This is a genomic window from Cupriavidus sp. CER-90, assembly GCF_057652055.1.
Map to the genome: position 1 here is coordinate 1,931,237 of NZ_JBYGYM010000001.1, position 57,671 is coordinate 1,988,907.

At 64.9% G+C, this 57,671-nt stretch carries 40 protein-coding genes, 2 tRNA genes, 3 rRNA genes and 1 pseudogene (2 of these 46 running past the window's edge); 35 read left to right on the top strand and 11 right to left on the bottom strand.

Annotation, left to right across the window (positions count from 1 at the left end):
• The 6 genes from AC24R4_RS08595 to AC24R4_RS08620 form a co-directional block, all read left to right on the top strand.
• Positions 1-2,057, top strand: partial view of an acetate--CoA ligase family protein gene (locus AC24R4_RS08595; protein WP_400393065.1) — the 3' portion only. It extends 85 nt beyond the left edge of the window; the window shows 2,057 of its 2,142 coding nt (coding positions 86-2,142); its start codon lies beyond the left edge, outside the window; its stop codon occupies positions 2,055-2,057.
• A 36-nt stretch (positions 2,058-2,093) separates the two neighbouring features.
• Positions 2,094-3,089, top strand: coding sequence for a Bug family tripartite tricarboxylate transporter substrate binding protein (locus AC24R4_RS08600; protein ID WP_487522739.1), 996 nt, complete (start codon positions 2,094-2,096; stop codon positions 3,087-3,089).
• A 32-nt stretch (positions 3,090-3,121) separates the two neighbouring features.
• Positions 3,122-4,468, top strand: coding sequence for a DUF1254 domain-containing protein (locus tag AC24R4_RS08605; protein ID WP_487522740.1), 1,347 nt, complete (start codon positions 3,122-3,124; stop codon positions 4,466-4,468).
• 54 nt (positions 4,469-4,522) lie between these two features.
• Entirely contained in the window at positions 4,523-5,863 is a 1,341-nt protein-coding gene (locus tag AC24R4_RS08610) for a DUF1254 domain-containing protein (protein WP_400396538.1), read from the top strand.
• Positions 5,860-6,837 carry a Bug family tripartite tricarboxylate transporter substrate binding protein gene (locus AC24R4_RS08615; RefSeq protein ID WP_487522741.1) on the top strand — a complete coding sequence of 326 codons (978 nt, stop codon included), beginning with the start codon at positions 5,860-5,862 and terminating at the stop codon, positions 6,835-6,837. The genes AC24R4_RS08610 and AC24R4_RS08615 overlap by 4 nt, the downstream gene beginning before the upstream one ends.
• Before the next feature lie 125 nt (positions 6,838-6,962).
• Positions 6,963-7,952 (top strand): Bug family tripartite tricarboxylate transporter substrate binding protein, encoded by a 990-nt coding sequence (locus AC24R4_RS08620; RefSeq protein WP_153947123.1) that lies wholly within the window; start codon positions 6,963-6,965, stop codon positions 7,950-7,952.
• A 58-nt stretch (positions 7,953-8,010) separates the two neighbouring features.
• Here AC24R4_RS08620 and AC24R4_RS08625 read toward each other — a convergent pair whose 3' ends face one another.
• The gene (locus AC24R4_RS08625; RefSeq protein WP_487522742.1) at positions 8,011-9,627 is read right to left on the bottom strand and encodes an exonuclease domain-containing protein; all 1,617 of its coding nucleotides are present in this window, start codon (positions 9,625-9,627) and stop codon (positions 8,011-8,013) included.
• 484 nt (positions 9,628-10,111) lie between these two features.
• Here AC24R4_RS08625 and AC24R4_RS08630 point away from each other — a divergent pair.
• From AC24R4_RS08630 to adeC, 9 genes are all read left to right on the top strand, one after another.
• Positions 10,112-11,643: ribosomal RNA gene (locus tag AC24R4_RS08630) — 16S ribosomal RNA — on the top strand.
• A 63-nt stretch (positions 11,644-11,706) separates the two neighbouring features.
• Positions 11,707-11,783: transfer RNA gene (locus AC24R4_RS08635), tRNA-Ile, on the top strand.
• Between the two features lie 12 nt (positions 11,784-11,795).
• Positions 11,796-11,871: transfer RNA gene (locus AC24R4_RS08640), tRNA-Ala, on the top strand.
• Between the two features lie 291 nt (positions 11,872-12,162).
• Positions 12,163-15,043, top strand: a 23S ribosomal RNA gene (locus AC24R4_RS08645).
• A gap of 122 nt (positions 15,044-15,165) precedes the next feature.
• Positions 15,166-15,279 (top strand): 5S ribosomal RNA (gene rrf / locus AC24R4_RS08650).
• Together the 16S, 23S and 5S rRNA genes with 2 tRNA genes alongside form the textbook arrangement of a ribosomal RNA operon.
• A 314-nt stretch (positions 15,280-15,593) precedes the next feature.
• Positions 15,594-15,986: an endonuclease gene (locus AC24R4_RS08655; RefSeq protein WP_487522743.1), complete on the top strand. Its 393-nt coding sequence runs from the start codon at positions 15,594-15,596 to the stop codon at positions 15,984-15,986.
• Between the two features lie 791 nt (positions 15,987-16,777).
• Complete coding sequence (locus AC24R4_RS08660) at positions 16,778-17,941, top strand: efflux RND transporter periplasmic adaptor subunit (protein ID WP_400394430.1); 1,164 nt, start codon at positions 16,778-16,780, stop codon at positions 17,939-17,941.
• 27 nt (positions 17,942-17,968) lie between these two features.
• Positions 17,969-21,115, top strand: a complete 3,147-nt coding sequence (locus AC24R4_RS08665; RefSeq protein ID WP_400394429.1) for an efflux RND transporter permease subunit — start codon at positions 17,969-17,971, stop codon at positions 21,113-21,115.
• Positions 21,112-22,593, top strand: coding sequence for an AdeC/AdeK/OprM family multidrug efflux complex outer membrane factor (gene adeC, locus AC24R4_RS08670; RefSeq protein ID WP_400394427.1), 1,482 nt, complete (start codon positions 21,112-21,114; stop codon positions 22,591-22,593). Before AC24R4_RS08665 ends, adeC begins: the two co-directional genes overlap by 4 nt.
• A gap of 123 nt (positions 22,594-22,716) precedes the next feature.
• Here adeC and rocF read toward each other — a convergent pair.
• Positions 22,717-23,618: pseudogene (gene rocF / locus AC24R4_RS08675) on the bottom strand (arginase).
• 239 nt (positions 23,619-23,857) lie between these two features.
• Here rocF and AC24R4_RS08680 point away from each other — a divergent pair.
• Entirely contained in the window at positions 23,858-25,450 is a 1,593-nt protein-coding gene (locus tag AC24R4_RS08680) for an MFS transporter (protein ID WP_487522744.1), read from the top strand.
• Positions 25,451-25,474: 24 nt separating this feature from the next.
• Positions 25,475-25,930, top strand: coding sequence for a MarR family winged helix-turn-helix transcriptional regulator (locus AC24R4_RS08685; protein ID WP_092602590.1), 456 nt, complete (start codon positions 25,475-25,477; stop codon positions 25,928-25,930).
• 25 nt (positions 25,931-25,955) lie between these two features.
• Here the strand turns inward: AC24R4_RS08685 and AC24R4_RS08690 are convergent, their stop codons facing one another.
• The 3 genes from AC24R4_RS08690 to AC24R4_RS08700 all read right to left on the bottom strand — a co-directional run bounded on the left by AC24R4_RS08690 (position 25,956) and on the right by AC24R4_RS08700 (position 29,369).
• Positions 25,956-27,299, bottom strand: coding sequence for a cobyrinic acid a,c-diamide synthase CobB (locus tag AC24R4_RS08690; protein WP_487522745.1), 1,344 nt, complete (start codon positions 27,297-27,299; stop codon positions 25,956-25,958).
• A 92-nt stretch (positions 27,300-27,391) separates the two neighbouring features.
• Positions 27,392-28,057, bottom strand: a complete 666-nt coding sequence (locus tag AC24R4_RS08695) for a response regulator (RefSeq protein ID WP_400396546.1) — start codon at positions 28,055-28,057, stop codon at positions 27,392-27,394.
• A 355-nt stretch (positions 28,058-28,412) separates the two neighbouring features.
• Positions 28,413-29,369: a LysR family transcriptional regulator gene (locus AC24R4_RS08700; protein ID WP_153949183.1), complete on the bottom strand. Its 957-nt coding sequence runs from the start codon at positions 29,367-29,369 to the stop codon at positions 28,413-28,415.
• Between the two features lie 846 nt (positions 29,370-30,215).
• Here AC24R4_RS08700 and AC24R4_RS08705 point away from each other — a divergent pair.
• The 4 genes from AC24R4_RS08705 to AC24R4_RS08720 all read left to right on the top strand — a co-directional run bounded on the left by AC24R4_RS08705 (position 30,216) and on the right by AC24R4_RS08720 (position 33,276).
• Complete coding sequence (locus AC24R4_RS08705) at positions 30,216-30,506, top strand: transposase (protein WP_194946572.1); 291 nt, start codon at positions 30,216-30,218, stop codon at positions 30,504-30,506.
• Positions 30,507-30,607: 101 nt separating this feature from the next.
• Positions 30,608-30,946, top strand: a complete 339-nt coding sequence (locus AC24R4_RS08710; RefSeq protein WP_153949185.1) for a hypothetical protein — start codon at positions 30,608-30,610, stop codon at positions 30,944-30,946.
• A gap of 93 nt (positions 30,947-31,039) precedes the next feature.
• Complete coding sequence (locus AC24R4_RS08715) at positions 31,040-32,398, top strand: DUF3300 domain-containing protein (RefSeq protein WP_487522746.1); 1,359 nt, start codon at positions 31,040-31,042, stop codon at positions 32,396-32,398.
• A gap of 2 nt (positions 32,399-32,400) precedes the next feature.
• Positions 32,401-33,276, top strand: coding sequence for a DUF2950 domain-containing protein (locus tag AC24R4_RS08720; protein ID WP_487522747.1), 876 nt, complete (start codon positions 32,401-32,403; stop codon positions 33,274-33,276).
• 7 nt (positions 33,277-33,283) lie between these two features.
• Here the strand turns inward: AC24R4_RS08720 and AC24R4_RS08725 are convergent, their stop codons facing one another.
• A complete protein-coding gene (locus AC24R4_RS08725; RefSeq protein ID WP_487522748.1) occupies positions 33,284-34,027 on the bottom strand; it encodes a Crp/Fnr family transcriptional regulator in 744 nt (247 codons plus the stop codon).
• Between the two features lie 282 nt (positions 34,028-34,309).
• Here AC24R4_RS08725 and AC24R4_RS08730 point away from each other — a divergent pair, with 282 nt between their 5' ends.
• Entirely contained in the window at positions 34,310-35,380 is a 1,071-nt protein-coding gene (locus tag AC24R4_RS08730) for an extracellular catalytic domain type 1 short-chain-length polyhydroxyalkanoate depolymerase (protein WP_487522749.1), read from the top strand.
• Positions 35,381-35,463: 83 nt separating this feature from the next.
• Here the strand turns inward: AC24R4_RS08730 and AC24R4_RS08735 are convergent, their stop codons facing one another.
• Entirely contained in the window at positions 35,464-36,774 is a 1,311-nt protein-coding gene (locus tag AC24R4_RS08735; protein ID WP_400395891.1) for an MFS transporter, read from the bottom strand.
• Positions 36,775-37,075: 301 nt separating this feature from the next.
• Between AC24R4_RS08735 and AC24R4_RS08740 the strand changes: the two genes are divergently transcribed.
• Both AC24R4_RS08740 and AC24R4_RS08745 read left to right on the top strand, forming a co-directional pair.
• Positions 37,076-41,047 (top strand): DUF748 domain-containing protein, encoded by a 3,972-nt coding sequence (locus AC24R4_RS08740; protein ID WP_487522750.1) that lies wholly within the window; start codon positions 37,076-37,078, stop codon positions 41,045-41,047.
• A 129-nt stretch (positions 41,048-41,176) separates the two neighbouring features.
• Entirely contained in the window at positions 41,177-41,362 is a 186-nt protein-coding gene (locus AC24R4_RS08745; protein ID WP_153949192.1) for a rubredoxin, read from the top strand.
• Positions 41,363-41,598: 236 nt separating this feature from the next.
• Here the strand turns inward: AC24R4_RS08745 and AC24R4_RS08750 are convergent, their stop codons facing one another.
• A complete protein-coding gene (locus AC24R4_RS08750) occupies positions 41,599-41,781 on the bottom strand; it encodes a hypothetical protein (RefSeq protein ID WP_092602616.1) in 183 nt (60 codons plus the stop codon).
• A 273-nt stretch (positions 41,782-42,054) separates the two neighbouring features.
• On the opposite strand from AC24R4_RS08750, the gene AC24R4_RS08755 reads away from it, so the two are divergent.
• The 7 genes from AC24R4_RS08755 (at position 42,055) to AC24R4_RS08785 (ending at position 48,772) form a co-directional block, all read left to right on the top strand.
• Positions 42,055-42,558, top strand: a complete 504-nt coding sequence (locus AC24R4_RS08755; RefSeq protein WP_400394341.1) for a hypothetical protein — start codon at positions 42,055-42,057, stop codon at positions 42,556-42,558.
• Between the two features lie 292 nt (positions 42,559-42,850).
• On the top strand, positions 42,851-44,017 hold the full coding sequence (locus AC24R4_RS08760; RefSeq protein WP_400394342.1) for a cytochrome c oxidase subunit II: 1,167 nt from the start codon (positions 42,851-42,853) through the stop codon (positions 44,015-44,017).
• A gap of 14 nt (positions 44,018-44,031) precedes the next feature.
• A complete protein-coding gene (gene ctaD / locus AC24R4_RS08765; RefSeq protein WP_400394343.1) occupies positions 44,032-45,789 on the top strand; it encodes a cytochrome c oxidase subunit I in 1,758 nt (585 codons plus the stop codon).
• Entirely contained in the window at positions 45,786-46,451 is a 666-nt protein-coding gene (locus AC24R4_RS08770; protein WP_487522751.1) for a cytochrome c oxidase subunit 3, read from the top strand. Before ctaD ends, AC24R4_RS08770 begins: the two co-directional genes overlap by 4 nt.
• 13 nt (positions 46,452-46,464) lie before the next feature.
• Positions 46,465-47,163, top strand: a complete 699-nt coding sequence (locus AC24R4_RS08775) for a heme-copper oxidase subunit III family protein (RefSeq protein ID WP_400396961.1) — start codon at positions 46,465-46,467, stop codon at positions 47,161-47,163.
• A gap of 8 nt (positions 47,164-47,171) precedes the next feature.
• Positions 47,172-47,528, top strand: a complete 357-nt coding sequence (locus AC24R4_RS08780; RefSeq protein WP_153949198.1) for a cytochrome C oxidase subunit IV family protein — start codon at positions 47,172-47,174, stop codon at positions 47,526-47,528.
• A 50-nt stretch (positions 47,529-47,578) separates the two neighbouring features.
• Positions 47,579-48,772, top strand: a complete 1,194-nt coding sequence (locus AC24R4_RS08785) for a DUF2252 family protein (protein WP_487522752.1) — start codon at positions 47,579-47,581, stop codon at positions 48,770-48,772.
• Between the two features lie 87 nt (positions 48,773-48,859).
• On the opposite strand, the gene AC24R4_RS08790 is transcribed toward AC24R4_RS08785, so the two are convergent.
• Positions 48,860-50,290: an NAD-dependent succinate-semialdehyde dehydrogenase gene (locus AC24R4_RS08790; RefSeq protein WP_400395831.1), complete on the bottom strand. Its 1,431-nt coding sequence runs from the start codon at positions 50,288-50,290 to the stop codon at positions 48,860-48,862.
• A gap of 260 nt (positions 50,291-50,550) precedes the next feature.
• Between AC24R4_RS08790 and AC24R4_RS08795 the strand changes: the two genes are divergently transcribed.
• The 4 genes from AC24R4_RS08795 (at position 50,551) to AC24R4_RS08810 (ending at position 54,895) form a co-directional block, all read left to right on the top strand.
• Positions 50,551-52,008 (top strand): MATE family efflux transporter, encoded by a 1,458-nt coding sequence (locus tag AC24R4_RS08795; protein ID WP_487522753.1) that lies wholly within the window; start codon positions 50,551-50,553, stop codon positions 52,006-52,008.
• Between the two features lie 424 nt (positions 52,009-52,432).
• On the top strand, positions 52,433-52,894 hold the full coding sequence (locus AC24R4_RS08800; protein WP_153949202.1) for a tripartite tricarboxylate transporter TctB family protein: 462 nt from the start codon (positions 52,433-52,435) through the stop codon (positions 52,892-52,894).
• 13 nt (positions 52,895-52,907) lie between these two features.
• Positions 52,908-54,410, top strand: a complete 1,503-nt coding sequence (locus tag AC24R4_RS08805; RefSeq protein WP_400396206.1) for a tripartite tricarboxylate transporter permease — start codon at positions 52,908-52,910, stop codon at positions 54,408-54,410.
• A gap of 185 nt (positions 54,411-54,595) precedes the next feature.
• Positions 54,596-54,895, top strand: a complete 300-nt coding sequence (locus tag AC24R4_RS08810; protein WP_400396205.1) for a helix-turn-helix transcriptional regulator — start codon at positions 54,596-54,598, stop codon at positions 54,893-54,895.
• A 328-nt stretch (positions 54,896-55,223) separates the two neighbouring features.
• Here AC24R4_RS08810 and AC24R4_RS08815 read toward each other — a convergent pair whose 3' ends face one another.
• Positions 55,224-56,015, bottom strand: coding sequence for a DUF4397 domain-containing protein (locus tag AC24R4_RS08815; protein ID WP_487522754.1), 792 nt, complete (start codon positions 56,013-56,015; stop codon positions 55,224-55,226).
• A 350-nt stretch (positions 56,016-56,365) separates the two neighbouring features.
• Positions 56,366-57,671 carry the 3' portion of a protein-L-isoaspartate(D-aspartate) O-methyltransferase gene (locus tag AC24R4_RS08820; protein ID WP_487522755.1) on the bottom strand. The gene runs 698 nt beyond the window's last position, so the window shows 1,306 of its 2,004 coding nt (coding positions 699-2,004); its start codon lies off the right edge, out of view — the gene reads right to left on this strand; the stop codon is at positions 56,366-56,368.

A 57,671-nucleotide genomic window follows, 5' to 3' on the forward strand; every position in this document is an offset into this window, starting at 1 on the left:
CGATTCGCCTGCTTGGCGAACTCGGCTACGGCGGCCGCGTGTTCCCGGTCAACCCGGGCGCCGATACCGTGCAGGGGCTGCGCGCCTATGCGTCCGTGGCCGACATCGGCGAGCCTGTCGATCTGGCCATCGTGGCCGTGCCGGCACCTGCCGCGCCCGACGTGATGGCGCAGCTGGGCCAGGCCGGCACGCGCGCGGCCGTGGTGTTCACGTCCGGCTTTGCCGAAGTCAGCGGCGGCGATCCCCTGCAGCACGCGCTGGCCACGCAGGCCCATGCGCACGGCGTGCAGTTGCTGGGCCCCAACTGCCTGGGGGCGATGAACTTGCGCGAGCGCATGTTCGCCACGTTCTCGCCGATTCCGCTCAGCGGCGTGCCGCCGGTCGGCCACGTGGGACTGGTCAGCCAGAGCGGCGCGTTTGGCGCGTACGCGTTTGCGCTGGCGCGCGAAGCGGGGCTGGGCCTGAGCCATTGGGTCACCACGGGCAACGAGGCCGGGCTGCAGGTGGCCGACGTGATCGAATGGCTGGCCAACGATCCGCAGACGCAAGTGATCCTGGCCTATGTCGAAGGCGCGCGCGATGGCATGCGCTTGCGCCGCGCGCTTGCCGCCGCCCGCGCTGCGGGCAAGCCCGTGGTGATCGCCAAGGTGGGCACCACGGCGGCGGGCGCCAGCGCCGCGCAATCGCATACCGCCAGCCTGGCCGGCGAGGACGCCGTGTACCAGGCGGTGTTCGACGAATACGGCGTGCATCGCGCGCATACGCTCGAAGCCTTCTTCCGGCTCGGCTATACGCTGGCGCGCGGCCGGCGACCGGCGCAATGGCAATCGCCAACGGGCCTGGCCGCCGATGCGGTGGCGCCCGTGGCCATCGTCACGGTATCGGGCGGCGTCGGCATCATGATGGCCGACAGCGCCGAGACGCTGGGCCTGCCCATGCCGCCCATGCCGGATACCGCCGCGCAGGCGCTGCGCGCGGCCATCCCGTTTGCCAGTACCGCCAACCCGATCGACGTCACCGGCCAGGTGGTGGCGCAGCCGCAGGTGTTCGTCGATGCGCTGGCCAACGTGGCGCGCTGCGGCCAGTACGGCGCGGTGGCGGCATTTCTGGCCGGCGGCGTCAATGCGCCGCGCCTCTGGCCCGTGCTCCAGGACACCGTGTCGGCGCTCGAAGCCGACCGCCACGCCGCACCGTTGCTGATCTCGGGCGTGATGGACGACGACAAGCGCGCCTGGCTCGAGGCGCGTGGCTGCCTGGTGTTCCGCGAACCCGCGCATACCATGGAAGCCGTGGCTGCGCTGGCGAAGGCGGCCGCGATGGAAGCGGCCCCAGACGCGCCTGTTGGCGGCGACAACAGCGCGCCTGTTCATCCCCCGGCCCTGCCGCCTGACGCCACCGCGCTGTCGGAAGCCGAGGCCATGGCATGGCTGGCCGCTGCCGGCGTGCCGGTGGTGCCGCACGGCGTGGCCCAGCATGCCGAAGCGGCGGTGGACCATGCCGAATCGATCGGCTATCCGGTGGCCGTCAAGATCTGCTCTCGCCATATCCTGCACAAGAGCGATATCGGCGGCGTGGCGCTGAACCTGCGCGATGCCGACGCCGTGCGCGCCGCGTTCGCCCAGGTGCGCCACGCCGCAGCGCAGGCACGCGATGCCGGCGGCAATGCGGTGCCGTTCGAAGGCGCCATCGTCGCGGGGATGGCGCGCGGCTGGGGCGAGATCATGGTGGGCGTGCGGCGCGATCCGGTGTTCGGCCTGGTGGCGCTGGCGGGTATCGGCGGCACGGCCGTGGAGATCTTCCGGCAGATGGCGTTCGGGCTCGCGCCGCTGTCGCGCCAGCGCGCTCGCGCCATGCTGACGCAGAGCCGCGCCGCCGCGCTGTGCAGCGGGCACCGTGGCCATCCCGCCATCGACCTCGATGCGGTGGCCGACGTGCTGGTCAACGTATCGCGCGCGGCCGCCGCGCTTGGCGACCGGCTCGACACGCTCGAAATCAACCCGTTCATCGTCGGCCCCAAAGGGCTGGTGGCGGCGGATGCCGTGATCACGCTGCGCTGACGCAGCGACCCATCCTGGACAATACGGAGACAGACCATGCGATCAGCAATTCGCAGGATGCGGCACGCCCTGGCCTTGTGCCTGGCGGCAGGTGTGACGGCAGGGATGATGTTGCCCGCGGCGGTGGCCGCGGACGCGTACCCCAGCAAGCCGATCCGGCTGGTGGTGCCGTTTCCGCCAGGCGGCGGCACCGATGTGGTGGGGCGCATGGTGGCCGCCCGCCTGTCGACGGTGCTCAAAGGCACGGTGGTCGTCGAGAACGTGGCGGGCGCCACCGGCACCATCGGCGCGGCACAGGTGGCGCGTGCCGCGCCTGACGGCTACACGCTTCTGCTGGGCATCTCGGCCACGCACGCGATTGCGCCGGCGATCTTTCCGAAGCTGACTTACGACCCGCTGCGCGACTTCGTGCCCATCGGCCGCATTGCCTACGGCGGCAATGTGCTGGTGGCCAATCCAGCCTTTCCGGCCCAGGACGTGCGCGCGCTGATCGCCATGGCGAAGCAGCCGGGCGCGGACCTGGCCTATGGCTCCTGGGGCCAGGGATCGGGCGGCCATCTGGCCGGCGAGAGCCTGAACGTGTCCGCCGGCATCCACCTGCGGCATGTGCCGTACAAGGGCGTGGCGCCGATGCTGAACGACGTGATGGGCGGCACGGTGCCCATCGCCATGTCCGACCTGGCCGGCACGTTGCCGCTGATCCGCAGCGGCAAGGTGCGTGCGCTGGCGGTGTCGGGCTCGGAGCGGTCGGCCGCGCTGCCCGATGTGCCGACGTTCGCCGAGTCCGGCATCGGGTTCCGCGTGGATAGCTGGTACGCGCTGTTCGCGCCGGCCAGGACGCCGCCGGCCATCGTCGACCGGCTGGAAAGCGCGATGCAGGAAGCCATGCAGGACAGCGCGCTGCAGGCGCAGATCGCGGCCATGGGCATGCGCTACCAGCCCGTGTCGCGTACGCAGTTCACCAACCAGATGCGCGACGACGCGCGGGCCTGGGCCGCGCTGGTCAAGTCGAGCGGCGCCACGCTGGAATGAACCCGACCTTCCCATCCACCCGGACCATCGCCATGAATCATCCTGCCTTTCCCCACCCAGCGGGCACCCCAGCCGCCACCCCTTCCGCCCTGGCTGCGCCGGTGCACGCCAGCCCGCAAGAGGCCCTGGTGGCCGCCGCCGCGCTGCCGCTGGTGATCTACGGCTACCCGTTGATCGAAACCCTGCGTACCTGCCGGCTGCAGACATCGGTGGACGCCCCCACGCGCTACGGCCGCGCACCGATGAACATGCTGTCGGCCAGCGCGCGCCAGTGGACGCACGAAGACCGCGACATCGTCACCCCCGCCAACGACCTGCTCTATTTCTGCGGCTGGCTCAACCTGGCCGACGGCCCGGCCACGATCCGCGTGCCCGCGCTGCCCGATGCCGACCGCTACTACGTGGTCGAACTGCTGGATGCCCATACCAACAACTTTGCCAACCTGGGTCCGCGCAACGTGCCGCGCGAAGGCGCCAATGTGGAGATCGTCGGACCCGGCCAGCGCGGCAGCGGCGTGCACGTGGTGGAGGCGCCCACCACGCTGGTCTGGATCATTGGCCGCGTGCTCGTGACCGGTCCTGATGACCTGGCGCGTGCCAACGCCTTCGAGCAGGGCTTCCAGGTGGTGCGAAGCGCCGGACCGGCCCGGCCGGCCAGCGTGGCGCAGTGGCAGGACACCGGCGATGCCGGCGTGGATTTCTTCCAGAACCTGTTCCGTGCGATGCGCGACTTCCCGCCCGGCGCGCAGGAGCAAGGCCTGTTCACGCTGCTCCGCAAGGTGGGCCTGCGGCTGGAGGACGATGTGGAGATCGCCGCGCTGCGGCCGTCCATCGTCAACGGCCTGCGCAGCGCATACGCCCAGGGGATGGCGCTGATCGAAGCCCATACCCGCAGCCAGGGGCACAAGGCGTGGGGCTACAGCATGCGGCTGGGTCTCTATGGCGACGACTGGGTGCTGCGCGCCTGCACGGCGATGAAGGGGCTGGGCGCGCTGCGCGCGGACGAAGCGGTCTACGCGATGGCCGACTTCGACGCGGACGGCGAGCCGCTGCACGGCCGGCATCGATATGAACTGCGTTTTGCGCCCGGCATGCTGCCGCCGGCCGAAGCGTTCTGGTCGGTATCGCTCTACGGGGAGGATCGCTACTTCTCGGCCAACGAGATCGGCCGCTATGCGGTGGGCGACCGCACCCCGGGACTGCGCATGGAGCCGGACGGCACGCTGGTGATTCCCATCGGCCATGCCCGGCCGGCCGACGATGCCAACTGGCTGCCCGCACCCGATGGCCCGTTCTACCTGATCCTGCGGCTCTACCACCCGTCCGCCAGCTTTATTGCCGGCCAGTACACGATTCCCGCCGTGCGCCGGATCGGCTGAGCCCGGCGCGGAACACGCATCGCCATATCTATAAGAGAAAGGAGACACCAGCCCATGCCGCAAACCATCAGCACCCCCGCCACCACCACCGCCAGCCCCGGCCTGCCGCTTGCCCGCGAAGCCGTGATCTACACGCTGCCGCTCTACGAGATGGCGCGCATGCGCGCGGCCACCTGCCCGCGCCGCGACCGGGCCGGGCGGTTCGCTGGCGACGGCCCCGAATCGTCGCTGCGCTGGGTCAACCACCTGATCCACACGCGCGAACTGCTGGGCCCCCAGCATCGCCAGGTGGTCACGCCGAACAACGACACGCTGTACACCAATGCCTGGCTCGACCTGTCGCGCGAGCCCGTGGTGCTCGAAGTGCCCGACTTCGCCGGCCGCTACTACGTGCTGGGGCTGCTCGATTTCTATACCAATCCGTTTGGCTATCTGGGCAGCCGCACGACCGGCACCGGCGCGGGCCGCTTCCTGCTGCACGGGCCCGACTGGCATGGCGAAGTGCCTGCCGGCATGCGGGCCGTGCCGTGTCCGACCAACGCGGTGTGGATGATCGGCCGGCTGCTGGTGGACGGCGATGCCGATCTGGCCGCCGGCCATGCGCTGCAGGACGCCATTGCGCTGAAGCGGCTCGACGGGGAACCGGCCGCGTTCGCGTTCGATGTGGGCATGCACCCGCGCGAACATCTGGGCGATCCGCGGCGCTTTGCCGCCGTGGTCAACCAGATGCTGGCCGACAACCCGCCGCCGCCGGCGGAAGCCGACATGGTGGCCCGCTTCGCCGAAGCCGGCATCGGCCAGGGGCTCACGCCCACGCCGGCGCAGGTCGAGACGCTGGGCGCCGCATTGCAGGGCGTGCTGGCCGACCTGGCCGAGCCGCAGGCGTCGGACATGGGCGGTGGCTGGGCGATGTCGGTGGACGTGCGCGAGTCGTATGGCACGGACTACCTGCAACGTGCGCTGGTGGCGCGCAACTATATTGGTGCGCTGGGCGTGCAGGAGGCCATGTACGTGATGGCCGACCGCTGTGCCGACGGCGCGCCGCTCGACGGCGGTCACGCCTACCGGCTGCACTTCGCGGCCGACAACCTGCCGCGCGTGGGCGCGTTCTGGTCGCTGACCATGTACGACAAGGCCGACTGCATGCTGGTGCCGAACGACCTGGCTCGCTATTCGCTGGGCGATCGGTCTCCGTCCCTGAAGCGCGCCGCCGATGGCAGCCTGACGGTGTACCTGTCGGCGCAGCCGCCGCAGGACCGCGCGCTGCTCGGCAACTGGCTGCCGGCGCCGGCCGGGGCATTCTATGTGGCGCTGCGCCTGTACGTGCCCCAACCGGATCACCTTGACCGCACCTATCGCTATCCCGCCATCGAGCGGATCAGGGAGGCATCATGACCCCATCGCAACTGACCCGCCGCCGTCTGCTGGGCGCGATGGCCCTGGCCGGCGTCGTGCCGCATGCCTTCGGCAATAGCTGGCCCGGCAAGCCGGTGCGGCTGGTGTCGCCCTACGGGCCAGGCGGTTCGAACGATACGTCGGCGCGCGTGCTGGCCGAGGCGCTGAGCCGCAAATACGGCCAGCAGGTGGTGGTCGAGAACAAGCCGGGCGCCGGTACGCGCGTGGCCAGCGAAACGGTGGCGCATGCACCCGCCGACGGCTACACGCTGCTGTGGGCCGCTGCGCCGTTCGCCATCAACACGGCAGCCGGCCTGTCGCAGCGGTTCGATATCCACAAGGATTTCATCGCCGTGGGGCCCCGCGTGCTGGGCCCGGTGTTCCTGATCGTCAACGCCAGTTCGCCGGTCAAGACCGTGGCGGACTTCGTGAAGATGGCGAAGCAGAAGTCCGAGGGCGTCACGTTCGCGTCGCCGGGCATCGGCTCGGGCCCGCACCTGACGGCCGAGCTGTTTGCCGCGCAGTCGGGGTTCAAGGCGCTCAACGTTCATTACCGCGGCGACGCCACGGCCTATACCGAACTGCTGGCCGGACGTGTCGATGCCACGCTGACGGCAATCACCACCGCGCTGCCCTTTATCCAGGCCGGCAAGCTGCGCGTGATCGCGGCCGCCGCCGATGCGCGCACGCCGGTCTATCCCGATGCCCCGACCTTTGCCGAGCAGGGCGTGCCCGGCGTGGTCGGCTACGGCTGGTTCGGCATCGTGGCGCCGGCCGGCACGCCGCCCGCCATCGTGCAGCAGATCAATCGCGATGCCAGCCAGGCGCTGGCCGATCCGCAGATCAGCCAGAAGCTGCTGGCGCTGGGCCTGCAGCCGTCGCCGGGCAGCAGCGCGGACTTTGCCGCGTTCATCGACGCGGAGGTAAGGAAATGGGGCGCGCTGATCAAGGCGCGCGGCATCGTACTGGAGTGAGGGGAGGATGGCGGAGGGCTGCCGGTCAGGCCGGTGACCAAAGCCCTTCCCAATACTGTCACAAAAACGTCACAATACCGGTCCGATCCCCGCCATGTAGAGCGGGGCCGCATCCGGAGAGAGAAATGACGTTGTTCGCTTCCCGCCGCGCCCGGCATGTCCTGGCTGCCCTGGTCCTTTCCCCGCTGGCACTGGCCGCCGGCGCCGCGCAGGCCGCGTGGCCGGACAAGCCGATCCGCATGGTGGTGGGCTTTCCGCCTGGCGGGCCGGTCGATACGCATGCGCGCATCCTGTCCGAGAAGCTGCAGCCAATCCTGGGCCAGCCCGTCGTGCTCGACTACAAGGCTGGCGCCGCCGGCAATATCGGGTCGGACAACGTGGCCAAGGCCGCGCCCGACGGCTATACGCTGCTGATCGCCAATACCGGCCAGATGGCGATCAACGGATCGCTCTATCCCAAGCTGCCGTACAGCATGCCGAAGGACTTTGCGCCCGTGGCACGTACCGCGCTGATTCCGCTGGTGATGGTCGTCAACAACAACGTGCCGGCCAGGAACCTGAAGGAATTCATCGCCTATGCCAAGGCCAACCCGGGCAAACTCAATTTTGCGTCGGGCGGCAATGGCGGCATTTCGCACCTGATGCCCGAGATGTTCAAGCAGGCGTCGGGCACGTTCATTGTCCATATCCCGTACAAGGGCAGCGCGCCGGCACTGACCGACGTGATGGGCGGCCAGGCCCAGATGATGGCCGACTCGATTCCGCTGTTCACCCAGCACATCAAGGCCGGCAAGGTGCGCGCGCTGGCTGTGACGTCGGGCAAGCGGTCGCCGGCGCTGCCCGATGTGCCGACCATGGAGGAGTCGGGCCTGAAGGGTTTCGAGGTGGTGGGCTTCTACGGTGTGCTGGCGCCGGCCGGCACGCCGAAGGAAATCGTCGACAAGCTGTCGGGCGCGCTGCGCACCGTGCTGGCGGACCCGGACACGAAGGCCAAGCTTGAGGCGCAGGGCGCCGAGCCGGCCTGGCAGTCGCCGGAGGCGTTTGCGGCAACCATCGTCAACGAGCAGAAACGCTGGGGACAGGCCGTCAAGGTGTCGGGCGCGAAGATCGATTGATCGACGCCGGCAATCAGCAGGGGGCCTTGCGGGCGGTGCTGGCCTCGCCGATTCCTGTCTAGCCAAACAGGGATGACTGGGCGTCCGTCATGGCTGCCGTGCGCCTGGGCGTGGCGCGTGGCTTTGTCGCCAGCCCGGTATCGAGCCCGGTAACGCTCGGCGCCGTGGCCGGCGCGACCGGTGCTGTCAGCACGAACGGGCGCGCCGAGGCCAGCGGCACGGCCGTCGCCCTGAGGCTGGCCACGTGCGGCGCCAGGATCAGGTAGGTATCCATATCGAAGCGCGCTGGCAGGGCGGTCAGCCCTTCGGCGTCGGCCAGCGTCGGCGCGGTGCCCAGGTAGCACCAGTCCTCGATCACATGCCAGGGCTGGTCGGGTTGCTCGCCTTCGCGCCAGGCAATCGCCCCGTCGAACGGCCACGGGGCCACCGTCAATGCTTCGAGTGCGGCCAGCGTGCGCAAACGATGCGCGGCGCGTGATTCATGGCCGGTGCAGGCCCCCGCGCAGCGGTGGACTTGCCGCGCAAAACAGGGGTGGCCACGGCCGGCCGTCGCTTCGAGCATCAGCGTGACCAGGCATAGCTGATGTTCGTCGGCCAGCGCCACCAGGCGTGCACGTGCCGCGGCGCGGCTCGGAAACACACCATATAGCCGGGTATGGCGGCTGAAGTCGACCTGACGGTCCGAGCGCAGGCGCGGCGCGGGCAGGCCGTCGACCATTTCCCAGGCGAACAGCTCGTCGTTGTGCCGCAGCTGATGGTTGTGCAGCGGTCGCAGCGTCTTGACGAGCTGGGCTTCCAGCAGGAGCGCGCCGATCTCTCCGCCGGTCTCACGCCAATCCACGCGCCGCACGGCGCGAGCGATGCGCATTTCCTTCGGGTTGGTATGGTCGCCGGAAAAATGGGCGCGGATGCGCTGCCGCAGGTGGATGCTCTTGCCGACATATAGCAACGCGTCGTCGTCACCGTAAAACAGGTAGGCGCCGGGACGGTCCGGCACGTCGTCCAGCGCGGTCTCGCTCAGGCCGGCGGGCAGGCTGGCATGCTTGACCAGCGTCTTGACGGCCGACTCCACCAGATCGACCGAATACAGATCGTGGATCTTCTGCCAGAACTGCCACAGCAGCTCGGCGTCGGCCAGCGCGCGGTGGCGACCCTTCGGTATCAGGTTGAAGCGGGCGATCAGCGCGTCGAGCCCATGGCGCTCCACCGAGGGGAACAGCGAGCGGGACAACCGCAGCGTGCAAAGGACATCTGCACGAAACGTCACGCCGGCCCGGCGAAATTCATTCTTCAGGAAGCCGTAGTCGAAGCGGGCATTGTGCGCGACAAACAGCCGGCCCTGTAGCCGTTCCGCCAATAGTTCGGCTATCGACGCGAAGGTGGGTTGGCCGCGCACCATGTCGTCGGTGATCCCGGTCATCCCCTGAATAAACGGCGGGATGCTGGCCTGTGGGTCGACGAGGGTGTCCCACTCGTGAATGCCGTCGGGCCCCACTTCCACGACGCCGATCTCGGTGATCCGGTCGCGCTGGGCGTCTGGCCCCGTGGTCTCCAGATCGACAAACGCAATCGGGCGGGCCAAGGCGGTGGCCAGTGCAAGGGCATCGAGCGCCCCCGCGTCCCGGCTGGCCAGGCGTTCGGGGAGATAGGTGGGCGGTTCCGGCAGCGTCGTCATCCGGCGATTCTACGGGATCGGAAAATTCTTTTGCGAAACCCCTTGCGCAGGTCGCCAATCCCATCTAATATTCGCCCCCTCGCAACACAAAGCGCGCTGCAAACGCAGCAGCGACAAGGGTTGCGGGGTTGGCAGAGGGTTGGCGCTGCGAGGTTCGCGGCACCGGCCGGCAGAAAAAAGTTCTGCAAAAACTGTTGACGAAACGTTGAATGCTCTGCATAATCTCGTTTCTCCGCTGCGACGAAAGACGCAGCGACAGCGAACGGCAAAGCCGGTCGCTCGAGTTCTTTAACAAACAAACAACCGATAAGTGTGGGCGCTTGATGGCGAACGCCACGGAGCTTTGGCTTCGTGATGCTTCAAAAGTTATCAGTGCTCGCACAGTAAAACATGTTGGTTTGCGTCGCGAGACGCGAGCCAGTCAGTTTTCTGAGAGTGAGCGACCGCTCGAAAGAGCGAGGTGCTTCGGCACCACACAGAGATTGAACTGAAGAGTTTGATCCTGGCTCAGATTGAACGCTGGCGGCATGCCTTACACATGCAAGTCGAACGGCAGCGCGGACTTCGGTCTGGCGGCGAGTGGCGAACGGGTGAGTAATACATCGGAACGTACCCTGTTGTGGGGGATAACTAGTCGAAAGATTAGCTAATACCGCATACGACCTGAGGGTGAAAGCGGGGGACCGCAAGGCCTCGCGCAGCAGGAGCGGCCGATGTCTGATTAGCTAGTTGGTGGGGTAAAGGCCCACCAAGGCGACGATCAGTAGCTGGTCTGAGAGGACGATCAGCCACACTGGGACTGAGACACGGCCCAGACTCCTACGGGAGGCAGCAGTGGGGAATTTTGGACAATGGGGGCAACCCTGATCCAGCAATGCCGCGTGTGTGAAGAAGGCCTTCGGGTTGTAAAGCACTTTTGTCCGGAAAGAAAACGCTCTGGTTAATACCTGGGGCGGATGACGGTACCGGAAGAATAAGCACCGGCTAACTACGTGCCAGCAGCCGCGGTAATACGTAGGGTGCGAGCGTTAATCGGAATTACTGGGCGTAAAGCGTGCGCAGGCGGTTTTGTAAGACAGGCGTGAAATCCCCGAGCTCAACTTGGGAATTGCGCTTGTGACTGCAAGGCTAGAGTATGTCAGAGGGGGGTAGAATTCCACGTGTAGCAGTGAAATGCGTAGAGATGTGGAGGAATACCGATGGCGAAGGCAGCCCCCTGGGACGTCACTGACGCTCATGCACGAAAGCGTGGGGAGCAAACAGGATTAGATACCCTGGTAGTCCACGCCCTAAACGATGTCAACTAGTTGTTGGGGATTCATTTCTTCAGTAACGTAGCTAACGCGTGAAGTTGACCGCCTGGGGAGTACGGTCGCAAGATTAAAACTCAAAGGAATTGACGGGGACCCGCACAAGCGGTGGATGATGTGGATTAATTCGATGCAACGCGAAAAACCTTACCTACCCTTGACATGCCACTAACGAAGCAGAGATGCATCAGGTGCCCGAAAGGGAAAGTGGACACAGGTGCTGCATGGCTGTCGTCAGCTCGTGTCGTGAGATGTTGGGTTAAGTCCCGCAACGAGCGCAACCCTTATCTTTAGTTGCTACGCAAGGGCACTCTAGAGAGACTGCCGGTGACAAACCGGAGGAAGGTGGGGATGACGTCAAGTCCTCATGGCCCTTATGGGTAGGGCTTCACACGTCATACAATGGTGCGTACAGAGGGTTGCCAACCCGCGAGGGGGAGCTAATCCCAGAAAACGCATCGTAGTCCGGATCGTAGTCTGCAACTCGACTACGTGAAGCTGGAATCGCTAGTAATCGCGGATCAGCATGCCGCGGTGAATACGTTCCCGGGTCTTGTACACACCGCCCGTCACACCATGGGAGTGGGTTTTGCCAGAAGTAGTTAGCCTAACCGCAAGGAGGGCGATTACCACGGCAGGGTTCATGACTGGGGTGAAGTCGTAACAAGGTAGCCGTATCGGAAGGTGCGGCTGGATCACCTCCTTTCCAGAGGCTTGTGTTCACAAGTCAAGCGTTCACACTTATCGGTTTGTTTGCTGTTACAGCCAAGGGTCTGTAGCTCAGGTGGTTAGAGCACCGTCTTGATAAGGCGGGGGTCGTAGGTTCAAGTCCTACCAGACCCACCAAGTTATCTACGCGGGGGATTAGCTCAGCTGGGAGAGCACCTGCTTTGCAAGCAGGGGGTCGTCGGTTCGATCCCGTCATCCTCCACCACTTACCTTGGGGTTGTCGTCAAAGACAAGAATTCAGGACGCGGTTCTGAGTGTTTGTCTTTGGCTATTGCCAAGCGACGATAAGTCGGCTGTTCTTTAACAATATGGGATGTAGTAAAGGTGTCGCGAAGCGTTGATGAGACGCTGCAGTACAAACGCGATACCGGGTTGTGATTGTATCAACCAAAATGTATTTAAGTGATCGAAAGATGACTTGGAATACGGCACAAACGCGAGAACTCAGACCTGTAGCCAGCGTGGATAGCGGAGACGTTAGACACACTCGTTATAGGGTCAAGCGAACAAGTGCATGTGGTGGATGCCTTGGCGATCACAGGCGATGAAGGACGCGGTAGCCTGCGAAAAGCTTCGGGGAGCTGGCAAACAAGCTTTGATCCGGAGATGTCCGAATGGGGAAACCCGGCCCGAATGGGTCATCCCTTACTGAATACATAGGCAAGGGAAGCGAACGCGGCGAACTGAAACATCTAAGTAGCTGCAGGAACAGAAATCAACCGAAATTCCCAGAGTAGTGGCGAACGAAATGGGAAGAGCCTTGCACTCTTTAGCAGAACTGTTAGCAAAACGGGATGGAAAGCCCGGCCATAGCAGGTGATAGCCCTGTATGCGAAAACAGATTTGTGGAACTAGGTGTGCGACAAGTAGGGCGGGACACGTGAAATCCTGTCTGAAGATGGGGGGACCATCCTCCAAGGCTAAATACTCGTGATCGACCGATAGTGAACCAGTACCGTGAGGGAAAGGCGAAAAGAACCCCGGGAGGGGAGTGAAATAGATCCTGAAACCGCATGCATACAAACAGTCGGAGCCTGGCAACGGGTGACGGCGTACCTTTTGTATAATGGGTCAGCGACTTACATTCAGTGGCAAGCTTAACCGGTTAGGGAAGGCGTAGCGAAAGCGAGTCCGAACAGGGCGTTGAGTCGCTGGGTGTAGACCCGAAACCAGATGATCTATCCATGGCCAGGTTGAAGGTGCGGTAACACGTACTGGAGGACCGAACCCACTAACGTTGAAAAGTTAGGGGATGAGCTGTGGATAGGGGTGAAAGGCTAAACAAATCTGGAAATAGCTGGTTCTCTCCGAAAACTATTTAGGTAGTGCCTCGTGTCTCACCTTCGGGGGTAGAGCACTGTCATGGTTGGGGGGTCTATTGCTGATTACCCCGCCATAGCAAACTCCGAATACCGAAGAGTGCAATCACGGGAGACAGACATCGGGTGCTAACGTCCGGTGTCAAGAGGGAAACAACCCAGACCGCCAGCTAAGGTCCCCAAATATAGCTAAGTGGGAAACGAAGTGGGAAGGCTAAAACAGTCAGGAGGTTGGCTTAGAAGCAGCCACCCTTTAAAGAAAGCGTAATAGCTCACTGATCGAGTCGTCCTGCGCGGAAGATGTAACGGGGCTAAGCTATATACCGAAGCTGCGGACGCACAGCAATGTGCGTGGTAGGAGAGCGTTCTGTAAGCCTGTGAAGGTGTCTTGTAAAGGATGCTGGAGGTATCAGAAGTGCGAATGCTGACATGAGTAGCGATAAAGGGGGTGAAAGGCCCCCTCGCCGTAAGCCCAAGGTTTCCTACGCAACGTTCATCGGCGTAGGGTGAGTCGGCCCCTAAGGCGAGGCAGAGATGCGTAGCTGATGGGAAGCAGGTTAATATTCCTGCACCGTCGTATGATGCGATGGGGGGACGGATCGCGGAAGGTTGTCCGGGTGTTGGAAGTCCCGGTCCCTGCATTGGAGAAGGCGCTTAGGCAAATCCGGGCGCGGAATTCAAGGATGTGGGGCGAGCGGCCTAGTGCTGCGAAGCAATCGGAAGTGGTTCCAAGAAAAGCCTCTAAGCTTCAGTCATACGAGACCGTACCGCAAACCGACACAGGTGGGCGAGATGAGTATTCTAAGGCGCTTGAGAGAACTCGGGAGAAGGAACTCGGCAAATTGGTACCGTAACTTCGGGATAAGGTACGCCCTGGTAGCTTGACTGGCCTGCGCCAGAAGGGTGAAGGGGTTGCAATAAAATGGTGGCTGCGACTGTTTAATAAAAACACAGCACTCTGCAAACACGAAAGTGGACGTATAGGGTGTGACGCCTGCCCGGTGCCGGAAGATTAAATGATGGGGTGCAAGCTCTTGATTGAAGTCCCGGTAAACGGCGGCCGTAACTATAACGGTCCTAAGGTAGCGAAATTCCTTGTCGGGTAAGTTCCGACCTGCACGAATGGCGTAACGATGGCCACACTGTCTCCTCCCGAGACTCAGCGAAGTTGAAGTGTTTGTGATGATGCAATCTCCCCGCGGCTAGACGGAAAGACCCCATGAACCTTTACTGTAGCTTTGCATTGGACTTTGAACCGATCTGTGTAGGATAGGTGGGAGGCTTTGAAGCGTGGACGCCAGTTCACGTGGAGCCGTCCTTGAAATACCACCCTGGTTTGTTTGAGGTTCTAACCTTGGCCCGTGAATCCGGGTCGGGGACAGTGCATGGTAGGCAGTTTGACTGGGGCGGTCTCCTCCCAAAGTGTAACGGAGGAGTTCGAAGGTACGCTTGGTACGGTCGGACATCGTACCTAAAGTGCAATGGCAAAAGCGTGCTTAACTGCGAGACCGACAAGTCGAGCAGGTGCGAAAGCAGGACATAGTGATCCGGTGGTTCTGAATGGAAGGGCCATCGCTCAACGGATAAAAGGTACTCTGGGGATAACAGGCTGATACCGCCCAAGAGTTCATATCGACGGCGGTGTTTGGCACCTCGATGTCGGCTCATCTCATCCTGGGGCTGTAGCCGGTCCCAAGGGTATGGCTGTTCGCCATTTAAAGAGGTACGTGAGCTGGGTTTAAAACGTCGTGAGACAGTTTGGTCCCTATCTGCCGTGGGCGTTGGAATCTTGACGGGGGCTGCTCCTAGTACGAGAGGACCGGAGTGGACGTACCGCTGGTGTACCTGTTGTCTCGCCAGAGGCATCGCAGGGTAGCTATGTACGGAAGAGATAACCGCTGAAAGCATCTAAGCGGGAAACTCGCCTGAAGATGAGGATTCCCTGGAGGCTTGACCTCCTTGAAGGGTCGTTCGAGACCAGGACGTTGATAGGCTGGGTGTGGAAGCGCAGTAATGCGTTAAGCTAACCAGTACTAATTGCCCGTAAGGCTTGATCCTATAACCAGTGTGTTTGACCTGGTTGGACCAGAGTCCGCGTGTGCCACAGGCATACAACACAACCCCTTTACTACACCCCAGATTCGCTGCGCTGATGCATGTCAGTGCGGCAACCCCTCATGCCTGGTGACCATAGCGAGTTGGAACCACCCCTTCCCATCCCGAACAGGACCGTGAAACGACTTTGCGCCGATGATAGTGCGGACTACCCGTGTGAAAGTAGGTCATCGCCAGGCTCTTATACCCAGAACCCCCAAGCCCTAAAAGCTTGGGGGTTTTGCTTTTGCGCGGGCGAAACGTGCGAGCGCATTCGAGTGCCGCACAACCGCCCAACCTCCTGTGCCACGCTTTCCAGGCGCCCCGAAAGCCGGGGGGCAGCGGTGCAGCCGTTACCGGCGTCTTGTAAAAGCGCATGCGGACACCGCGTCAATCTCCGATATTTCGCTTATATTGTGCCTAAAAGGGCGCAAATATAACCGGCACGGCTTTCGCTCCGTAGTGGCTTACAGGGACAGCACCTCCGTTGTTCCACCGCTTTCCGGAGCTGACCATGCCAATGATTCGACCCCGAAGTGTTATCGCCGCAGGCGCCCTTGCGCTGCTTTCGATCTCGGCTTTTGCGCAGACGACGCCGGGCCCGCGCGATCCGTATACCCAAGGTGGTGCGACCGCTAGCGGGACTTACGATCCCAACACCAGTGGTGCCCGCGCCGGAGACAAGTTCGATCCGTACTCCCAGGGTGCGGACAGTTCGACAAGGCAAAACCTGGCCCCGCAACCGCAGACCTATCAGTCGCCTGCACCGTCGTACCAACCGGCGCCCACGGCCGGGATGGCGCCTGACAGCTCGGGCGCGCCCGGCTATCGGGGCGACATGCGCTGGAGCGGGCCGATGCTCGGTAGCCGGCTGGGTCCTCGCAATCGTTTCCTCGACGGCGCATAACTCACTAACCCATCATCGAGATACGACGTCCCCGCCTGCTGGCGGGGATTTTCATTGGCGCGCGGGTGGCATTCACTCGCTCCATGCACTGTCCCGTCCATGCAACACACTGTTTCGCGGATCGGCAAGCCGGTGCCCCGATCCCTCCGATCCGGCGGTAATCGTTTCGAATTCCCCCGATCAGAGCGGGTATTTCGCTTCATTACAGCCAATTTTCTGTCATCCTGATTTATCTCCGAACTGGTAGCATATCGGCCGACGCCCGAAATAGGCAGCATGCTTATTGAACTGTTTGCCAGGCAGGCGGCTCCAATGCTGCATTGCGGTATCGACGGCTCACCTTGGAGGAGGGAGCGGTCAAAGCCGGCAGTTTCGGTACAGATTGTGTGAAAGGCGCCACAACAGACATGAGCGTCTGCAGATATCGGTGAAAACGATTATTGTTGTCGGTCGGCAGGACGATGCCCGCACAGATCGGCGCACGGCCATACGCATGCAACGGTAATCCCGATAATCGAAGATCGGGCAGGACATTTGAGAGTACGGGGAGCAGGATCGTCCTGACGGGCGGCCCTGTGCCGGACGCGCGCGCGGCGTGGCCGGTGTTCAGATTTTCCTCCAGGCCGGCGAAGCCGGCGAAAGCAGGGGCCCATGGTGACAATCCGTTGAGCCGTAATCCGATACGTGCCTGGTGACAGGTACGCCAATTGCGTCCACGCGCGCCGTGGCGCCCACCCGGCCCCGGCCGGGAACAAGAAGACCAATTCCGTTTCATCCTCGAGGAAATCGCTATGCAAGCAATGCGCGCCAGGCGTGCTTTGATTCCAGGCATGCTGGCTCTTGCCGTGACGGCTCTGACCGCCTGCGGCAAGAAGAATGAAGCCCCCGCGGCCCAGACGCCTGAAGTGAAAGTTGTCACGCTGAAGGACGAAACCGTCACGCTGGATACGTCCCTTCCCGGTCGCACCCTGCCTTACCGGATCGCCGAAGTTCGCCCGCAGGTCAACGGCATCATTCAGAAACGTCTGTTTGTGGAAGGCACGGACGTCAAGCAGGGCCAGCAGCTTTATCAGATCGATCCATCCACCTACGAAGCCACGGCGAAGAGCGCCGAGGCCACGCTCGCGTCGTCGAAGCTGCTCGCCGAACGCTACGGCCGTCTGGTCGGTGACGAAGCGGTCAGCAAGCAGCAGTACGCCGAAGCCCAGGCGTCGTACCTGCAGTCAAAGGCCGCCGTGGACCAGGCCCACATCAACCTGCGTTACACCCGTGTGCTGGCACCGATTTCTGGCCGCATCAGCCGTTCGCTGGTGACCGAAGGCGCGCTGGTCACCAATGGGCAGGCCAACGCGCTGGCCACGATCCAGCAGCTCGACCCCATCTATGTGGATGTGACCCAACCGTCGGCGGCGATCCTGCGCCTGCGCAAGGAACTGTCCGATGGCAAGTTGCAGGGCGCCGGCGCCAATGCCGCCAAGGTGACGCTGCAGCTCGAGGATGGCAGCACCTATTCCCAGGCCGGCCGGCTGGAATTTTCCGAAGTGGCCGTGGACCAGAGCACCGGCTCGGTGACGCTGCGCGCGGTGTTCCCGAACCCGCGCAATGAACTGCTGCCCGGCATGTTCGTGCACGCGCGCCTGGCCGAAGGCGTGCGGCAATCGGCCATCCTGGCGCCGCAACGCGCCGTGACGCGTGACCTGAAGGGCCAGCCCACGTCGCTGGTGGTCAACGCCAACAACGAAGTGGAACTGCGCGTGCTCAAGACCGACCGCACCATCGGCACCAACTGGCTGGTGACCGACGGCCTCAAGGCCGGCGACCGTGTCATCGTCGAAGGCCTGCAGTTCGTGCGCCCCGGCGCCAAGGTGAAGGCTACCGAAGCCACTGCGGCCCAGGCGGGTGCAGGACCTGCCTCCGCACCGGCCGCCGCTTCGGCGCCGGCCGCCAAGTCCTGACCGGGACCGACGCATTAAGGATTTGCCATGTCTAATTTCTTTATCGAGCGGCCGATCTTTGCGTGGGTGATCGCGCTCGTGATCATGCTGGCGGGCGTGCTGTCGATACGCTCGCTGCCGGTCACGCAATACCCCGCCATCGCGCCGCCCACCATCGCCATCTCGGTGAACTATCCGGGCGCATCGGCACAGACCGTGCAGGACACGGTGGTGCAGGTGATCGAGCAGCAGCTGAACGGCCTGGACCGGTTGCGCTACATCTCGTCGGAGTCGAACTCCGACGGCAGCATGACCATCACGGCGACGTTCGAGCAGGGCACCAACCCCGATATCGCGCAGGTGCAGGTCCAGAACAAGCTGGCCCTGGCCCAACCTTTGTTGCCGCAGGAAGTGCAGCAGCAGGGCATCCGCGTGACCAAGTCGGTGCGTAACTTCCTGATCATCGTCGGCCTGATCTCGACCGATCCGGCGACCACGCGGGAAGACCTGTCGAACTACATCGTCTCGAACCTGCAGGACCCGATCTCGCGGACTTCGGGCGTGGGTGACTTCCAGGTGTTCGGTTCGCAGTACGCCATGCGGATCTGGCTCGACCCGGCCAAGCTCAACAGCTTCCAGCTGGCGCCGCTCGATGTCAGCAACGCCATCAAGGCGCAGAACGTCCAGGTGGCATCGGGCCAGCTGGGCGGCCTGCCGGCGGTGCGCGGGCAGCAGCTCAACGCCACGGTGATCGGCAAGACCCGTCTGCAGACCGCCGAGCAGTTCGGCGACATCCTGCTGAAGGTGAACCCCGATGGCTCGCAGGTGCGCCTGCGCGACGTGGCCGAAGTCGGGCTGGGTGGCCAGGATTACTCGATCAACGCGCAGTACAACGGCAGGCCCGCTTCCGGTATCGCCATTCGTCTGGCATCGGGTGCCAACGCGCTCGAAACGGTCAAGAACATCCACAACACGCTGAACCAGCTGGAGCCGTCGTTCCCGCCGGGCATCAAGGCGGTGTTCCCGTATGACACGACGCCGGTGATCGCCGACTCCATCCAGGAAGTGGTCAAGACGCTGCTCGAAGCCATTGTGCTGGTGTTCCTGGTGATGTACCTGTTCCTGCAGAACTTCCGCGCCACGCTGATCCCGACGATCGCGGTGCCGGTGGTGCTGCTGGGCACGTTCGGCGTGCTGGCCGCCTTTGGCTATTCGATCAACACCCTGACCATGTTCGGGATGGTGCTGGCGATCGGCCTGCTGGTGGACGATGCCATCGTGGTGGTGGAAAACGTCGAGCGGGTGATGTCCGAGGAGGGGCTGGGGCCGAAGGAGGCCGCCCGGAAATCGATGGGCCAGATCCAGGGCGCCCTGGTGGGTATCGCGCTGGTGCTGTCCGCCGTGTTCCTGCCGATGGCGTTCTTTGGCGGCTCCACCGGCGTGATCTATCGCCAGTTCTCGATCACGATCGTCTCCGCGATGGTGCTGTCTGTGCTGGTGGCGCTGATCCTGACGCCGGCGCTGTGCGCGACGATGCTCAAGCCGATCGAAAAGGGCGACCACGGCGAGCACAAGGCCGGCTTCTTCGGCTGGTTCAACCGCGGTTTCATCCGGTCCACGCAGAAGTACGAGCGTGGCGTGGTGGGCATCCTCAAGCGCCGCGCCCCGTTCCTGCTGGTCTACGTGCTGATCCTGCTGGTCATGGCCTTCCTGTTCACGCGGATCCCGACGTCGTTCCTGCCGGAAGAAGACCAGGGCGTGCTGTATGCCCAGGTGCAGACGCCGCCGGGTTCGTCGGCCGAGCGGACCCAGGCCGTGCTGGACCAGATGCGCAACTACCTGCTCAATGACGAAGGCAAGATCGTGGAATCGCTGTTCACGGTCAACGGCTTCAACTTTGCCGGTCGTGGCCAGAGCTCGGGTCTCGCGTTCATCCTGCTCAAGCCGTTCAAGGATCGGGAAGGCGATGCCACGAGCGTGTTCGACCTGGCCAAGCGTGCGCAAGCCAAGTTCGGCACGTTCCGCGACTCGTTGGCCTTTGCCTTTGCGCCGCCCGCGGTGCAGGAGCTTGGCAACGCCACTGGCTTCGACTTCTACATGCAGGACCAGGCCGGCCTGGGCCACGAGGCGCTGATGGAAGCACGCAACAAGTTCCTGGCGCTGGCCGCCAAGAACCCCGCGCTGCAACGCGTGCGGCCGAACGGCCTGAACGACGAGCCGCAGTACGTGCTCGAGATCGATGACGAACGCGCGCGCGCGCTGGGCATCTCGCTGAGCGACATCAACAGCACGGTGTCGATCGCGTGGGGTTCCAGCTACGTGAACGACTTCATCGACCGTGGCCGCGTCAAGCGCGTGTACCTGCAGGGCCGTCCCAACGCGCGGATGAACCCCGAGGACCTGAACAAGTGGTTCGTGCGCAACGACAAGGGCGACATGGTGCCGTTCTCCGCGTTTGCCACCGGCAAGTGGGGGTATGGCTCGCCGAAGCTGCAACGCTACAACGGCGTACCGGCCGTGGAAATCCTGGGCGAGCCGGCTGCCGGCAAGAGTTCGGGCGAGGCCATGGCCGCTGTCGAGGAAATCATGAAGCAGATGCCGCAGGGTATCGCGTATTCGTGGACCGGCCTGTCGTACGAAGAGCGCCTGTCGGGTGCGCAGGCGCCGGCGCTCTACGCGCTGTCGCTGCTGGTGGTGTTCCTGTGTCTGGCGGCCTTGTATGAAAGCTGGGCGATTCCGTTCTCGGTGATGCTGGTGGTGCCGCTGGGCGTGATCGGCGCGCTGCTGGCGACGCTGGCACGCGGCCTGTCGAACGACGTGTTCTTCCAGGTGGGCCTGCTCACCACGGTGGGCCTGTCGGCCAAGAACGCGATCCTGATCGTCGAATTCGCCAAGGATCTGCATGACCAGGGCAAGGGCGTGATCGAGGCGGCGGTCGAGGCCTGCCGCATGCGTCTGCGTCCGATCATCATGACCTCGCTGGCGTTCATGCTTGGCGTGTTCCCGCTGGCGGTGTCGCAAGGCGCCGGCGCGGGCAGCCAGCACGCCATCGGTACTGGCGTGATCGGCGGCATGATCACCGCCACCGTGCTCGCCATCTTCTGGGTGCCGCTGTTCTTCGTCGTGGTGACGTCGATCAAGGAGCGGCGCCGCAAGTCCGGACCGTCCTCCCAGGAAACGGGAGCCCAAGCATGAGAAAGACGCTACTTTGCCTGGCCGCAGCGGCGGCCCTTGCCGGCTGCAGCCTGATCCCGTCGTATGAACGCCCGGCCGCGCCGGTCGATGCCGCGTATCCGCAAGGAGACGCTTACGCCGCTTCTGCCGGCGATGCGCAGGTGGCCGCCGCGGCGGAGCTTGGCTGGCGCGATTACTTTGCCGATCCGCGCCTGCACCGGCTGATCCAGGTCGCGCTGGACAACAACCGCGACCTGCGCGTGGCGGCGCTTAACGTCGACGCCTATCGCGCGCAGTACCGCATCCAGCGTGCCGACCTGTTTCCCGAGGTGGGGGCGACCGGCCAGGGCACCCGCCAGCGCGTGCCGGCGGATCTTTCCTCTACCGGCCGGAGTGTGATCAGCAGCCAGTACGGCGTGTCGCTGGGTACCACGGCATGGGAGCTCGACCTGTTCGGGCGCCTGCGCAGTCTCAGCGAAGCGGCGCTGGAGCAGTATTTCGCCAGCGAGGAAGCGCGCCGCAGCACGCAGATCGCGCTGGTGGCCAGCGTGGCCAATGCCTATCTGACGCAATTGGCCGACGAAGCGAACCTGCAGGTCACGCGTGACACGCTCGGTGCGTACGAGCGCACGTACAACCTCACGCGGCGCAGCTTCGAGGAAGGCATTGCATCGCGGCTGGACCTGCGCCAGTCGCAGACGCAGGTCGAGAACGCGCGGGCGCAGCTGTCGCGCTATACGCGCCTGGTGGCGCAGGATGTCAACGCGCTCACGCTGCTGCTGGGCGCCGGCATCCCGGCCGACCTGCCAGCCGGCCTGACGCTGGACCAGAAGCTCGTGGCAGAAGTGCCAGCCGGCATGCCGTCGGACCTGCTGCAGTTCCGCCCCGACATCCTGTCGGCCGAGCACCGCCTGAAATCGGCCAACGCCGATATCGGCGCGGCGCGCGCGGCGTTCTTCCCGCGTATCACGCTGACCGCCTCGGGCGGCACGGCCAGCCGCCAGCTGTCCGGCCTGTTCGATGCGGGATCGGGCACGTGGCTGTTCTCGCCACAGATCACGCTGCCGATCTTCACGGCCGGCAGCCTGCGCGCCAGCCTGGATTACGCGAAGATCCAGAAGGACATCAACGTCGCCACGTACGAGCGCACCGTGCAGTCCGCGTTCCGCGAGGTGTCCGATGGCCTGGCCGCGCGCGGCACGTTCACCGATCAGGTGGCGGCACAGACCCGGCTGGTAGAGGCCAGTTCGGACTACTACCGGCTGGCGGAAGGGCGCTACCGTACCGGCGTGGACAGCTACCTGACCGTGCTCGATGCGCAGCGCCAGCTGTTCACGGCGCGCCAGGCGCTTATCGAGGCCCGCCTGAACCAGCTGACCAGCGAGGTCAACCTCTACAAGGCGCTGGGCGGCGGCCTGAACGAGGCCACCGGCGCACCGGCGCCCGACGCCGGCACCACCACGGGCAGCACGTCGAACGGCAGCAAGTCGGCGTCCTGACCGGCACTGCGGCATGGTCCGCAGGCAATGAAGGAGGCAGCTTCAGGCTGCCTCCTTTTTTTTTGGCCGACGATGCGTGCCGGTGCCATGCGCCGCCAGCGGCAGGCGTGGCGCCGTAGCCGCCTACAACGTCGATTTGCCGAACAGGCTTTCGAGCAGCTCCACCACCAGTTCGGCCGTCTGGTTGTGCACGTCGCGCGCAGGATTCAGTTCGAGCACGTCCAGCGAGCCGAGCGCGCCGGTATCCTCGATCATCTCCAGGGCAAGGTGGGCTTCGCGGTAAGTCGGGCCGCCGCGCACGGGCGTGCCCACGCCAGGCGCGATCTGGCTGTCCAGGAAATCGACATCGAAGCTGACGTGCAGGTGCGTATTGCCGTCGATGCCCGCCAGGGCGTGCTCCATGGTCAGGCGCATGCCGTTCTCGTCGATATAGCGCATGTCATAGACCGTCAGGCCCAGTTCGCGCAGCCGCATCTTCTCTTCGGCATCGACGCTGCGGATGCCGATCTGGCGGATCTGCCGCGCCGTCACAGCCGGGGTGACGCCGCTGAGCGCAGTCAGCGGTGCCGGCCCGTCGCCGCAAAGGCAGGCCACCGGCATGCCGTGAATGTTGCCGGTAGGGCTGGTGCTGCCGGTATTGGCATCGGCGTGGGCGTCGAGCCAGAGCACCATCAGGCGCTTGCCCTGCTCGCGGCAGTGGCGGGCGGCTGCGCTGACCGACCCGATGGCCAGGCAATGATCGCCCCCCATCAGCAGCGGCATGTGGCCGGCCGCCAGCGTCGCATAGGCGGTCTCGAAAACCTGCTCGTTCCAGGTCAGCACCTCTGCAGATGCCGCATGCCGTCGACTGGCGCCTGCCACGGGTTGCCCGGCCCGCTCAGGTTGCCCAGGTCGCGGACCTGCAGCCCGTTGCGGGCCAGCGCACTGGCGATGTCGGCCACGCGTAGCGCGTCCGGGCCCATCGAAGCGCCGCGAATGCTGGCGCCGACATCGGTGGGCGCGCCAATCAATGTGACTGACTTCATGCAATCTCTCCGGAGCTGGACGAATGTGTCAGGGGCCCGGTGCATCGAATGTCTCCTGTGATGCACCCGTGGCCCGGCGTCAATGAATGTGCTGATACCCATCATCGCACCGATCCTGAAACCCATCGTAGGAACGCCAAAAATCTTCTGCCGGAACAAATTGCCGCCCCTATAATCTGAAGATCATTGATCGCACAATTATTGATCGGGCAATAGATATGGCATCGGATTCGGGGCACATGCAGGGCAAGGCACAGTCGGGCAGCCAAGGGCAGGTCTTGCCATTTCGCGAGTCGCTGCTGGCGATGCTCGGCATTGCCTTTGTCGTGATGCTGGTCGCACTGGACCAGACCGTGGTGTCCACGGCGCTGCCGACCGTGGTGGCCGAGCTGCAGGGGTTCGAGTACTACGCGTGGGTGGCCACGGCATATCTGCTCACGTCCGTGGTCACGGTGCCGATCTTCGGCCGGCTCGGAGATTACTACGGGCGCAAGCCGTTTGTGCTGGCGTCGATCGTCGTCTTTCTGGTGGCTTCGGTGTTATGCGGCATGGCTTCGAGCATGCCGTACCTGGTGGCGGCGCGTGCGCTGCAGGGGATTGGCGGCGGCATGCTGGTCGGCACGGCGTTCGCCTGTGTTCCCGACCTGTTTCCCGATTCGCATGTGCGTCTGCGCTGGCAGGTCATCCTGAGCACGGCATTCGGGCTGGCCAACGCGCTCGGCCCGTCGCTGGGCGGGCTGCTGACCGAATGGTATGGCTGGCGCGCGGTGTTCTATATCAATGTGCCGGTGGGTCTGCTGGGGCTGGTGATCGCCTGGCGCTACCTGCCCCATCTACGCCAGTCGCGGCATGAGGGGCCGATTCGCATCGACTGGCTGGGGGCGCTGCTGATTGCGGCCGGGCTGGGCAGCCTGCAGCTGTCGGTGGAATGGTTGCCGGAGCGCGGCTTCGACATCGTGACCATCGGTCTGATGGTGCTGTCCTGCGCGTCGTTCGTCGCGCTGTGGCAATGGTCGCGCCGGTGCGAGGCGCCGATCCTGCCGCTCGACATGTTCCGCAATCCGGCGCTGGCGCCGCTGTTCCTGCTGGGCGTCCTGGGCGGTTTTGCGATGTTCGCGCTGCTGCTGTACGCGCCGCTGCTGTTCCAGGGCGGATTTGGCTATTCGCCGAAGGAGGCCGGCCTGCTGGTCACGCCGCTGGTGGTCTGCATTACCGTCGGCAGCATCGTCAATGGCCGTATCATTACGCGCATTCCGCAGCCCAACAGCATGCTGTATGCAGGGTTCGCCATGCTGGCGCTGGCGCTGCTCGGTTTGTCGCAGGCGACGCGCAGCATGCATCACAATGTGTTGCTGGCCATCATGCTGTGCGCCGGCTTGGGGCTGGGCTTCGTCCTGCCTAACCTGACCGTATTCGCACAACAGACGGCCGGACGCGCGCACCTGGGCATTGCCACCGCCATGTTGCAGTCGCTGCGCATGGTGGGCGGCATGGTGGGCACGGCGCTGGTGGGGACGCTGGTGACGCGCAGCTACACCACAGGGGTGACGGCGTCGCTGGCAGCGGCCAATGCATCGGACTGGGCCTCCCGGCTGACTGATCCCCAGATCCTGATCGACAAGGCCGCCCAGGCGGAATTGCTGACCCATCTGCAAAAGGCAGGGCACAATGGAGCCCTGCTGCTGGAGCAGGCGCGGGTGTCGCTGGTAAGCGCCATCCATCTTGGCCTGTTGCTGGCGGCCGTCGCGGCGCTGATCGGCATATGGCGGGTGCGCCGCGTACCGCCGATCAGGCTGGCGCGGGTGCATGAGCCCGCGATGGCCGCGGACTGATATCTGCCAACTGGAGACTCGATTTTGGAACTGGAGCGACAAAGCCTGGCCGTGCTGCAACAGTTCGGACGCACTTACCGCGCATACGCCGCCGCGTTCGAACAGCGCATCGGGCATCCGTTGCCGCGCTGGCGCATTCTGTTTGCCCTGTACGGGCACGAAGGCCCGATTGCGCAAAAGCCGCTGGCTGACCGCGTGGGCATGGACCCGGGCGCCCTCACGCGCCAACTCAAGGCGCTCCAGGAACTGGGCTGGATCGAGCGTTCCACCAGCGAGCGCGACAACCGCATGACCAACGTCACGCTCACCCAGTTGGGCCGCGACATCGTTGACCAGGCCATGCCGCGCCGGTCGGCATTCCTGCAGGACGTACTGACGGGCGTGTCGGAAACGACGATGCACAACCTGTCGAAGGGGCTGGCCCAGCTGGAAGCCGGCATCGCCGACGCCGTGGCACGCACCGAACGCGACGCCGCCTGACAGGCCGCCCGCTATCGCGCTTCCGTCAGCATGCGCCCAGCACCGCCGCAATCGCGGCGGGATTCGACGGAAAATAGAAATGGACGTACGACGCGGTGAGGCTGCCGGCCTGATAGACCGCTTCCCCCGTGCCGCCATCGCGTGGCGACACGGCCCTGACTGCTGGCGTCAGCGGCGTTGCTGCGCTCGAATAGTGGAACGTATGGCCGCGCAGCACTTCGCCGGTGCCGGGTAGTGTGACCGCCTGGTGGCCAATCGCGGCCAGCCTGCGCTGCATCGTCACCGTTCCCGGCAGCAGACCGGCCATGGCATGGCTCACACCGTCCTTGTCGACGAGGCGCTCGAACAACGCCATCATTCCGCCGCACTCCGCCAGTATCGGCACGCCGCGCGCATGCGCGTCGCGCAGTGCATCGCGCATCGCCGAGTTGGCTGCCAGTGTGGCGCCGTGCAGCTCGGGGTATCCACCCGGTAGCCACACGGCGTCGCAAGGTGGCAGGGCGTGGTCGCGCAGCGGCGAAAACCATGCGACATGCGCGCCCAGCGCCGTCAGCGTATCGAGGTTGGCCGGATAGATGAAGCGGAAGGCGTCGTCACGCGCAATGGCGATGCGCTTGCCCGCCAGCAGCCGTGGCGGCGCCGCAGTGTGGGCCGGCGCAAACGCCACGGGCGCGGGCAGGTGCGACAGCGGCAGGGCGGCCAGTGCATCGGCCAGCCTGTCGAGCCGCGTCATCAGGTCCGGCAGTTCGTCGGCGCTGAACAGTCCAAGATGCCGCTCGGGCAGGCTGGCCGATGCGTCGCGGGCCAGCGCGCCGGCCCACGCAATGCCCGGCGGCACGCTTTCGCGCAGCATCTCGGCATGACGGGCCGTGGCAACGCCATTGGCCAGCACATGCATCGCCCGGAACGGCTCGCCGTAGTGCGCCAGCCCGTAAGCCAGCGCACCGAACGTCTGGGCCATCGCGCCGGCCTGGATCACCGCCAGCACCGGCAGGCCGAACAGGCGTGCCACATCGGCGCTGCTCGGCGTGCCGTCGTGCAGGCCCATCACGCCTTCCACCAGGATCAGGTCTGCGTCGGCCGCGGCGTCGGCCAGGCGCGCCCTGGCATCGGCTTCGCCCGTCATCCAGAGATCGATCGACTGCACTGGCGCGCCACTTGCCGCGGCCAGCAGCGTCGGGTCCAGGAAGTCGGGCCCCGTCTTGAAGACCCGCACGCGGCGGCCCTGGCGTGCGTGCAGCCGCGCCAGCGCCGCGGTGACGGTGGTCTTGCCCTGGCCTGACGCCGGCGCGGCGATCATCAAGGCGGGCACCGCGCGGGCAGGGGGCGCGTCGGGAAGTAGCGAAGGCGGTGGCGATGTCGGCAACATGAACGTAGCGGAGGCGGCGGGCCGGCCCCCGCACGGTGATGGCTTCGGAGGGGCCGGTTGGCGTGGCCGATTATAGCGAGCGGCGTCCATGGTCATCCGCCTTGTGGCAGCACCATGCCCTGCAGGGCCGCGCATTCGAACAGCTCGCGGTCGTTGGTGACCCCGAGCTTGTGCATGGCGCAGTTCTTCTGCCGGCTGATGGTCTTGACGCTGCGGCACAGCGTGGCGGCAATCTCGGTCACCGAGCGACCGGTCAGGTACAGGCGCAGCACTTCCGTTTCGCGCGCCGACAGCCGCTGCATGCCTTCGCGCCCGATCGGCATCATGGGGCGCACTTCGGTCGGCGCCAACGCCCGTAGCGCCGACTTGCCGATATAGGTGAAGCCGCGCTGGGCACGGGCAATCGCCGTCACGATTTCGGAAAGCTGGCTGTCCTTGAGCAGCAGGCCCTGCACGCGGACATCGAGTATCGTGCGCAGCACCAGCGGATTCGTGATCATCGTCAGCACCACGACCGACATGGCCGGGTAGCGGCGGCGCAAGGCCGTGATCAGGCGTACGCCATCGAGCTCGGCCGGCCCGGGCATGTGATAGTCGGTGACCACGACATCGGGCCGCAAGTTGTCGGCCTGCTGCAGCAGGTCGGTGGCACTGATCACTTCCCCGCAGACCTCCCAGCCGGTCTGCGTCTGCAACCTGGCCCGGATCGCCGCCGTAATGACGGGGTGGTCGTCGGCCAGCAAAATCCTCAACGTCATCCATCGACTCCTGTCCTGTTCACATGGCTCTTCAGCGTCGGCTTCGCGCTGGCGTCAAAAAATGCGCCGCACGCGGGAGTGGCGTGCGGCGCCAACACGCATCGACTGCGTGCACGCGTGTGGCGGACTGCATGGGAGACAGCCCGCAACACTGCGATGCCCGGCGAGGTTAATGCCCGCAGGCGCGGATGGGAGTAAGAGGATTCGCAAAATGCACGAAAGACTCCTGCGATTGCGCAGGGGATATGCAGACGGCCCCGCGATGTCGCCATCGCGGGGCCGTGTCAGCGGGTCGGGGCCGTGTTTGGGCCGTGTTTGGGCCGTGTTTGGGCCGGCGCTCGCCAGTTCGCCAGTTTCAGGCGATCGCCGCCAGCGCCGGGGTGCGGTGCTGTGCGTGGCGGCGCCCGTCGATGGCCTTGAGCGGGTCGCGCAGGATCGACGCGCCCACGTCCATGATGTCGCGCAGCGCGGCCGGGTCCTGTGCCCGCTGCGGCGTCCAGAAATGCAGCGCCGCCCAGGCCGGAAACGCGGCAGGCGGTGCCAGCAGCCGGGTCTTGCGGTCGCGGGTGACCAGCGGCACGTTGAAATCCAGGACCGGGCAGATGCCGCCGGCGGAATGCAGCAGCGTGATCTGCGTATGCCATGACGGCACCACGGTCTCGCGATGGCCTGGCGTATTGGCGCGCCGCGCCAGGAAGGCATGCAACGGGCTGCCGCTTTCGCAGTCCTCCTGCAGCAGGATCCAGTCGGTCTCCGCTTCGTCGTTCGTGCCCCCACGCGCGGCGCTCACCAGGCGCCGCGGCGTGGCCAGGATGCTATGCGGCAGCACGCTGTCGGGCACGTTGGCGCCATCCACCACGAACGCGCAATCGAGATGGCCGGCGTCGAGGCTGTCGCCCAGCGACGCATCGGCAATGACAGGCCGCGTGACGAAGCTGTCATGTGGAAAGCGTTCGCACAGCGTGGTGAGGATTTCCGTGATGACCGGATCGCCGATCGACGATGAGAACCCGATCGAAATGCGCCGGCGGTTGCCGGTGGCATGGGCTGAATGGTCCTGCGGCTGGACCAGATGGTTCCAGCGCGCAAGGATTTGCCGGGCCGTCTGTTCGAGCCGCAGCGCGTGGGGCGTAGGCTCCAGCGTGCCATTGCGCTTGACGAACAGCGCATCGCCGGTGATTTCTCGCAGGCGGGCCAGGCTGTAGGCCACGGTTGGAATGCGTCCCTGTGTGCAAGCCGCCACCGCGCCGAGGTCGCGGTACTCCATGAGCAGGACGAACACATGCAATAGCTTGGTACTGACGTGCCGCATACTGACTTCTCCCGATCCGAACTTCTGTTTTTCTTGTTGTGGCGAAGCGTTGCAACTTCGTGACTGCGAGACCTGCCGTTGCCGGTCCTGCCATCACGCAACGCCTGCGACCTGTACAGCATGAAACTACGGGGGGCGGGAACGAAAAACATGTGCGCCCGGGCAATGCAACCCGCGTCTTTGCACGCGGGTATATCCACGATTGCCGCGCTTCTTCGACAGAGCATCGAAGGCATGTGCGGTACGGCAGTGGCTCCTCTTCTTCAGGCCCGGACCCGGCAATCGCCATCATCACCATGGCGGTGAAGGGGCTGCCGGACGCCTGTCTGCGTGCGCCGGGGAGGCGTGCCCTGCAGGCGTTTGAAATTTAGTTGATGCGAAGAAATCTTAATACAACATTTTGGAAACTACTAGAACGGCGTGTGATGTCATGTTTGTCATCTGACTGGCAAAGGCCCCTTTGTTCGCACATCCATACAAAGCGAAAACCCGCATGGCACGTACGTCGCAGGGCGATGCACCCTGTGCGGCATTGACCCCGAGGCGATTGCACGGTGTGCCAGAAAAGTGTTTCAACCCGATGTTCTGGCATGAATTCGGAATCGGAATATTCCAAGATGGAAAAACAAAATTTGGTTGCGCTGGCAATGCGTGCGCCATAGGAAGGAGTCCGCAAGGGATTGCCGCCGCCAGCGTCGTTGACCATGCCGATGCTCTCATTCAATTTGCTTAACTCGTGCGGCGAAGACACTGAATTCCTTTTGCGCAAGGGCTGGGCTACCTTACCGGCATGAACGGCAGGCCGTTGCGCCCGCCGCGCGGGGGGAGCCACGAGCGGAGGCATCGGTGAACAGACGCTATTCGGAGGAGCAGATCCGCATGTACCTCGCCGAGGCCGCGAACGGCGTGCCCGTGCGGGAACTGTGCGCGCGCTATGGTTTCAGCGATGCCTCGTTCTACGGCTGGCGTGCCAGGTATGGTCCGACACGGCATGGCGACGGCGCCGACACGCGGCGCGTGCGTCAGCTCGAGGAAGAAAATGTGCGCCTGAAGAGTATGCTTGCGGATGCGCTGCTGCAACTTGAGCTGCTGCGCAACCGAACCGGCAGGCGGAGCCACGGCAAGACGGATGCATGACATCGTGCCCGACCATCCTGCCTGCCGGAAGCCGTCGCAAGGCAACCGCCGTGTTGCCAATGAATTCTGGAGTTTTTCTGGTGAGAAAGGTTTTGGCAGCCATGGCTGCAGCCGTATGCGTGGTCCCATTCGTTGCCTACGGGCAGGCGCCATCGACGGATCCGTCCACGCCGATGATCGCCCCGCCGCCCCCGCGCATGCTCGATCCCGCCACGTCCACGGTAGATGATCCGGGCGGCGCGTCAGGCACATCGCAGCGGGAGCATTGCCGCCAGCTGCTCGACAAGATCAATGCATTGCCCGCCGGGCCGCAGTGGTCGCAGGGCCAGTCGAATGTCACCACCGCCGATGGGCGCAGCTATTCCACGCTCGAACGCGCGCCGGAACGCAAGCGCCTGGAAGAAGCCTACCGGCAGGAGTGCGCGCAGGCCCGCAAGTAAGCCAATCAGTCAGCCAGTCAGTTGGGGCAACGGGCCTGGGCCAGCATTGGCAGGCAGGTGTAGCGGTCCTTTTTCGTCATTGAGGGAGTGATCATGTTGCGCGTGCGACGAATCGTGGCCTGGCTGCTTGGGCTGACCCTGCTCGCCACGGCCGGCAGTGCGTTGGCCCAGGCCAAGCTGGACAAGCCTCATCTTGACCAGTTGCTGGCGCCCGTGGCGCTTTATCCCGATGCGCTGCTGTCGCAGGTGCTGATGGCTTCGACCTATCCCGCCGACGTGGCGGCTGCCGCGCAGTGGTCGAAATCGAATGCGAGCCTGTCGGGCGATGCCGCCACCAAGGCCGTGGCCAATGAGCCATGGGACCCTAGCGTGCAGTCGCTGGTGGCCTTCCCGTCGGTCATGGACATGATGGGGCGCCAGCCGCAATGGGTGCAGTCGGTGGGCGATGCGTTCCTGGCGCAGCCCGACGACGTCATGGATTCGGTGCAGCGGCTGCGCGTGCAGGCGCAGAAGGCCGGCACGCTGAAGACCACCGAGCAGCAGAAGGTGGTGACGCAGCAAAGTGGCAGTACAACGATCGTCCAGATCGAGCCGGCCAATCCGCAGGTCGTGTATGTGCCCGCCTACAACCCCACCGTGGTCTATGGCACGTGGCCCTATCCCGCCTATCCGCCCGCCTACTATCCGCCGCCGCCGGGCTCCGTGTTCGCGACGTCGCTGGTGGCCGGCATCGGCTTCGGGCTGGGTGTGGCGGCGGTGAATTCGATGTGGGGCGGATTCAACTGGGGCGCGCATGACGTCAACATCAACGTCAACCGCTACAACAATATCAACGTGAACCAGCGGCTCGACGTCAACCGCGCCAACGTGAACTGGCAGCACAACCCGGCCAACCGCGGCAACGTGCCGTACAACAACCCCAACGTCGCCAACCGTTTCGATGCGCAGCGCCAGCAGGCCCTGGCCAATCGACCCCCGCCGGGACAAGCCGGTGGTCAGCGGCTGGGGCAGGGCGGTGGCGGCGTCCAGAACCCGCAGCGGCCAGGACAGGCCGGCGGCGCCCAAAGCCAGCGTGACGCCGCGCGCGACCGCGCCGCACAGTCGTTCCAGGGACGGACCGGCCAGTCGATTGCGGGACACGGCTCGCCCGGCGTCAATCGCCCGGGCGGCGGGCAGAATCCTCGCCCGGCCGGCGCAGATCGCCAGCACGCCGATCAGATGGACGCGCGCAACCGGGCTCGCGACACCAATCATGCCAACGCCTTCCACGATGCCGGCAATGGCGACCGCATGCGCCAGCAGGCCGAGCGTGGCGGCACAGGACTGCAGAGCTTCGGTGGCCAGCGGACCATGCCGGACCACGGCGGATTCCAGGGTGGCGGCGGAGGCGGCGGCCATTTCGGCGGCGGAGGCGGTGCTGGCGGCGGTCATTTCGGTCACGGTCGGAGATAACGATGAAGCACAACCAGGGAACTCGCGGAAACGCACGCGGTTGGAAGTCGTTGCGCGCGCTGGCCATGGCCGTGCTGGTCGGCGCGTCGATATCTGCGCCGGCCGTGGCGTTGGCGCAGCAGGTATTCCCGTCGCCCGAGGCGGCCATGGACGCGCTGGGCGATGGCGTGGCACGCAGCGACACCGACGCGCTCAAGCGCGTGCTGGGCGCGCAGTATCGCCGGATCGTGCCGCCGCATCTGGACCAGCAGGACATCTACGATTTTCTTGGCGCCTGGGCCAATCACCATGCCGTCCGCAAGGACGGCGAGAATACCGCCAGCGTGGAAGTGGGCAGCAGCGGCTGGACGTTTCCGGTGCCGATCGTGAAACGCAAGGCCGGATGGCAGTTCGACCTGACGGCAGGCGAGCGCGAGGTCAGGGTTCGCCGGATCGGCCGCAACGAGATCGTGGCCATGGACACGCTGCTGCAGCTGGCCGATGCCCAGCAACGCTATGCCGAGCAGGTGGGCAAGGGCGCATTCGCCGGGCAACTGGTCAGCACGCCGGGCAAGACCAATGGCCTGTACTGGCCGTCGGCATCGAAGGAAAACGATAGTCCGCTGGGGCCGGATGCCCTGGCCATGGGCCCGGAGACGCCGCCCGACGAGGCGTTCTTCGGCTATCGCTACCGCGTCATTGCGCCGCCGAAGGGCAGCGACGCAAAATTCGCGTTCATCGCATGGCCGGCGCGCTATGGCGATTCCGGCGTGCATTCGTTCATGCTGGACAGCGAGCGCCGTTTCTACGAGCGCGACCTGGGCAAGGCGACGGCGTCGCGCGCTGCGGCCATCCGGACGTTCGCGCCGCAAGGGTGGAAGCCGGTGGCAAAGGAGTAGGGGATCTTCAGTCGCCCGGGCCCCGCAGCGCCACGCGGTCGGGGTCCGCGTAGACGTCTGCCAGTCCGTCCGGATCGACGATCCGCAGCATGCGGTGCCGTACCGTGATCAGTCCCACCGACCGGAAGCGCGATAGCAGCCGGGACACCGTTTCCAGAGTCAGGCCAAGGTAGCTGGCGATGTCGTTACGCGTCATCGCCAGCGTCAATCCGCCGTCGGAAATGCCGCGACGCGCCTGTTCGGCGGCCAGGTCGAGCAGCAGCATGGCCAGCCGTTGCGACGCCTTCATCGACCCAATGGCGACCATCAGTTCGGCTTGACGCCCGGCCTGCCGCCGCAGGTTGGCCAGAATGGCGGCGCGCAATGCCGGATCGGCAAGGCTCTCGTGCAAAGTCTCGATGGGGATGGTGCAGCACTCGGTGTCCTGGAGCGCAACGGCGCTGGCCCCATGGGCGGCGGATTCGTTCGGCTCCAGGCCGCATACATCGCCGCACTGAAAAAAGCCGCTGACCTGCCGCCATCCCAGACGGGATTCGTAGACCTGCTTCAGTCCGCCCGTGCGCAGGGGGAAGACCGCCAGCGTGGGCCGGCCCTGCGCATAAAGCACGTCGCCGGCCCGTAAGCGCACCCGACCGGGCGCAAGCGGCACAGGCGCCCGCAATGCGCTATCGCCGCAGGCATGGCGACATGCCTGGCGGAACGGACAAATTGTGCAGGATGGGGCGCTTGCGCCGGGATGTTCGAAGGACATCGTCGCGCCGATCGGTCCATGGGGTGTTTATGCGTTTCAGTATAAATGGCCGTAAATGGCATGGATTTCCCATCGTTCTGCATTCTTTCGTCGCCATGACGTAAGTTTTTTCGAAAGTACTCCCCCGTTCGGGGCAGAACGGCGCGTCACAAGGAAATCTTTGTTTCCAAAATTCATGTTGCATCTTGCAGACAATGACGGCAGTTCGTCACGTCGGCTGTGTTATGCTGCGTCGCACAAATAGAGGAGGAGACCCGTTCCTAGATGAGCAGGAGTCTTCATATGGCCAAAAGCCTGTCTCCGACCTGGGATGCACAGTGGCGACAATTCGGTCGCCCGCATTCCCAGGCCGCGAAGCAAATTCGTTCCTGGCTGGGGCGCCTTGATCCGGCGCAGCCGGCTGCACGGCGGCTGCGACACCCCGCGGGTGAGCCCGCGCCAGCCGAACTGCCCGGATCGTGGCAATCCCACAAGCTGGGCCTGGAACCGCTGCCGGGCGAGCTGGTGCCGCAGCTGTCGTATCGTCTTTATATTCCGTCTGGCGCCAAGGGCGCGTTGCCGCTGGTGGTGATGCTGCACGGCTGCCAACAGACGCCCGAAGACCTGGCTGCCGGCACGCGCATGAACGCGCTGGCCGAGCGCGAGGGATTCATGGTGGCTTATCCGCAGCAGCCGTTGCGCCGCTCCGTACACCGCTGCTGGCAATGGTTCGACCTGGGTGACGGCGTGGGCGGTCGCGAGGCGCAGGCCGTGGCGATGCTGATCGACGAACTGTCCAGCCGGCCTGACGTGCGCACGGGCGAGATTTATCTGGCGGGTTTGTCCGCCGGGGCGGCCATGGCTGCCGTGGTGGCGCTGCGTTATCCGGAAAAAGTCGCGGCGGTGGGTTTGCACTCGGGCGTCGTGATCGGCGCGGCCGGCAATCCGGGCGCGGGCCTGAAGGCAATGCGCCATGGCACCGAGCTGGAACCGGCCTTGCTGCTCGATGCCGCCGGCGTGACGCCGGGCGGCCCGGAGATGCCCGCGATCGTCGTGCATGGCATGACCGATGACGCCGTGAATCCCATCAATGGCCGCCTGCTGGCCCGCCAGTTTCTGACCTACAACGGGCTGAGCGAACGCACCGGCGCGCGTCTGGACTGCGCCAACGACGCGCCGCCGCTGGAAGCGGGCGACTATCGGGAAGCCCGCTTTGGCCGGTGGAATCGCGACGTCGTGCGGCTGGTGGAGGTGGCTGGCCTCGATCACGCGTGGAGCGGCGGCGACGCCAGCGTGCAGTACCACAGCGACGTTGGGCCGGACGCAAGCTGGATGATGTGGCAGTTCTTCCGGCAGCATCGCCGCCCGGCGTGACGCGGCCGCCGCGGAATGGAAAAAGGGGAAGGCTTCTGGCCTTCCCCTTTTTTGTCCGCACGTGCCGGTGAATGCGCCCTGGATCAGGCTTCCCGCTTGCGCACGAACAGCGCGGTGATGATGCCCATGACGCAGACACCGACCACGTAGTGCGCCGGGGCCAGCTTGTCGGTCTTCAGCATCAGCGAGACGATGACCGGCGTCAGCCCGCCGAAGATCGCGTACGAGACGTTGTACGAGAAGGACAGGCCCGAGAAACGCACCTGCGCCGGGAAGGCATGCACCAGCACATACGGCACGGCGCCGATCGTGCCGACGAAGAAGCCGGCCAGCGCGTACAGCGGCAGCAGCAGGTCTGGGCGCGTGCCAATGGTCGTGTACAGCAGGTAGGCCGTCGCCGCCAGCAGCGCGCCGCCGATGGACAGCGTCAGGCGGGCGCCGATGCGGTCGGCCAGCACGCCGGCCACCACGCAGCCAATCGACAGGAACAGCGTGGCCGCACTGTTGGCAACCAGCGCCGTGCGGGCGTCGAAGCCGAACAGCGTCTGCAGGTAGGTGGGCGTCAGCAGGATCACCACCACGATGCCGGCCGACAGCATCCAGGTCAGCAGCACCGAGATCAGCACGGCGCCGCGATGGTCGCGCACCACGGCCTTCAGCGGCATTTCGGCGGCCAGCGCCTTGCGCTGCTGCAGTTCGGCGAACACCGGCGTTTCGTGCAGCCAGCGGCGCAGGTACATCGAACCCACGCCAAAGATGCCGCCCAGCACGAACGGCACGCGCCAGCCGTGGGCCAGCAGTTCCTGCGGGTCGAAGATCGCATTGATGCCGGTGGCCACCAGCGAGCCCAGCAGGATGCCGGCCGTCAGGCCCGCCGTCAGCGTGCCGCAGGCATAGCCGATGTGGCGCTTGGGCACGTGTTCGGACACGAATACCCAGGCACCCGGCACTTCGCCGCCCACGGCGGCACCCTGCAGGATGCGCAGCACCAGCAGCAGCACCGGGGCCAGCAGGCCGATGGTCGCGTAGGTGGGCAGCAGGCCCATCAGCAGCGTCGGCACCGACATCAGCAGGATCGACAGCGTAAACATCTTCTTGCGGCCCAGCAGGTCGCCGAAGTGCGCCATGATGATGCCGCCCAGCGGGCGCGCCAGGTAGCCGGCCGCGAAAATGCCGAAGGTCTGCAGCAGGCGCAGCCAGTCCGGCACCGAAGCCGGGAAGAACAGCTGGCCAATGACCTTGGCGAAAAAGACAAAAATAATAAAATCGTAGAACTCAAGCGCGCCGCCCAATGCTGCAAGGGCAAGCGTCTTGTAGTCCTGGCCGGTCAGCGGGCGGGCGGCGTGGCCGCCTTGCGCGCCCAGTTCCCCGGCAGTACTGCTGGACGTGGACATGAAAAGACTCGCATGGATACATTCACATGCGAAGCGCGCAACACGGATGACGTGGAGGAAGACGGCCGAGGGATGACGACACGAACTTGGCGAACCGGGGCCGGCGGGTAAGCCGGCGGGCACGACGGGACGCTTCGCAAAGGCATAAAGATACCAGATCGATGTGTTTCATCTGCGATTTTGATCAGATTGAATACTAAATCGGCCGTCGCGCTGCCATAATCCGTCTCCATAATACAAAAGCAAGTGAAATCCGGGGCACAAAGCGCGAAATGCGCGGGGTCATATATTCTGGGGTGACATGGCTTTCAAGGATTCCATCCAGGCTGCGACAGGGGCGGCCATGGCAACGCCGCGCCGGCGCGTGGCCGTGCGCGTCGCGGGCGGCGTGGTGGCCGCGCTGGCTGTTTTCGGACTGGCCGGCTATGTTGGCGGGCCGCCGCTGATCAAATATCTGGTAGAAAAGAACGCGACCGAGGCGCTGGGCCGCAAGGTCACGCTGGGTGGCGCGCAGGTGCGGCCATTCGAACTGGGCGCGACGCTGAATGACCTGACCATTTTCGAGCCCGATGGCAAGACGCCCATGCTGACGCTGGGCGAGGTCGAGGCCAATACCGCGGCCGCGTCGATCTGGCATCTGGCGCCGGTGGTCGATTTCCTCCATGTGGACCGGCTCAGCGTGCATGTGGTGCGCAATGCCGACGGCCGCATGAGCTTTGCCGACATCCAGGAACGCTTTGCCGCCCAGCCGCCCAAGCCGGCCGACAGCAAGCCGGCGCGGTTCTCGGTCAGCAATATCGCCGTGTCCAACAGCAGCTTCGTCTATGACGACAAGCTGCTCGATACCGTGCAGCGCGTGGAGAACTTCACGCTGACCCTGCCGTTCCTGTCGAACCTGCCGCACGATGTGGCCATCAATACGCGGCCGTCCTTGTTTGCCAAGATCAATGGCACGCCGCTGGCGCTGGACGGTACATCGCAACCGTTTTCCGACAGTCACCAGACCGACCTCAATGTGAATCTGGACGGTCTGGAGTTGGCGAAGTACATGGCATTCGCGCCAAAACTGAAGGATGCGGAGGTCAAGGGCGGTCTCGTCGATACCCGGCTGAAGGTGGGCTTCCGGCAGGAAAAGGACAAGCAGGACCTGTATGTGTCCGGCACGATCGCGCTACGCGATGCCGATGTGCAGACGCACGCCGGGGCGCCGATCGTCAAGGCCGGACGTCTGGCCGTCGATCTGGACCGCGTGCAGCCGCTGGCGCACACGGCGCATGTGAAAAGCATCGAACTGGAGGGATTCGATCTGCAGGCGCTGCGTCGCCGGGATGGCACGCTGAACCTGGCCACCGCGTTCCTGCCGGCGGCGGCCCCGGCACCGAAGGCCGCGGCGCAGGCCCCGGCCAAGGCCGCGGCGCCGGCATCAGCGGCATCGGCGGCATCGGCATCCGCGCCTGCGGCCGCCGGGGTGCAGGCGCCGCCGAAGGCCGAGGAGGTGCCGTGGTCGTATGCCGTGGACCGCGTGACGGTCAAGGAAGCCAGACTGGGGTTTGTCGACGAACTGGCGCCATCGGGCCCCGGCAAGCTCGACATCGGCCCGGTCAACGTCGATATCGCCAATCTCGCCAGTACCGGCGACAAGCCCGCGAAGCTTGACGCCAATATCACGATCGCCAACGGGCAGACCGTCAAGCACACCGGCGAACTGGGCCTGAAGCAGGGCACGCTGACGGGTACGCTGGAAACGGCGGGCCTGCGTCCGCAAGGCTTCTCGGCGTGGTGGCCGCGCGCGCTGCACAGCCAGCTGGGCGAAACGGCCATCAACGCCGCGCTGCATTACTCGATGGCGTGGACGCAGCCAGTGTTCCAGTTCACGCTGCAAAAATCGCGTGTCGAGCTGTCGCCGGTCTATGTGGCCACGCGCGATCCGGTCAAGGTGCCGGCCGCGTCGGGCGCATCGGCCGCCGCCAATGACAGCGATGACGATGCCAAGGCCGCACCGGCCCGGCGCGGGGCCCGGGCGGCACGTACGGCGCGCGTGGCGGATACCGCAGGCGCCAACCTGCCGCTGATCCATGCCGACAAGCTGATCCTGGACGATATCCAGCTCGACCTGGCCAAACAGACGTTCGAAGCCGGACAAGTGGCGCTGGTGAAGCCGCGCATCGCGGCCACGCGCGATCGTCGCGGCGAGTTGCTGGAATCGGCGCAGATCTGGGCCACCGAATCGGCCGAACAGAAGGCGGCGGACCAGAAGGCCGCTGCGAAGCCGGCACCGCAGGCCAATGGCGGTGCGGCGGCACCGGGCTGGAAGGTGCGCGTGGGCAAGGTGGCCGTGGACGGTGGCGAGGCACGGCTGGCGGACTACGCGCCTGCCGAAGTCAATCGCGGCCGTCCGGTGATCCACCAGTTCCGCAATATCGGACTGAGCACCGGCACCATCACGTGGCCGCTGTCGCCGGGCGCGTTGCCGATGAAGCTGCATGCCGAAAGCGGCCGCAAGGGCGTGATGAACATCGACGGGCAGGTCGTGCCGACCGGGCCCGCCGCGCAATTGCAGCTGGACCTGCGCGATCTCGACATGGCGCCGCTGCAGCCTTATCTGGCCGATCGCTTCAACGCCGCGCTGCGCAGCGGCACGATGACGGTCAAGGGCAAGGTGGCGTACGACGCGCCGGCCGGCAAGCCGATCGCCGTGCGCTTCAGCGGCAACGCCTTTGCGGGCAACGTGCGTACCGTCGATCGCATTTCCGGGGATGACTTCCTGCGCTGGCGTGCGCTGGCGGTCAATGGCATCGACTTCAGCATGGACGATGCCAAGGGGCCGATGCAGGTCGGCGTGAGCAACGTGGCGCTGAACGACTTCTATGCGCGCGTGATTCTCAATGCCAACGGCCGGCTGAACCTGCAGGACGTGGTGGCCGGCGGTGCCGAGAAGGGCGAGGCGGCGCCATCCACGAGCCTGACGCAGGCCAGCCCGGCGTCGGTCCCGGAGGCCAGGCCCGCACCGCAGGCCGCACCCGCCAGGCAAGCGGCCGGCCCGAAACCCCAGATTCGCCTGGGCGGCGTGACGATCAACAAGGGCAACATCAACTTCTCGGACTTCTTCGTCAAGCCGAACTACTCGGCCAACCTGACCGACATGAAAGGTTCGGTGTCGAAGGTGTCGTCGGCCGATCCCACGCCGGCGGACCTGGTGCTCGACGGCCGGCTCGACGACGACGCGCCGGTCAGCATCAGCGGCAAGCTCAATCCGCTGGGCGAGCAGCTGTATCTGGACATCGCGGCCAAGGCGGCCGGCGTGGAACTGACACGCCTGACGCCGTACGCGGCCAAGTACGCCGGCTACCCCATCACCAAGGGCAAGCTGACTGTCGATGTGGCGTACAAGATCGAGAACGGCAAGCTGGACGCGCGGAACCACCTGTACCTGGACCAGCTCACGTTCGGCGACAAGGTGGACAGCCCCGATGCCGTGAAGCTGCCGGTGCTGCTGGCCGTGTCGCTGCTCAAGGACCGCAATGGCGTGATCGACATCAACCTGCCGGTGTCGGGCTCGCTGTCGGACCCCGAGTTCAGCATTGGCGGCGTGATCATGCGCGTGATCGTGAACCTGCTGACCAAGGCGATCACGTCACCGTTCTCGCTGATCGCCTCGGCGTTCGGCGGCAGCGGCGAGGAGCTTGGCTATATCGAGTTCGCGCCCGGATCGTCGACGCTGACCGATGAGGGGCGCAAGAAAATCGAGACGGTGGGCAAGGCGCTGAACGACCGCCCGTCGCTGCGGCTGGAAATCAGCGGGCGTATCGACCCGGCCACCGATGCCGATGGCGCGCGCCGCGTCTGGCTGGACCAGCGCGTGGCCGAAGCCAAGCAGCGCGACCTGCGCCGGTCGGCCCAGGCTGGCGCGCAGGCCGAGGAAGGCGAGGGCGGGGACCAGGGTGCCAAGGTGACCGTGTCGAAGCAGGAGTATCCAAAGTACCTGGAAGCGGTGTACAAGCGCGAGTCGTTCAAGAAGCCGAAGAATTTCATCGGCCTGAACAAGTCGCTGCCGCCGGCCGAGATGGAAAAACTGCTGCTGGAAAACGCCCCCGTCACCGATGCCGAGCTGCGGGCGCTGGCGGACCAGCGCGCGCTGGCGGTCAAGCAGTCGCTGGAACGCGACGGCAAGGTGCCCGATTCGAAGCTGTTCCTGACGGCGCCGAAGCTGACCGCCGAGGGCATCAAGGACAAGGGCACGCCCAACCGCGTCGACTTTTCGATCCGGCAATAGCCGTCGCCCGGCATGCGGGCCCGGTGCGGCGTTTGAACGAAAGCTTCAACGCCGCAGCCCGGGTGCCCGCACCGAAACCGCGTATCATTCGCCCCGGACTGACCGATTGACGATCAAAAGGAGCGAGTGTTGGAGCAGGAAGCGATTGCCTACAAGACCTGGGTTTGCCTGATTTGCGGGTGGGTGTACGACGAGGAACAGGGCTGGCCCGAGGACGGCATCGCGCCTGGCACGCGCTGGGAAGCGATTCCCGAGGACTGGCGTTGCCCCGAGTGCGACGTCAGCAAGGGCGACTTCTCGATGATCGAGATCTGAGTTCCGGCGGGAATTCAGGGGATGTGGGAGTGCCTCTGTCGCAACTCCCTGCACAGGCCGGCGCGGGCGCGCCGGCGCGCGCATCGCGTGTAGCGCATCCGGAAGGGATGGCTGCATCGCCATAGCGCGGACGCCACGGTCAGGACCAGCAGCGCCGCCATCAAGGCAGCGAGCAGTGTCAATGACATCGCGCCTCCTTCTCTCTCACAGGCGCTTCACTTCCAGCGGTCGCGCAGCTATATCAGCAGCGGCAACGCCTCCAGCACGAGCACCCCTAGCAGCACCCCGATGATTGCGCCCGCGCACCGGCAGCTGATACGCAGCGCCTTGGCGGCCACCGGGATCGCACCCATCGCCAACAGCCCGACGAGCGCCATGGGGATCAAAAACACAAGATCGTGCGCCTGTACGTGAATCATGGCGGTCTCCTGTCTTGTTTCGTTCTGTTTCCAGTATAGGCCGTGGGTGGCGAATACAAGGCCGGAAGCGTCAGGGTTGTCCCGCAATGTTTGAAACGCTTGCAGAGTTTCTCTGCTGCGGCGCATGTCGCGCCCCGGCGGCTCTGATGGGACCGTTCGTGCGCTACGCCGCGCTGCACAACGTGCCAGGCGGGTGGGCCGTCTGCATCTGCCGCGGCCGGTGTCCTATGCTGGACGCATGATGGCTATCGTCGCCACCAATGGGAGGAAGCTATGGAACTTCACATGCATTCGCACCACTACGTGCGCCGCCTGCCCGACTGGTCTGCCGCCGCGGTATCGGGCCTGGCCGCAGGGGCGTTGCTGATCGTCGTGGAGATGTTCTGGTCGAGCATGGTGGCCGGCGTGCATCCGTGGGGCACCACGCGCCTGATCGCTGCCATCGTGATGGGCCCTGACGTGCTGCAGACGTCGATGTTCAGTGTCAGCACGGTGGCCGTGGCGCTGATCATTCACTTCGTGATCGGCATTGTGCTGGGCTGTGTGCTTTGCGCCATCATCGCGCCGTTCCAGCTAGATTCGAGCGTCGGCATGTCGATGCTGGTGGGCGCGGGATTCGGGCTGGTGGTCTACCTGTTCAACTTCCATGTGATGACGGCCGCGTTCCCGTGGTTCATCGACGCGCGGGGCTGGCATACGCTGGTGGGCCACCTGATCTTCGGCATGTGCATCGCGCTGTGCTACTGGAAGCTGGAATCGCGCGATGTCGTGCACTAGATACATCGTCTTGTGATGCAAGGTGTTGTGCGCATGGCATGGCTGTGAGCCACGGCCCGCGTGCGCCCACGGATGGCAGTTGGGACCGTCATGTTCCCACTGCCATTTTTGCTGTGCCGCACGCGTGACATGCCGGGTGCGGCCGCGCGAGTGGCTCCGAACGATATGCGGCACATGTCGCCTTGCAGTGGCCTGAACCGATGCACTAGTCTTATTCCACGTGCGTGAACGGGCGCACCTGCCTGCCCCTGCCTTCCGGCCCGTTCCCTTGCGTGCGTAAGAGGAGGGGGACATGGCGATCGCGGTCGTGCTCGTCATCATGGTCGCTGCTTCGGTGCTCTTTCATTTCCTGAGCCCGTGGTGGCTGACACCGCTGGCGTCCAACTGGAAACAGATGGACGACACGCTTACCATTACCCTCGTCATCACCGGCGCGTTCTTCGTCGGCATCAATGTGCTGCTGGGGTATATCGTCTGGCGCTTCCGGCATCGCGCGGGGCATCGGGCCGCCTACGAACCCGAGAACCGCCGGCTCGAGCATTGGCTGATCGGCCTCAGCGCGGTGGGCATCATGGCACTGCTGGCGCCGGGGCTGATTGTCTACGCCGACTATGTCAGGCCGCCGCACGAGGCCATGGCGATGGAGGTGGTGGGCCAGCAATGGCAATGGGCCTTCCGCTTTCCCGGCCGGGGCGGCACGCTGGGCACGACGGACCCGCGCTTCACCAGCGCCACCAATCCGATGGGCCTGAATCCGGACGACCCGAACAGCCAGGACGATGTGATCATACTGGGACCGGAAGTGCACCTGCCGTTGAACCGCCCGGTCAAGGTGCTGCTGAGATCGAAGGACGTGCTGCACGATTTCTATGTGCCGCCGTTCCGGGCCCGCATGAACATGGTGCCGGGCATGGTGACCTCGTTCTGGTTCACGCCCACACAGGCGGGCAAGTACGACATCCTGTGCGCGCAGCTTTGCGGCGTGGGGCACTACAACATGCGCGGCCATGTGGTGGTGGAGGAACCCGCGGCATTCGAGGCCTGGCTGGCCAAGCAGCAGACCTTCGCGATGACCCAGGCCAAGGCGCCGCAGCCGGCCGCGCTGCCGGGTACCGGCGTGGCCCCCGGCGCGGGCGCCAGTGGCAACGTCGAGCAGGGCCGGGCGCTGGCGCAGAGCAAGGGTTGCGTGGCATGCCACAGCATCGACGGGACGCAGGGCGTGGGCCCGTCGTGGAAGGGCTTGTACGGCAGCACGCAGACGTTTGCCGATGGCAGCAGTGCCACCGTCGACGACGCCTTCCTGAAGAAGGAAATCGAGGATCCGCAGGCGCGTGTGGTCAAGGGCTTTGGGCCGGTCATGCCGAAGGTGCCCGTGACCGATGCGGAGGTGGCGGCGCTGTCCGCCTATATCCATTCGCTGGGCTCCGGCGCCGGTGCGGCGCCCCAGGCCGGGAAGTAGGCAAGGAGGACGCAATGGCCTATGCCGACGACGCCACCCATCACGGTCCGCAGAGCTTCTGGACGCGCTACGTCTGGAGCCAGGACCACAAGGTGATTGCCGTGCAGTACACGCTGGTGGCCATCTTCGTGGGGCTGGTTGGCGTGGCGCTGTCGAACCTGATGCGCATGCAGCTGGGGTTTCCGGGGAAGTTCGAGTTTATCGACGCCAACCGCTATTACCAGTTCGTCACCATGCACGGCATGATCATGGTGATCTACCTGCTGACGGCACTGTTCCTGGGCGGCTTCGGCAATTACCTGATCCCGCTGATGGTGGGCGCGCGCGACATGGTGTTCCCGTTCCTGAACATGCTCAGTTTCTGGGTCTACTTCCTGTCCGTGATCGTGCTGCTGGCCAGCTTCTTCGTGCCCGGCGGGCCCACGGGCGCGGGCTGGACGCTGTATCCGCCGCAGGCGATCCTGCCGGGCACGCCGGGGCATGACTGGGGCATCATCCTGATGCTGGTGTCGCTGCTGATCTTCATCGTCGCCGCCACCATGGGCGGGCTGAACTACGTGACCACCGTGCTGCAGGCGCGTACCGAGGGCATGACGATGTTGCGCATGCCGTTGGCCGTGTGGGGCATCTTCATGGCCACCATCCTGGCGCTGCTGGCATTCCCCGCGCTGTTCGTCTCCGGCGTGATGATGCTGCTCGACAAGACGCTGGGCACCAGTTTTTTCATGCCGGCCATGGTGTCGATGGGCCAGCAGCTCAACTACAAGGGCGGCAGCCCGTTGCTGTTCCAGCACCTGTTCTGGTTTTTCGGGCATCCCGAGGTGTATATCGTGGCGCTGCCGGCGTTCGGCATCGTGTCCGACCTGGTCAGCGTGCATTCGCGCAAGAGCATCTTCGGCTACCGGACGATGGTCTGGGCCATCCTGGCGATCGGCCTGCTGTCCGTGGTGGTCTGGGCGCACCACATGTTCGTGAGCGGCATGAATCCGTACTTCGGCTTCTTCTTCGCCACGACCACGCTGATCATCGCCGTGCCGACGGCCATCAAGGTGTACAACTGGGTCATCACGCTGTGGCGGGGCGACATTCATTTCTCGGTGCCGATGCTGTTCGCCATCGCGTTCATCAGCACCTTCGTGATCGGCGGCCTGACGGGGCTGTTCCTTGGCAACGTCAGCGTCGACATACCGCTGTCCAACACCTATTTCGTGGTGGCGCACTTCCATATGGTGATGGGCGTGTCGCCGATCCTGGTGGTGTTCGGCGGCATCTACCACTGGTATCCGAAGGTGACCGGGCGCATGCTCAACGACACCATGGGCCGCATCCATTTCTGGGTGACGTTCGTGGGCACCTATGCGATCTTCTTCCCGATGCACTACCTGGGCATCATGGGCATGCCGCGCCGCTACTACGCCTGGGACAACTACAGCTTCATTCCGGAATCGGCGCATACGATGAACATGTACATCTCCATCGCGGCCTTCGTGGTGGCGGCGGCCCAGCTCCTGTTCGTCTTCAACCTGTTCTGGAGCCTGCGCCGCGGACGGGTGTCCGGCCCCAATCCCTGGCGCGCGGCGTCACTGGAATGGCAAACGCCGCAGACGCCTCCCGTGCATGGCAACTGGGGGCCGCACCTGCCCGTGGTGTACCGCTGGGCCTATGCGTACAGCGAGCCGGGCGCCAGCGAAGACTTTATCGCGCAGAACGCGCCGCCCGATGCCGGGGGTGGCGAGCCCGAGCCGTATCCCAGCCGGGGAGCCGTGGCATGAATGCCGATCCGATGGCGGCCGGTTCGGGAGCCGGCGTTTTCCGTGTATCGCCCGATTCCCCCGGCAGCGGCGCGGGCGGCGACGCCATGCACGGCCACGGCCAGCGTGCACCGGGCAGCACGGGGCTGTGGGTATTCATGGGCGTGGTGGCCGCGTTGTTCACGCTGTTCCTGGCGGCCTACGTCATGCGCATGGACAGCCCCGACTGGCATCGGATTGCCTTGCCGTGGCAGGTCTGGCTGTCAACGGGCCTGCTTGCGATGGCCAGCGTGGCGATGGCGGTGGCCTCGCGTGCGGCCAGGGCAGGGCGGATGGCGCGCGCGCGCGGGGCGCTGCGGCTGGGCGGGCTCGGCGCGCTGGCGTTCGTGGGATCGCAGCTTTGGGGGTGGGCGGCGCTGTATGCGGCGCATGTCGTGCCGGCCAGCAATCCGGCCGGCAGCTTTTTCTACCTGCTGACGGCCATGCACGGTCTTCACATGATCGGCGGGCTCGTCGCCTTTGCATTCGTGGCCTTCGATCGCGGCAGCGGCATGCGCACGCAGGTGCGCATCGGTCTTTGCGCCCGGTACTGGCATTTTCTGCTGGGCGTATGGATCGTACTGCTGGCCGCGCTGGCGTGGTTGACGCCCGAGCTCGTCAACTACATCTGCGGCCGGGGATGAGGGAGGTACACCGATGAGTTCGCAACTCTCCACCCCGGCGGCGTCGCCGCACGATCATCCGCCGGGCGGCCTGCGCGGCCTGGTCGCCGACTGGTCTTCGGACCAGCGCGCGTTCAAGGTGTCGTGGGGCAAGGCGATGATGTGGATCTTCCTGCTGTCCGACACCTTCGTCTTCAGCTGCTTCCTGACCGGTTATATGACCGTGCGGATCGCCACCACGGTGCCGTGGCCGAACGTGGCCGAGCTTTTCGGCATGAACATTGGCGGCCGGCAGGTGCCCATGCTGCTGATTGCGATCATGACGTTCACGCTGATCACCAGCAGCGGCACGATGGCCATGGCGGTCAACTGCGCCTACCGGCGCGACCGCCTGAACTGCGCCAAGCTGATATTCGTGACGGCGTGGCTGGGCGAAGTCTTCGTCTGCATGCAGGCATACGAATGGACCAAACTCATCGTCCTGGAAGGCGTGCGGCCGTGGGGCAACCCGCATGGCGCTGCGCAGTTCGGTTCCGTGTTCTTCATGATCACGGGGTTCCATGGCTTTCACGTGACGTGTGGCGTGATCTACCTGCTGGTGATCGCCAGCAAGGTGCTGCGCGGCCATTACGACATCGGCGGGAACTACCAGCCCGTGGAGATCGCCGGCCTGTACTGGCACTTCGTGGACCTGGTCTGGGTCTTCATCTTCGCGCTGTTCTACCTGTGGTGAGGCGCATCATGGCATCGACACCAACCCAAGCGGCGCCGCACGGCGAACCGGCCCAGGAGCACGGGGGGCAATCGCATTCGATCAAGCTGTACCTGAAGGTGTGGCTGCTGCTGTTCGTGCTGTCCACCATGTCGTACATGGTGGACTACTTCAACCTGACCGGGTACCTGCGCTGGTTCCTGCTTCTGCTGTTCATGTTGCTCAAGGCGGGGCTGATCGTCGCCGTGTTCATGCACATGGCGTGGGAACGGCTGGCGCTGATCTGCGCGATCCTGTTGCCGCCGCTGTGCCTGCTGGTGCTGGTATGGCTCATGGCTGCGGAAGCGGATTACACTTTCCTGACCCGCGGCGTGTTCTTCCGCTAGCGTCCCCATGCTGGCGGCGGGCGCCGCGACGTTTCCCAGGGACCTCGCACATGCACGCCGTCACCGAAAGCATCCTGCTCTACAACCATGGCCGCGACCCGGACCGGCTCACCATGAAGCTGGCCGCCATCGCGGCGGAGCCGTTCGCCTTCTTCCGGGGCACCAACCATCTCTACGCGGCGTCGCTGCGGGCCGAGATCGGGCTGGATGCGCCACGCACCTATGTCTGCGGCGACCTGCACGTGGAGAATTTCGGATCGTTCAAGGGCGACAACGGGCTGGTGTACTTCGACCTGAACGATTTCGACGACGCGCTGGTGGCACCATTTACCGTGGACGCCGTGCGCATGCTGTCGAGCGTGCTGGTGGCCGCACACCAGTACGGGCTGTCCGAAGCGGACGCCCACGTGGCCTGCGCCAACATGCTCGGCGAATACACCCATACGCTGCGCACCGGCAAGCCGCGCTGGATCGAACGGGCGACGGCAACCGGGCTGGTGGCCACGCTGCTGCGCCAGGTGAAACGCCGCCGCCGCGGGGCGCTGCTGGCGGCGCGCACCACGCTGCGTGGCGGGCGCAGGCGGCTCAATCTTGACCGGCGGGCGCTGCGGGCCGAACGTGGTGCGCGCGAACGGGCGGCGCATATCCTGACCCTCTACTCGCAGCAGGAGCATCACGGTCATCGCTTTGTTGCCGAAGATGCCGCCCGCCGCGTGGCCGGCGTGGGCAGCCTGGGGCTGGAACGCTACGTCGTGCTGGCGCACGACACGCAATTCCCGACGTCGCAACGACTTATCGATATCAAGCGCGCAGCGCCCAGCGCCTGGCTGGATTTGCAGCGCCACCAGCCGCACTGGAGCAACGACGCGCAGCGCGTGGTGACGACCCAGCAGATCATGCAGGCGGCCTCGCCGGCGCTGCTGTCATATGTCGCGCTAGGCAGGCGCGAGTCGTTTGTCGTCAAGAGCCTGCAGCCGACCACCGATCGCGTGGACCTGGCGCATTGCCGTGACAAGGCGGCATTGGTCGATGTGCTGGCCTGCATGGCACGCGCGGCTGCCTGGGCCCATCTGCGTGGCTGCGGCCATCAGGCGGCGGACCGGATCGAGAAACTGCAGGATTTCGCCGCGGGCGGGCGCTGGCAGTCGATGGCGCTACGGCTGGCCCGGCACGGCCGCGACGTGTCGCTGGCGCAGTGGAAGACGTATGCGGAGGACTACCGGAAGGCCAGGGGCGGAAAGTAGGGCCCGGGGGCTGTGAACAACAGGGGAGAACAGCAAGGGCAAGGCGGGAGGCGCCCCTCTCCCGGTGGAGAGGGGCCGGACCAGCGCTTAGACCTGCGTAATAAACTTCGTCACGAGGTAGCCGTCGAAGGTCTCCTGGCCGCCTTCGCTGCCGATGCCGGAATCCTTGATGCCGCCGAACGGCGTTTCAGACAGCGCCATGCCGAAGTGGTTGATATTGACCATGCCGGCTTCCAGGCCGTTCGATACCTGGTGGGCCGTCTTCAGCGAGTTCGTGAACACGTACGAGGCCAGGCCAAACGGCAGGCTGTTGGCGCGGCGCAGTACTTCCTCGGTGTCCTTGAAGCGGGTCACCGGCGCGACCGGGCCGAACGGCTCGTCCACCATCAGCTTGGCGTCGTCGGGCAGATCGGTCACCACGGTGGGGGCGAAGAAGAAGCCCTTGTCGCCGATGCGCGAGCCGCCGGCCACGATCTTGCCGCCACGATGGCCGGCATCGTCCAGGAACTGTTCCATCGAGGCGATGCGGCGCTCGTGCGCCAGCGGGCCCATTTGCGTACCGTCGTCCAGGCCGTTGCCGACCTTGATCGATCCGATCACCTCGGTAAAGCGCGCCAGGAAGCGGTCATATGCCTTTTCCTGGACGTAGAAGCGCGTCGGGGACACGCACACCTGGCCGGCGTTGCGCAGCTTGAAGCGGGCCAGCATCTCGGCGGCCGGCTCGATGTCGGCGTCATCGAACACCAGAACCGGCGAATGGCCGCCCAGTTCCATCGTCACGCGCTTCATGTGGGCGCCGGCCATGGCCGCCAGCTGCTTGCCCACCGGCACCGAGCCCGTGAACGAGATCTTGCGCACGATCGGCGACTCGATCAGGTAAGTGGACACTTCGCTCGGCACGCCCCAGACGATGTTCAGCACGCCCGGGGGCAGGCCTGCATCGTGGAACAGGCGCGCCAGCGCCACCACGGCGCTGGGCGAATCCTCGGGGCCCTTCAGGATCAGCGTGCAACCGGCGCCGATGGCTGCCACGATCTTGCGGATGGCCTGGTTGAACGGGAAATTCCACGGCGTGAACGCGGCGCAGACGCCGATCGGCTCGCGCACTACGATCTGACGCACATTGGGGTTGCGCGGCGGAATCACGCGGCCGTAGATGCGGCGGCATTCCTCGGCGTGCCATTCCGCGTGTTCGGCGCAGATGGTGACTTCGGCCACGGCTTCGGCCAGCGGCTTGCCCTGGTCCAGCGTGATATCGCGGCCGATTTCCTTGGCGCGGGTGCGGGTCAGTTCGGCCACGCGGCGCAGAATGGCCGAGCGTTCCAGCGGTGACGTTTTCTTCCACGTCTCGAAAGCACGCTGCGCGGCGGCCAGCGCGCGGTCCAGGTCGGCCTTGCTGGCGTGGGGCAGCTTGCCCAGCAGTTCCTGGGTGGCCGGGTTGATGACGTCCTGCTCGCGCCGGTCGCCTCCCTTGACAAATTCTCCATCGATGTAGAGGGCGAGATCCTGGTACGCCATGCGTGTCTCCTGTACGGGTTGGGACGGCCGGCCGGCGGCCGCGAACGATCGGTCGGAAAGCCGCAAGCTTAACGCGTCGCGGCTAAATGCGCATAGAGATCATGGGTGGTCGATAATCGCCCGGTGCGTGTCAGCGCAATGCCGGTGGCAGGGCGGCGGGCCGCGATCTAGACTGGCGGGTCCGTCGCCCGCTCCCGACTCATCCAACCCCGCCGCGCTGGTCCTTTTTTTGCTGCAGTGCGGAAAAAACAGATTCCCCTATGAAGCCCGATGCCAGACTGACCACCGGCCCGATTGGCCGGACGCTGCTGATGTTTTCGCTGCCTGTGCTGGGCAGCAACATCCTCCAGTCGCTGAACGCCTCGATCAATTCCGTGTGGGTGGGCCGCTATCTGGGCGAGGCGGCACTGACCGCCACGTCCAACGCCAACATCATCTTGTTCTTTCTGCTGGGCGTGGTGTTCGGCATCAGCATGGCCAATACGATCATGATCGGCCAGGCCATCGGGGCACGGGATATCGACGAGGCGCGCCGGGTGGTGGGCACCAGCACCACGTTCTTCGTGGGCATGTCCGTGCTGGCAGCCGCGCTGGGGTTCGTGTTCACTCCGCAGATCCTGGCGGCGATGCAGACGCCGCACGATGCCGCGCCACTGGCCGTCATCTACCTGCGCATCATCTTTGTCGCGCTGCCGTTCATGTACTTCTACAACTTCGTGATGATGACGCTGCGCGGCGCCGGCGACTCGCGCACGCCGTTCTATTTCATGCTGCTGTCGGCGGTGCTCGACGTGGTGCTGAATCCGGTGCTGATCTTCGGCGTCGGGCCGCTGCCCGCGCTGGGCATTGCCGGATCGGCGCTGGCCACGCTGATCGCCCAGCTGACCAGCCTGGTGGCGATGATCGTGCTGCTCTACCGGCGCAAGCATTTCCTGCTGCTGCACCGGACGCAACTGGCGCTGCTGAAGCCCGATACGGCCATCCTCAGGGCGCTGGTGGCCAAGGGCCTGCCGATGGGCCTGCAGATGGTGGTGATCTCGTCGTCGGCCATCGTGATGATGTCGCTGGTCAACGGCTACGGGTCACAGACCACTGCCGCCTACGGCGTGGCGTCGCAGTTGTGGACCTACGTGCAGATGCCGGCGCTCGCGGTGGGCGCCAGTGTGTCGTCGATGGTGGCGCAGAACGTGGGCGCGGGCCTGTGGGCGCGCGTGTCGCGCATCACGCAGGTGGGCCTGCTGTTCAACGTGCTGATGACGGGCGCGCTCGTGGCGCTGGTCTACCTGTTCAACCGCCATTCGCTCGGCCTCTTTCTGGGCGACGACAGCGTGGCCATCGAGATCGCCCAACACATCAACCGCGTGGTGCTCTGGTCGTTCATCCTGTTCGGCTTCACGATCGTGGTGTTCGGCACGGTGCGGGCAACCGGTGCGGTGATGGCGCCGCTGGTCATCCTGTTCATCTCGATGTGGGTGATCCGGCTGCCGTTCGCCTGGGGGCTGGCCGGTCATATCGGGGCCGAATCGATCTGGTGGAGCTTTCCGCTCGGTTCGGTGGTGTCGGTGGCGCTGGCCTTCCCGTACTACCGTTTCGGCAACTGGAAGCGCAGCCATATCCTGCCCGCTACGCCGCAACCCGAAGCGGTGGGGCAAGCGCCCGACACGAGCATGGGATGTCCGTGCGAGGACGTCGACGCGGGTGCCGAAGCGGTCCGCTGAAGAAAAAGACGCATGCACACATGCAGCAGGCCGTCCGCATGACCACACATAGGATTTCCACGGCCCGCGGCCCGATGCATCTGTAAGCCAGTCGAAAGCTGCGCGGCACCCGGACGCCGCGCGGCCGCTTCACTGCGCAATCTTTCCTTTCATTCGTCTTACCACGCTGCCTTTCAGTTGGCTTGCATCGATGCCGTCGTTGCAGGCCTTTTACATCACGATGTGATGTATTGCGGCAGGGTGCCCGCTGAAGTGGGGATCGGGAAATACCCTAAACCCCAGACAAATGAAAGGCGGCTGAAAGTTCCTATTTTTATCGTTCGCCCCATCGCGTCGAACGTGTCCACACTCGCGCGTTCGCAGCGTGGCGTGCCAGAGCCGGTGAACCACGCGTACCGCTTTCACAACTTTGAGGAGAATCGTTTTGCGCATACGCAGCCAAAAGGACTTTGCCTCCGGCCTGATGTTCGTTCTGGTCGGCCTGGGCTTTTCCTTCGTCGCTCGCGGCTATTCCATGGGAACTGCCGCCAAGATGGGCCCCGGATATTTTCCGTTCCTGCTCGGGCTCGTGCTTGCACTGCTGGGCGCGGTCGTGACGATCGGGGCCCTGTCGTCCAAGGGTGAGCAAGACCAGCTCGCCCGCTGGGACCTGAAGATCCTGTTGTGGATTCTCGGTTCCGTCGTGCTGTTCGGCCTGCTGCTCAAGCCGCTCGGCATGGTGTTGTCGGTGTTCGTGCTGGTGATCGTGTCGTCGATGGCCAGCCATGAGTTCAGCTGGAAGGGCGCGCTGCTCAACAGCGTCGTGCTCGTGCTGATCAGCATGGGCGCGTTCGTGTACGGCATCAACCTGCAGATGCCGGTGTGGCCTGCCTTCATCACCGGCTAAGGAGTCGCCTCAAATGGAATTGTTTGAACACCTTGCCTTGGGCTTTTCCACGGCACTGACGCTGCAAAACCTGGCGTACGCGTTTCTGGGCTGCGTGCTGGGTACGCTGATCGGCGTGCTGCCGGGCCTTGGGCCCCTGGCCACCATCGCCATGCTGCTGCCGGTGACGTACTCGCTGCCGCCGGTCGCTGCACTGATCATGCTGGCCGGTATCTACTACGGCGCGCAGTACGGTGGTTCCACCACCGCCATCCTGGTGAACCTGCCCGGTGAATCGTCGTCCGTGGTGACCACCATCGATGGCTACCAGATGGCACGGCGCGGGCGCGCCGGTGTGGCGCTGGCCACTGCCGGTCTCGGTTCGTTCTTCGCCGGTTGCGTGGCCACGCTGATCCTGGCGGCCTTCGCCACCCCGCTGTCGGAACTGGCGTTCAAATTCGGCCCGGCCGAGTACTTCTCGCTGATGGTGCTGGGCCTGATCGGTGCCGTGGTGCTGGCGTCGGGTTCGCTGCCGAAAGCTGTGGCGATGATCGTGCTGGGTCTGCTGATGGGTCTGATCGGTACCGACGTGAACTCGGGCGCTGCGCGCTTCTCGTTCGACGTGCCTGAACTGACCGACGGCATCGACTTCGTGGCGCTGGCCATGGGTATGTTCGGCTTTGCGGAAATCATCGCGAACCTGGAACAGAAGGAAGCCCGCGAGACGTTCACGAACAAGGTGACGAACCTGTTCCCGACCAGGGAAGACTTCAAACGCATGATTCCCGCCGTGCTGCGTGGCACGATGCTGGGTTCGGCGCTGGGTATCCTGCCGGGCGGCGGTGCGGCACTGGCTTCGTTTGCAGCCTACTCGCTGGAAAAGAAGACCTCGAAGTACGCACACGAGTTCGGCAAGGGCGCCATCGAAGGCGTGGCAGGTCCGGAATCGGCCAACAATGCCGCGGCACAGACGTCGTTCATCCCGCTGCTGACGCTGGGTATCCCGCCGAACGCCGTGATGGCGCTGATGGTCGGTGCGATGACCATCCACAACATCCAGCCGGGCCCGCAGGTGATGACCAGCAACCCGTCGCTGTTCTGGGGCCTGATCGCCTCGATGTGGATCGGCAACCTGATGCTGATCATCCTGAACCTGCCGATGATCGGTATCTGGGTGAAGCTGCTGACCGTGCCGTATCGCTTCCTGTACCCGGCCATCCTGACGTTCTGCTGCATCGGCGTGTACTCGGTCAACAACCAGACCTTCGACGTGTTCATGGCAGCCGCCTTCGGTGTGATCGGCTACCTGTTCCTGAAGCTCAAGTGCGAACCGGCGCCGCTGCTGCTGGGCTTCGTGCTGGGACCGATGATGGAGGAAAACTTCCGCCGTACGCTGCTGCTGTCGCGTGGCGAGTTCACGGTGTTCTTCACCCGTCCGCTGTCCGTGGGCCTGCTGATTGCCGCAGCCGCCCTGGTGGCCGTGGTGGCGCTGCCGTCGATCAAGGCGAAGCGCGAAGAAGCGTTCCAGGAAGAATAACGCTCCGTGGCGTTCCTGAACGATCGCGCCGCCCAGGCGGCGCGACACTAGCAAGCTTTCGGGGTGCCACTGCGTGCACCCCGTTTTTTTGGCATTCAAGACGATGAGGGCCTGGCTGCGCAAGCAGTCTCGGGCTGCGCATGATGATTAGACTTACCGCACCTCTGGCTGCGTCACCTGCGCCTATGAAACCGCCTTCGCTCGACCGGATCGTTTCCCGGCTGTACATCCTCAAGCTGGTGCAGGCCAGCCCATCCACGGTGTTCAACCTGATGGAGCGCCTTCGCGAACGTGGCATCGACAAGAACATTCGTGCCTTGCGGCCCGTGCTGCGCAGCCTGATGATGGCCCGCGCGATTACCGCCGAGCTGGTGGAGGGCAACGGTCGCGTGTACACGATCACCGACCAGGGCCGCGCCGAGCTGGACAGCTACCTGTCGCACCTTGCGGTGCTCAAGGACGAGGCCGGCATCGGCAAGGACTGATCGGGACGGACCCGCCGGGATAGACGGCGCGTCACACCGACCATCCCGGGCCGCCTGCGCGGCGCCCGCGCGGGGCGCCACATGCGCGCTAGTTCTTCTTGAAGGCGGCGTTCAGCATCACCCTGTCCACCACCCGCGTGCCAGCGCCATTCACCGCGTGGACGTCGAGCAGTTTCAGCGCATCCGCCATCTTGTACTCGCTTTAAGCAGCCGTCGATATCGCGTGACACGGGCGGGTAGATTGAACCTCGCTGCCCCATGAAAAAACGCCCCGATGCCGCAAGGGCATCGGGGCGTCGCTACCGGAAGCGCTGGCGCAGGCTTGGCGTTACTGCGACGAAGTCTGTGTCACAAGTTCCTGGGCAGTCGCATTGTTGGTGTTGCTTTGGGCCACCAGCACCTTGATCTTGTTCGGCACCACGGCGCCAAAGCCATCGGCCGGGATCGTGGTAATCAGCCAGTCGGCGTTCTTGCTGATGGTCAGCGCGCCCGAGTCGAAGATCACGTTCTTGGTGCCCGCGGTGGTGATGCGCAGGCGATAGGTGCCGCCGTCCACATATTGCGAATCCTGGCCCGATGCCGGTACGGCGGCCTTGTACTGCACCGATGCCATGTTCGGCGACACCGAGTTCAGATCCACAGCGGGCGTGGTCAGGTACACGTCGATGTTCTGCGCGTTGATCGACGCATTGAAGGTCCGCACGCGCGCCGATGTATCAAGCAGCCCCTTGCCATACGGATCGTCGATCTGCGCCACGTCGGCGGTCGTGGTGCCGGGCAGCGCGATCACGGTGTACTTGTGCCCTGTGTGAGCATCCACGGTGGCCGAGCCGATCTGCGTCGACGTGCCCGTCAGATTGAACGCGAACAGATTGTTGCCGGTGGAGACGTCGAAGTAGCCCGACACTGTCTTGTACGGGATGTTCGTCAACGATGTCTTCGCGCCATTCTGCAGCACGTCGACATTGGGACCTGCCGTGACTGCATGGATCACGCGCACCGCCGGCTTGCTGACGCCGATACGGTCATCGATGCCGTCGTCGCCACCGCCGCAAGCCGCCAGTACGGCGGTCGTTGCCAGCGCCAGTCCCAAAATGATCCTTTTCCTGAATTGCGTCATGCTTTCACCTCGTTTCCGTTTGAAGTTCAGGGAGCGAGCCAGACATGCCTGCAACGACAGAATCCGCGGCACCGATATAGCGGTGCGTACCAAGTAAGATCCGTCGTTGCGGGCGATGCGCGCCGCGCTCGGCAATCGTTGATGCGGGTTGCAGCTGGCAGCCTTGTGTCATTGCGCTTGCCGTGATGACACGATAGGCATCCGGCCACAGGCGAAACAGACGCGGGGCTCCGAAATGGCTGTCGGAGGAATCCGACAATTTGGTTGCAAAGCTGACACAAGCACGTACGTTTCAAACGCTGGGCGATGTCGCGCCCGATCCATGCATCCGCCGGTGTGCGGGGGACGCGCTAGAGGCCGAACGGCCACGTCTCGGGCATGCCCATAGCCAGTGTCTGGGCCACAGGCAAGGGCGTGACGGCCGAGGTCTCCTCGAACCAGACCCACCCGTCGAACTGTTCTGGCAGCACCGCCCGTGCATAGTGGCTGACCAGTTCGGTTTCGGGACGGTAGATGACGCCGATAAACCGCTCCTGCTGCGGCGTCATCAATGCCGCGCGCAACGCCGCGCTGGCGGACGCCACGTTGGCGCGCAAATCCACGAAAGCGCGCGGCACCCCGGCTTCATGGGCGACGAAGCCGTAGCTGTCGGTCCGGGCTGGCAGCACGCGCTTGACCTCCATCGGGCCGTCCCAATCGGAGGCCGCCGCCACAGTGCCGGTATAGGTGTCCTGGCCGATCAACGCTGCGCGGGTTCCAAAACGCTCGCGGCACAGTTGCCCGATGTTCAGTTCCTGGCGGTCGATGCCCATGGCGGTGGCTGCCGCATTGCCAATATGCGAGTTGTGAGCCCAGACCACCGCCTTGGCGTGCTGGCCGTGGGCGTCGAGCAGGCGGGTGAGGGCATCGAACATGTGGGTGTCACGCAGGTTCCAGCTGGCGGCGGCACCGTAGTACATCAGCCGATAGTACTGTTCGGCCGACGCAACGAGCCGCGCGTTCTGGGCCGCGTCGAAGTAGTCCTCGAAGCCGTGGGAGCCGTAGTCGATGCGTTGGGCCAGCAGCGACTGCAATTGCGCGATCACGGCGTCTTCGCATGCCGAGTATGCGCCTGACAGGACCGCGCGACCGTAGACGGCGGGCTGCTGCCGCCAGGGGTCCAGGCAGGCGTAGCGTTGCCGCGCCTCGGCCGCCGCTGCGGGGTCGATCCTGTCGAGGTAGGCCAGCACCGACGCCATCGACGCCTTCATGCTGTACAGGTCCAGCCCGAAAAAGCCCGCCTGGTCTGGCGCGGGGCGCTGCGCGTTGTAGCCGCGCAGCCATTGCACGAACGCTGCCACCTCCTGGTTGCGCCACATCCATGTGGGAAAGCGCGAGAACGGCGCGAACGCTTCGATGCCGCTGCCGGCCTGGTTGTCCGACGGAGGCGGCCGCTGGCGCACATGGCGGTCGATGGCAGCGGCGTCGGGCCAGTCCGCTTCCACGGCGACGATCGTGAAGCCGTGTCGTTCGATGAGCCGCTGCGTGGCGCGGGCGCGGGCGCGATAGAACTCCGACGTGCCGTGCGATGACTCGCCCAGCAACACCACCCGGCAATCGCGGAAACGGTCGATCCAATCGGCAAAGTCGGGGGCGTCGATATCGGGAAGCGGGATC

Bases quoted from the DNA above. Each gene is read 5' to 3' on its own strand.
- AC24R4_RS08600 (WP_487522739.1), top strand. From the start codon at position 2,094: ATGCGATCAGCAATTCGCAGGATGCGGCACGCCCTGGCCTTGTGCCTG.
- AC24R4_RS08605 (WP_487522740.1), top strand. From the start codon at position 3,122: ATGAATCATCCTGCCTTTCCCCACCCAGCGGGCACCCCAGCCGCCACC.
- AC24R4_RS08610 (WP_400396538.1), top strand. From the start codon at position 4,523: ATGCCGCAAACCATCAGCACCCCCGCCACCACCACCGCCAGCCCCGGC.
- AC24R4_RS08615 (WP_487522741.1), top strand. From the start codon at position 5,860: ATGACCCCATCGCAACTGACCCGCCGCCGTCTGCTGGGCGCGATGGCC.
- AC24R4_RS08620 (WP_153947123.1), top strand. From the start codon at position 6,963: ATGACGTTGTTCGCTTCCCGCCGCGCCCGGCATGTCCTGGCTGCCCTG.
- AC24R4_RS08625 (WP_487522742.1), bottom strand. From the start codon at position 9,627: ATGACGACGCTGCCGGAACCGCCCACCTATCTCCCCGAACGCCTGGCC.
- AC24R4_RS08655 (WP_487522743.1), top strand. From the start codon at position 15,594: ATGCCAATGATTCGACCCCGAAGTGTTATCGCCGCAGGCGCCCTTGCG.
- AC24R4_RS08660 (WP_400394430.1), top strand. From the start codon at position 16,778: ATGCAAGCAATGCGCGCCAGGCGTGCTTTGATTCCAGGCATGCTGGCT.
- AC24R4_RS08665 (WP_400394429.1), top strand. From the start codon at position 17,969: ATGTCTAATTTCTTTATCGAGCGGCCGATCTTTGCGTGGGTGATCGCG.
- adeC (WP_400394427.1), top strand. From the start codon at position 21,112: ATGAGAAAGACGCTACTTTGCCTGGCCGCAGCGGCGGCCCTTGCCGGC.
- AC24R4_RS08680 (WP_487522744.1), top strand. From the start codon at position 23,858: ATGCAGGGCAAGGCACAGTCGGGCAGCCAAGGGCAGGTCTTGCCATTT.
- AC24R4_RS08690 (WP_487522745.1), bottom strand. From the start codon at position 27,299: ATGTTGCCGACATCGCCACCGCCTTCGCTACTTCCCGACGCGCCCCCT.
- AC24R4_RS08695 (WP_400396546.1), bottom strand. From the start codon at position 28,057: ATGACGTTGAGGATTTTGCTGGCCGACGACCACCCCGTCATTACGGCG.
- AC24R4_RS08700 (WP_153949183.1), bottom strand. From the start codon at position 29,369: ATGCGGCACGTCAGTACCAAGCTATTGCATGTGTTCGTCCTGCTCATG.
- AC24R4_RS08710 (WP_153949185.1), top strand. From the start codon at position 30,608: ATGGCTGCAGCCGTATGCGTGGTCCCATTCGTTGCCTACGGGCAGGCG.
- AC24R4_RS08715 (WP_487522746.1), top strand. From the start codon at position 31,040: ATGTTGCGCGTGCGACGAATCGTGGCCTGGCTGCTTGGGCTGACCCTG.
- AC24R4_RS08720 (WP_487522747.1), top strand. From the start codon at position 32,401: ATGAAGCACAACCAGGGAACTCGCGGAAACGCACGCGGTTGGAAGTCG.
- AC24R4_RS08725 (WP_487522748.1), bottom strand. From the start codon at position 34,027: ATGTCCTTCGAACATCCCGGCGCAAGCGCCCCATCCTGCACAATTTGT.
- AC24R4_RS08730 (WP_487522749.1), top strand. From the start codon at position 34,310: ATGGCCAAAAGCCTGTCTCCGACCTGGGATGCACAGTGGCGACAATTC.
- AC24R4_RS08735 (WP_400395891.1), bottom strand. From the start codon at position 36,774: ATGTCCACGTCCAGCAGTACTGCCGGGGAACTGGGCGCGCAAGGCGGC.
- AC24R4_RS08740 (WP_487522750.1), top strand. From the start codon at position 37,076: ATGGCTTTCAAGGATTCCATCCAGGCTGCGACAGGGGCGGCCATGGCA.
- AC24R4_RS08750 (WP_092602616.1), bottom strand. From the start codon at position 41,781: ATGATTCACGTACAGGCGCACGATCTTGTGTTTTTGATCCCCATGGCG.
- AC24R4_RS08755 (WP_400394341.1), top strand. From the start codon at position 42,055: ATGGAACTTCACATGCATTCGCACCACTACGTGCGCCGCCTGCCCGAC.
- AC24R4_RS08760 (WP_400394342.1), top strand. From the start codon at position 42,851: ATGGCGATCGCGGTCGTGCTCGTCATCATGGTCGCTGCTTCGGTGCTC.
- ctaD (WP_400394343.1), top strand. From the start codon at position 44,032: ATGGCCTATGCCGACGACGCCACCCATCACGGTCCGCAGAGCTTCTGG.
- AC24R4_RS08770 (WP_487522751.1), top strand. From the start codon at position 45,786: ATGAATGCCGATCCGATGGCGGCCGGTTCGGGAGCCGGCGTTTTCCGT.
- AC24R4_RS08775 (WP_400396961.1), top strand. From the start codon at position 46,465: ATGAGTTCGCAACTCTCCACCCCGGCGGCGTCGCCGCACGATCATCCG.
- AC24R4_RS08780 (WP_153949198.1), top strand. From the start codon at position 47,172: ATGGCATCGACACCAACCCAAGCGGCGCCGCACGGCGAACCGGCCCAG.
- AC24R4_RS08785 (WP_487522752.1), top strand. From the start codon at position 47,579: ATGCACGCCGTCACCGAAAGCATCCTGCTCTACAACCATGGCCGCGAC.
- AC24R4_RS08790 (WP_400395831.1), bottom strand. From the start codon at position 50,290: ATGGCGTACCAGGATCTCGCCCTCTACATCGATGGAGAATTTGTCAAG.
- AC24R4_RS08795 (WP_487522753.1), top strand. From the start codon at position 50,551: ATGAAGCCCGATGCCAGACTGACCACCGGCCCGATTGGCCGGACGCTG.
- AC24R4_RS08805 (WP_400396206.1), top strand. From the start codon at position 52,908: ATGGAATTGTTTGAACACCTTGCCTTGGGCTTTTCCACGGCACTGACG.
- AC24R4_RS08810 (WP_400396205.1), top strand. From the start codon at position 54,596: ATGAAACCGCCTTCGCTCGACCGGATCGTTTCCCGGCTGTACATCCTC.
- AC24R4_RS08815 (WP_487522754.1), bottom strand. From the start codon at position 56,015: ATGACGCAATTCAGGAAAAGGATCATTTTGGGACTGGCGCTGGCAACG.